Raw genomic sequence first — 57,671 nt, forward strand, 5'->3', positions numbered from 1 at the left:
TGTACATAGTGCACTAGGTTATGTATCACCTTTTGATTTTGAAGCAATGTACTATGATAAGATTAACCCGTTAGGTCAGGTGGCCTAACTTAAATAAAAAACTCTCCGACAAACCCGGTACGGTTCAAACTGAATAAACACACTGTCACTGTGCCCCTAAAACTGATATTGAATCAGGTCTTTAAAGAGCATCATTACTCCTTTCACTCTTTTCGTCACACGGCAGCGAATCATTTATCGCTTTTACTGAACTGTGAATATGCACCACTTGTGCAAGAGCTGACTGACTATAGTGAAAACGAATATGAAAAAATTCGAGCTGAACTTCTTCAAAATCAACATGGACAAAACCATTGGTTTGTTATTGCACATCTTTTAGGGCATATAGAACCCGTTGAAACTTTCAAAAGTTATATTCACTTTAGTTATCTCATTGCTGGTCAAAAACTACTGAAACATCATCCAGATATGCCAAATGAACTGGCTAAAAAAATCATGGGCTACAATGCAACGTTTAAAAATTTGAAAATAACAACGGATGAAAAAGACTTTAATTTTGAAAAAAATCAGGCAGTTCTAGCAACTATATTATTGAACGATCAAACAAACTGGCTCCAAAGTAATGCTACTGACATTCTTAACGAACTGTCAGTACAAACAAATCAACCCCATGACTTTTTTGCTTTTTTCGCCGGCACAGAGGATTCTAAAATTTCACTTCAACGCTTTTATGAAACACTCAACTTATTAGAGACTACTCACGATCCTAAAAGTGCAGCTCAACGTATATGCTTACCAGAAGAGCTCGTAAATTATTGGTATGAAAATGCCCTAAATTTAGCAGACATTAAATCAAAAAAAGGGAATCCTCGTTTATTTAGTATTGATAGCTCAACCCTTTTAAAGCCAGCGATGCTTGATACCGCTGAAGAGCTTCACGCTGTGACTTATTTTTTTGAACATCTACAGAAAATAACTCGCAAAAATCCAATACAAATTGAATTCATTTTGAATGTATTTTTGAGTCGAGTGACCGCATCACACACAGGTATCCATTATCGCTGGAAGGATATCAATCATCTCGAACATTTTTATTCCCAGGTTAAGGCTTTATTTCCTGCCAAATTTTGGCACTTATTTGGACAAGATTTGCAAACAAAGTTAGATGCTAAACAACAGCCTCAACTTTTCAAATTAGCAAAAGCATCAACAGATAAACATCCATCAACTCAAGAGGAATTTCCTCGTCTACAACTCTACTCAGTAAAAGATGGTCATGCTCTTGCTGCATTTAAATTTTGCTTACATCTAGCCTGTATCGGTAGACCACGATCTCTTGAACTTAAAGCTGAAAGTCTAAAAATAACTACATGCTGTTAAATAATTTAACCGTTGCTTCCTTATCTAAAGCCAAATTTAATATATCTTTAGTAAAAATTGGATGTCTGATCAACGATAATTAAATAGTATAAACTCTATGAATTAGCAGCGTCTGAAACAGGGATCGGTCATGCGTACAACATCAGAAAAAACTGCAAAACAGAAAATGATATTAGCTAAGGCAGTTTTAGCTGCTGCTGAACGACTTGGTCTTGCACACGATCAACTAGCCTTAATACTGAATATAGATTCAGTGAAAAATTTAACCTCTCTTGAATTAGATCCCACTTCAAAACAGGGAGAAATCGCCCTCACTTTAATCCGTATTACCACATCACTAGATGCTCTGACAGGTGGGGATACAGCCTGGATGCAGCATTTTATAAAATCACCCAATAAATTGTTGAGTGGTATTCCAATAGAACAGATTCAGAACCCTCAGGGATTGGCCTCTGTTTTACAATTGGTGGAAGGTCTTCGGGCTAAACTTTAAGATAAGCAAAGTATTACAGAAAAATTTGAAAGTGATAGTCCTCTCCAATAATTCAAATGCGAGGTATAAGAATCCCCTCTTCTTCTCAAGATGTATATGTCTGGCCTAATTCCGTCAATTAATTGCGAACTGCTGCTATATATTGGATTTTATTAACCTGATGCGAGGCAAATCCTCCTTATAAACTCAATAGCTATTCAAGAACCATTATAAAAAGTTTGCTATATAGCGAACATTCACCATAATTAGTTAAAAGTTTGCTATATGGCTAACAAATTTCGGGAGAAAAAAATGGCTACACGAGGTGAAATAGGTAAAGAAATACGTTTGGCAAGAAAAGGGTTAGGCTATACACAGAAAAGCCTTGCAGAAAAAACTCAAGTCAATAAAACAACAATTTCAGAGATGGAAAATGGCCATTTTACAGGTTCATTTGATATATTTGAACGTGTGCTTGATGGTGTTGGTTTACAATTCGAAGTGAATAAAAAAAAGCATAAATTGCCGCAGTGGGATGAAATTGAAGCAATATTTTCGGAAGATGATGAATGAAATTATTTACAGGCTCTATCATTTGGTATTTACGTCCAACAATGCAAAATCAACAACAACTTGAACACCCATTTCTCATACAAGTAGGGCTATTTTACAGATCGAAATGATAAATTCATAAATTGCTTTTCAAAAAAAAAGAAACTAATATGTTTCTTATATGACCTAAAAGCAATAAATGTATCTACAATGAATAAGTCTTTACTTCAGCAAATCAAAAAAAGACGAACCCAATTGGGCTTAAAGCAAGTTGATATGCAATCCCGTACAGGCATTTCAAGACAGCAATACCAAAAGTTGGAAAGTCAGGGTAACCCTCGATTAGAGACCTTAGAAATTATCGCGGCAGGATTAAATGCTCAACTGATGCTCATCCCTGATGATAAGGTTCATTTGATTAGACAATTATTGAATGATGAAATTAAAGTCACTATTGAAGATCAGGATGACTTAATGACTAACCCATGGAAGGGTCTTCTCGGAGGAGAGGAACCATGAATACTGTTGCCGTCCTGAAATTAACATTACATCACGCTGTCGTTGGATACTTGGCAGGATTTCAGAGCGGAAAAAATATTCTGGTTTTTACAGATTCTTTCCGCTTTGATCAGCAACGTCCGACCTTGAGCCTGCTAACTTCCCCCTTGTATCCTCAAGCGGATAAAATTTTAGAAAAGACCTATGTTACACATCAGCGCTTACACCCCTTGCTATCAAACTTGCTACCAGAAGGGGCATTACGTGAACTGATTGCACAAAGCCTCAAAGTACATATAGACAATGAATTTCAGTTATTGGCAGATTTAGGTCATGATTTACCTGGAGCACTCATTGCGACTCCATTAGATCCAGAAGAAATTCCAGATGAAATAAAATTCAAACTGCAGATCTCGAATCCAGATCAAATTTTAAAGCAAGAGATTCGAACAGATAATAAGTTTTCCTTGGCCGGCGTCCAAATGAAGTTTTCCATGAAAGCCAAAGATGGGCGTTTTACACTAGCACAGGCAACGGAAACGACTCTACTCGGGGACTGGATTATCAAAACTCCTTCTTCCAGACATGCTTTTGTTCCGCTAAATGAATATTCTATGATGACCCTTGCCAAAACGGTCGGAATAGATGTCCCTGAGATTCGCTTGGTGGATATGGCCCTTTTACAAGACCTTCCACCATTAAATTTACCCCAAGAGCAATATGCTTTCGCAATCAAAAGATTTGATAGACAGAGTACTGCTGATACTACAGACCTTATTCACATCGAAGATTTTGCTCAGATCTTCGGCGCATATCCACATCAGAAATACAGCACCACAAATTATGAGCAGATAGGAAAGATCATTTATCAATTTTCAGATAACAAAATTTTTGATATTCAGCAATTTGCTAGCCGTTTACTCATAAATATTTTACTCGCCAATGGAGATGCACACTTAAAGAACTGGAGTATGATTTATCACGATAAAAGAATCCCAAGATTATCTCCCGCATACGATATATTAATGACCAGTGTATATATTGAAAATGAGCGTCATTTCGCATTAAATCTTGCCAAAAATAAAGATTGGTATCTAGCTGAGATGAAGCATTTTAAGCAATGGGCAGAAAAAGTCGGCGTTCCATGGCGTGTTATTGAAAAACAACTTCACGCGATCATGGACAAAGCACGGTCAGTATGGCCAGTGCTATTACTAGACTTACCTATGATTTCCGCTCATAAAGAAAAATTAAGAGAACATTGGAAAAAATTGCATCCAGACTTTCAGATACTTACAGATGATTAGGGTAATCTGAAACCAAACTAAAATTTCTCAAACAAGTTCATCACGTCATTTTCCGTCAGTTTCGCTTCGCCCTCATGATCGGTACTTAGAATAGACTGTGCCAGTTCTGCTTTATTTTGCTGTAAGGCAAGAATTTTTTCTTCTATGCTTTTATTGGTAATCAGCTTATACACAAATACTGGCTTGTCCTGTCCAATCCGCCATGCACGATCTGAAGCTTGATCTTCAGCAGCAGGGTTCCACCATGGATCATAGTGAATGACCGTATCTGCGGCAGTTAGATTCAGACCGACCCCTCCTGCTTTCAGACTGATTAAAAATACTGGCACTTGTCCAGACTGAAATGCTGTAATGACTTCATCTCGCTTTTTGGTCTTTCCAGTCAGCTTCACATAGCCAATTTCTGCGTGATGGAGCTGTTGCTCAATCAGTTCCAACATTGAGGTAAACTGAGAGAAGATCAGAATTTTTCGCCCCTCCTCCACCATTGGAACGACCATATCCATCAACTGTTCAAGTTTGGCAGAGTGTGCCTGCCCGGTTTTCACTGAATCCAGCTTTAGTAAGCTAGGATGGCAGCACACCTGACGTAGCTTCAGTAAGGCATCTAAAATTTGAATTTGACTACGTTTAAAGCCTTTTTCTGCCACAATTTTCTGAATATTTTCCTGCATCGTGGCACGAACAGCCTCATATAACTTGGATTGCTGGTCATTCATATCAATATTGACTTCAATCGTAGTTTTTTCTGGCAATTCTTTGGCTACGTCAGTTTTCAAGCGACGTAAAATGAAGGGCTTAATCCGGTTGACCAGCTTTTGCCTTAACTGCTGATCACCGCGTTTTTCAATCGGATGACGGTACTTTTTATTAAAAATTTCTTGTGAATATAAAAATCCTGGCATCAGGAAATAAAATAGTGCCCACAGCTCACCCAAATGATTTTCCATCGGGGTACCGGTTAGACACAAACGATGTCGTGCTTTTAATTGCCGTACTACCTGTGCAGCTTTGGCACGCGGATTTTTTATATTCTGCGCCTCATCCAAAATGAGTTGATGATATTCATATTGCTTTAGTTGTTCTTCATCTCTCGCCAGAAGCGGATAGGTGGTTAACACAATGTCATAGTGCGGAATCTGCTCAAAATACTGATGGCGGTCGGGGCCCTGTAGCAGCAATACCTTGAGCTCAGGGGTAAATTTCTCCGCTTCTTTGAACCAGTTATGCATCAGCGATGTGGGTGCAACAATTAAGGCGGGACTGTCCTGCAAATATCCAGCCTGCTTTTCCATGAGTAAATGGGCTAAAGTTTGTGCTGTTTTCCCTAAGCCCATATCATCTGCCAGAATCCCGCCATGCTGGGTTTCCCTTAAAAACTGTAACCAGCCTAAGCCCTGCTGCTGGTATGGACGCAACTCCCCCTGAAAACCTTGTGGTGTCGGCAGTTGTTGCTGGTAGCCTTGTTTGAATTTCTGTACAAATTGCTGCAGGCGATCACTGACCTGCCATGTCATCCCAAGATTATGCTGCAATTCTAATAATTGACTCGCATCATAGCGATCAATACTGCGCTCTTCTTGCTGTAAAATGCTCTGCAGATGCAACAATACCGGCTTAATATCCCTAGCGGATAGAGCCAAATCAGGTTGATCAACTGCAGTTTTCACGGTGAAAATTTGACTGTCATGCAGATGAATAAAAGTCCGCGGATCAAGTAAATCAGGATTTACTCGCACCAAAGCTACGAGCGCATCAAGCAAATTATAAGAATTGCCTGCACTGTCTTGAACCGTCGCCCCGATATTGAACCAGTCCTGCTGACCTTCAGATTCAGTGATAGAAATATTTAAATTTTCAACATATTGCAGATTAAAGGGGCTGTTATTCAGATGCTCTATCTGCCAGCCCATCAACTCAATTTGATTGATGGGCATCAGCTGTTTGATCCAATCTCCATAGAAAGCAAAAACCATAGAATCAAGACGTTGTTTATTCAGTTTTAATTGATGGTCATAACTAAGATCTTTCACCCACTTCAGTGATTCGACCAATAGCTGTAAACGTTGGATTGACTGTTGTTCCTGAACTAAGTCCCGAAGCTGTCGTACCATTTTGTCATGCTGCTCACCAATAAAACTGTCGCCTGATGTACCTGCTTTTATTCTTCCGCCTGCATAGGAGAATTCAATTTCAGCACAAACAGACTCTTCCCATTTCCAATCAAATTTATCTAAAACACCGAAGCGTAAAATTGGCTGGGGACTACCCTCAAGGACATCAACATGCTGAATAGACTCGGGCTGAGGCAGATTTTTCACGTCTGAATATTGATGAGTCAGTTGCTCAAACTCTGGCAAGAGCGTAGCTGGAAGATCAGGCATCTGTAAAAAATGGTAGAGCAGATTTGCCGTATATTCACCATATAACTGGCCCACCGTGTTCTGTTGAATATCCACATAACATGGTGGCTGGCTCGCGAGAATCTGGATATGTGGATTTGATTTTAAATCGAGTCGAATATCGCCATTGACCAATTCAATGTTTAAATGCTCCGTCTGTTTGTTGACACCTTGTTCCCAGATCAATTCGATGTGATAGCCTTGTTCTGACCATTGAAGTGCAGCATAGCTCTTTTTTTGCCAGTACACATCGCCACTTTGAATAAAAGATTTAAAGTGCTCCAATGAAATTCCGGAGATATCAAGATTGCTTTGATAAAAACGCTCGTCGCTGTTTATTTTGGCGTAATAATAAATCTGGTTAAATAATTGTCGTTTTTGTTCCGGTAAAGTCAGATGCTTTCTGGTGATATTTTCATAGTGCGTATAATCACTTTCACCGGCAATCGAGCCATTTTTATTGCGTCTGGCCTTCTGCACCACAAGGGTCAATTTCTTTGAGCTGACAGACTGATTTAACAGGTAAATTAAACATGTGTTTGTTTTGGCAGGCTGCTCAGGTTCAGTCTGTTGTAAATACCGTTTAAAATCATTCAACCAGCGTTGCGCCTGATCATACCCCTGTTTGCGTTTTGCGATTCCCTGTGGGGATTGAGAGTCAGCATAACGCTGCTGAAATTCCTGGCGATATTCCTGAAAGAATAACCGCGCTAAAGCCGCAGCATGTTTACAGTTATATCCAACCGGACAAGTGCAGTCGTCATCAATTAAACGGTCTTTTTGGGGATTATAGGTAATCGCAGTATCATAATAATCTGTCCCTTCAATTTGGGCATACATCGTGACACCGTCTTTTTCCTCAAAGAACTCAATCGTTTCCCTATCAATGTGTTTAGCATAGCTAAGGCTGCGCTGAATAGTTGCAGTACTAAAGCGAGATAGAAAATTGATCAATGAGGACATAATTACCAGACACTAAAAATGTTTATACAATTATAACGGACAAAGCTGTCATTTCAGAACAGTAGCCGAACTGCTCAACCTGAGCACAGATTCGACTCACTCAATAGGAATATTGTGAATAAAGACAATCAAATTCGAGAAGTTAAACAGTTCATTGAGATCGAAAATATCCTGATAGAAAGTGATCATTTCTTCACAACAGTTAATTTTAAACCAAATGGGGTCAAAAGTTTTAGCATTGTTTCTATGTGTGATTCATAGAGATCATTTCAATTTAGCGATCTCTAGATCCGTCTTGTAATTGGCATGTTGAATCCGTTCATTTGAGGGGTTGTATTGCTTCTGGACTTCATCTGAGAAAGGAGTTTCTTCACATAATTCAAAGTACCTCTCCATCGGTGTTTTACCTTTCAACGCTGAATGTGGTCTCATCCAGTTATAGTAATGCTGCCATTCGGCTAGCTTGTCTTGGATATCCTCAGAATCGATATCTACAGTAGCGTAGAACTCAGATTTATCAGTTTTTTGCGAATGCTCTACCTTGCCATTCAGATGAGGTGAACCTGGTTTATTTGGCCTAAATTTGATTCCATGCTGCATCATTTTTTTCTGTACTTTTTCAGCAAAGAATTCCCGCCCACGATCGGTCTGTATTCGCTGTATGGGAAAAGGCATTTCTTCAATTACGCAGTCTAAAAAGTCGAGAGTATTCGCTGCTGTTCGGCGTTTATATATCCTTAAAACGCGATATCGTGTGCAGTCATCGATAGATGTGTACTGATATAGTCCTGGACCCAGTTTACAGGTATCCATTTGAATTCTATCGCCTGATAATGGGCGTTCATAACGAATGAAATCTGCTTTACGACGGAATTTTTTAATCGGTTTGACTTGATGGGTGGATAGTACTTTATGGATAGTCGCTAAGGACAACGAGACTCCGTGCAGCCTCATCAATTCTGTTTGCAAACGTCGAGCACCAAAATTTCTAGCTGAGCGCATTTCTAATATTAAGGCTTCTAGCTCAGCATTGATTTTAGTATTTGGCGATTTTAAGGGACGTCTACTCTGGCTACTTAATCCATCAATACCTTGCTCAGAATATCGTTTCCACCACTTGCGTAACGTTGGTCTAGAAATGCCACATCTCCGACAAACCCGGTACGGTTCACTCGGCAATGATTTATTTATTACCATAGATTGTATTAGATTCCATTAGATTGTAAATGTCTAATTAGATTTCTTTAATCTAATAGGATCTAATCAGGCCAATAAAGCACCTTCTTACCGATCAACTGGTTTATTTTATAACTCCATTATTTTGTGGTTTAATAGACATATATGGACATAAGACCCAATATTATGGATTTAAAATTCAGAAAACCTGAAGAAGTTGTTGGATTATTATGTGAGAGGCTTCGTAAAGAACGACTTTATCTGGAAATGACTCAGGCAGATGTTGCTGCACGTGCTGGTATTGGTGTGAATACAGTATCCAATCTGGAAGCAGGTCGAAATGTTTCATTTGAAAATTTAGTACACGTTGCCATGGTCCTAGGCCGATTACAAGAATTAGAGGAACTCTTCAAACCTCATTTAAACAGTGTAGATGATATTCTTCGCTATGAGAGCAATACGGCTCGCCAACGTATCAAAAGGAAATAAATCCATGCTCAAAAAACTTAATGTTTACTACAATGAATGGGGTGAATATTGGCTTTAGGGTACACTGGTCTCCTCAACAGCAATCACAGGTCGACCATTAATTGCCTTTGAATACAGTGCTGAAGCGATCCGTAAAGGTTTAGAGCTTTCCTCTTACCTACTTCCATTAAAAGGTGACCCATTAAGAAAAAACTTTCCTACACAGCAAATGGGATTACCAAGTCATATATATGATGCATCACCCGATGGCTGGGTGTGCTCCAGAATTTTGGTGGCTATTCAGTCCATCATTACTTACATTCCAACTCTCTAGTTTTCCAACTAGCCCAGGTTATAATAATGGCCACCCAAAATACGATTGATCTATTATGAACACCTCCAATGACCCTTTACACGGCAAAAAACTTGCTGACATTTTGGATGAATTATTGGATTACTACGGTGGCTTTGAAGGTTTAAGTCGTAAAATTGAAATTAGATGTTTTTGCATAGACCCAAGTGTTAAATCATCATTGCGATTCTTGCGTACCACACCATGGGCACGTGAAAAAGTAGAAAGCTTATATTTGTACGTCTTACGCCAAAAGGCAAAACAGAAACCGTAGCCCCAGGCAACACCCCTCTCATTATAAAATTATACCAGTCAGTAAAACACCTTTAGATTAAGCATGTGTATGTTGGTTATTATTGTTGATTATCACAATAAATTAGTGACCAAAAATCAAAGTACCCCACCCTACCTTAAATTACACCACACAAAATAAAAACTCTATACAACTGTTATATATAGAGTTTATTAAAATACCAATTATGTTATTTAGTGTATTTTATGTCGGTGACTCTTGCCAAGGTTGGGGTCATTACCATTTTAGGGGTAGGTCTGGCAGCACTTCCTGCGGGTATTCTGGCCAATGGCCTGGCCAATGAGCTGAGACAACGCAAACACAAGCTGGAATTAAGATTTCGTGAACTGCTTGATGACGCAGAAATTGACTTGATTGAAGATCAAGAAAAAATTGAAACTTTACGTAAAGAAGTCGGGCTGAGCACAGAGCAAATGCAGGATATCCTGTTAGAGCTTATTCATGAGCGCAAGAAAGAACAACTCGAGCAGGAAAAAAACAAGTATTTCTTCTGCCCGCATTGTGGGCATAAGTTACCTGATTAAAAGGTAGCCAGATCATCGCGAGCATCAGACCATAGGATATGATACTTGTTGCAGGCAGATGCTATTCACTCAATTTTTTCGTTTGAAGCAGGATCAAGTCATTTCAATCTAAAAACGCAGCGATTTCATCGGCCACTGCCCTGGATGTCCGGGAAACTCCGACCAGCGTCGCCGAAGCAGCACCGGTCCATTCCCCATAACCGACCAGCCATAAATTCGGCAGCTGAACCGAGCGGCCATCCTTCACTGCGATGGTCTGGTCCTGCTGGATAATCCCGAGGCTGCTAAGATGATTCAGCGCCGCCTTAAATCCGGTACACCAGATCACTGCATCCACTTGCGCGGTGCTGCCATCTTCCCACATCACGCCATGTTCGGTAAAAGCCGAAAATGGACGCTTGCTCTGTAAAACGCCTCGCTCACGTGCCTCTTTGACTGAATCAATCATGACAATATCGCCCAGACCACCAATGGGCTGCTCGATCTTTCTACCTTGCTGCTGGGCTTTCAAACGCTCGGTCGCCCTTAAGAACAGGACACGGCCATCGACATCATCTGCCAGAAATTGCGGCGGTGTCTGGGTGATCCAAAGCGTTTCAGCTACCTGGGAAACCTCGGCCAGGATTTGCGCACCGGAGTTGCCACTACCCACGATCATGACTTTCTTGTTTTTAAATAACTCAGCATTTTTATAATCTGCTGAATGAAGTTGTATACCCTGAAAATGCTCACGACCTGCATACTCGGGAATAAATGGTTGGCTCCATGTCCCTGTAGCGCTTACCACCGCTTTGGCTTTCCAGGATTGTTCCCCGGCATAGACCTCTAAATATGTCCCTTTGTTTTCCACGCGCTCCACATGCACCGGACGAACTACAGGAAAGTGATAGCGCTGCTCATAGGCGGTCAAATAATCGATCACCTCATTGCGGGTCGGATAGGTCTGTTCGGTCGCCGGCATCATCCAGCCCGACAGCGAACTCCAGCTATTGGGGGAGAAAAGACGCAAGGACTCCCAGGCATGCTGCCAGGCACCTCCAGGCTGAGGCTGATCATCCAGGATGATAAACGGAATATTCTTGCGCTTTAAGAAATAAGCCGTGGACAAACCGGCCTGTCCAGCACCGATGATGATCACATCTGTTTCGATCTGTTTTATGTCCAAAGCCTTTTCCCCTTGCATTTTTCTGTCGTTCTTGATGCAGCATCCCGCTTTTTCAGCGGGTTTCTGCTGATTTCTCTGATTGACCGGACAGCCTGATCAAGCAAATTCAGTCTTACAAACTGCGCTGATTTACCCGTTTGGAAAGCTCTTCAGCCGATTCCTTGCGTTCTGAATAACGATCTGTCAGGTATTTGCTTTGACCACGAGTCAGCAAGGTAAATTTATACAGTTCTTCCATCACATCCACAATCCGGTCATAGAATGCTGATGGCTTCATTCGTCCATCTTCTTCAAATTCCAGGAATGCTTTTGGAATTGAAGACTGATTTGGAATCGTGATCATCCGCATCCAACGCCCCAAAACACGCATCTGGTTCAGACTGTTAAAGGACTGTGATCCCCCACTGACTTGCATCAAGGCAAGGGTTTTTCCTTGAGTGGCACGAATTGCGCCCCCTGCCAGTGGAATCCAGTCAATCTGGGATTTAAAGATGGAACTCATAGAACCATGTCGTTCCGGTGAACACCACACCATGCCTTCTGACCATGCTAAAAGTTCATGCAACTCTTTTACTTTTGGATGCTCAGTATCCGCATCTTCAGGTAAAGGAAGCCCTTTAGGATGAAAGATTTTTACTTCTGCCCCAAAATATTCAAGGATTCGACCAGCTTCAAGAACTGCAAGGCGACTGTAAGAACGTTCCCGATTAGACCCATAGAGCAGTAAAATCCGAGGAGGATGAGCTAGTTCTTTGGCTTGGACTTTTTCAAAGGTGGGTTGTTCAATAAGATTTGGATCTACGTTAGGCAGGTTCATCATATCAAGCCTCTTTAAAATATTTCTTTCTTAGCCACAGTGAAACACTCACTAAAGCAATTAACACAGGTACTTCAACCAATGGCCCAATAATCGTGGTAAAAGCAACCGGCGAAGCAATACCAAAAGTTGCAATGGCGACTGCAAGTGATAATTCAAAATTATTTCCAGCCGCAGTAAATGAGATTGCAGCAGTTTTTGGATAATCATTGCCCATCCATTTACTCATAAAGAAGCTAATAAAGAACATGGCCACAAAGTAAATGATTAAAGGAATCGCGATGCGTAAAACTTCCAGTGGAAGACTCACAACATCACCCCCTTTTAAGCTAAACATGGCCAAAATCGTAAACAGCAAAGCCATTAAACTCAGCGGGCTGATTTTTGGAATGAACCTGGTTTGATACCATTCCACGCCTTTTTGTTTCACCAAAATTAAGCGCGTTAAGAAACCCAATAAGAACGGAATTCCAAGATAAATCAGAACAGCATGGGTAATGGTCCAGAAGCTAACATTGATCACTTGAGCTTCAATACCAAAATATGGCGGAAGGAAGGTCAGGAATAACCAGGCGTAGGTACTGAAGAATAAAATCTGGAAAATACTGTTAAACGCCACCAATGCTGCAACATATTGGTTATCACCACAGGCCAGACCATTCCACACCAGTACCATGGCGATACATCGAGCTAAACCAATCAGGATCACGCCTGTCATATACTCTGGATAGCTATGCAAAAAAATCACAGCCAACGCAAACATCAGTACCGGAGCAATCAACCAGTTTTGAATTAAAGATAGCGTCAGGGTTTTTTTATCCTTAAACACTTGTGGCAAGGTCGCATAATCCACTTTTGCCAGGGGTGGATACATCATCAGAATCAGACCAATCGCGATTGGAATATTGACTGAATTAATACTGAATTGATCCAGAGCAACCGATGCTTGAGGAAAAAAGTTTCCTATTGCGATGCCTAACGCCATGGCAATAAAAATCCACAGCGTCAGGTTGCGATCTAAAAAGGACATGCGTTTTTCAGACATGTGACTTACTCAACATTCGAAATTTGATTAATCGCTGCAATCAATTGTGAGCGAGAAAGTTCATCTACGTTAAGTTTAAACAAAGTATCCAGGCGACGATTGATATGTTCAACAGTGTTCATAAAGGCTTGCATTTTTTCTTCTTTATCCACCTCTAAATGTGACGGATCAGACAGGCCCCAGTGCGCCTTGATCGCTCCGCCAAGATAAAGAGGACACGCTTCCTGTGCAGCCGCATCACAGACGGTAATCACCACGTCTGGCTGATACTGTTCACAGGCATCAATCGTCTTGCTGGATAAGCCTTTAGTCGACAAGCCCAGATTGTGCAGGGTTTCAAGCGTCAAGGGATGCACCTGACCGGAAGGTTTGCTGCCAGCACTGTAAGCGACCCAGCCTTCTGGCGCACGGCTATTGAACAACACTTCAGATAGAATGCTGCGGCAACTGTTCCCCGTGCATAAAAACAAAAATTTCATGAAAACTTACTCGCAATGGCTCTGAATCGATAGAGCGGAAGAATCAAATAAAACCGGAACGTCACTACGTTTCAGTACGTCCAGAATTTCAAAGCACCAGGCCGGTAATTGCGGATTGAGGCTGTAGTACACCCACTGGCTTTGCCGACGATCGTTGAGCAGACCGCAAGACCGCAACAAGGCCAAATGCCGTGAAATTTTTGGTTGGCTTAACTGCAGTTTATCGGTCAGATCACAGACGCATTGCTCTTTATTTTCCGCAATCAGCAGGACAATACTGAGACGTGTTTCATCAGATAAACATTTAAAAAACTGAACGTGGTCCATAGCTGCTCCCCTTCTATTATGCAAATATATACATATCCATATATATAGTAAATAGTACAAGTGAAAAATTATATCTGGATCAGGATATCACAGCCAGAAAGCGCTGGATTTAACAGTTTCCCTCTTCTTCCAATATAGAAAAACCAGCGACTTGAACCACTGGTTTTCTTCGCTACAACTTTAATTTTGAAGTTATTTATTTTTCTCGATCAGTTCCGCGATAGCCTGAGCTTCCAGAATTTTACCACTCGATACGATTTTACTGTCAATCATCAGACCCGGTGTGCTTAACAGTCCGGTTTCGGCAATCTGCATCATATCCGTGACATACTCAATGTCCGCTTTGACACCGGTGCTTTTCACTGCTTCTTCAGTTGCAGCCAACAGGGCCTTACATTTACGGCAGCCTGTACCCAAAACTTTAATTTTCATCTTTTATTCTCCATACATTTTATAAAAACCAGTCACCCAAAGTATTCAGGCTATAGCCAATAATCAAGATTCCCACAAAAACGATCCCTATAAACAGGCTCAATAAGCGGGTTTTCACCACCTGTTTTAACAGGATCAGGGATGGCAGGGAAAGTGCTGTTACCGCCATCATAAAGGCCAATACCGTCCCCAACCCCACACCTTTCACCACCAAAGCTTCTGCAATCGGCAAAGTGCCAAAAATATCTGCATACATCGGTATGCCTATGATTGTAGCAATCAGTACGGAATACCAGTGATCCTGACCAAGCAAGGCGGTAATCCACTGTTCAGGAATCCAGTTATGAATTGCCGCGCCAATCCCTACGCCAATCAACACATACATCCAGACCTTGCTAAAGATTTCCACCACCTGTTCCCAGGCAAATTCCCGGCACTCTTTCGCAGACATTTTAAAATCTTCATCACCCTGAGCTGTACTATTTTGCGTAACAAATTTAGCGACATACTTTTCCATTTTGAAAAAGCTGATGAGTGATCCACCAATAACTGCCAAAATCAGACCAAGAACCACATAGATCATGGCAATTTTCCAGTTAAAAATACTGGCCAATAAAATAATCGAAGCCAGATCGACTAAGGGAGATGAAATCAGAAAGGAAAAGGTCACCCCCACAGGCAGTCCGGCACGGGTAAAACCGATAAACAGCGGAATGGAAGAACAGGAACAAAATGGGGTAATGGTGCCGAGCAAGGCCCCCATGATATTGGCTTTGATCCCGGTCATGCGTCCCAGAATCTGCCGGGTGCGTTCAGGCGGAAAATAACTCTGGATATACGACAGGCTATAGATCAGGACTGAGAGCAGAATAAAGATCTTAAAAACATCATAAATAAAGAAGTGAATACTGCCACCGAGCCGGGTCACCACCGATAAACCGAAGACATTTTCGACCAGCCAGCGCACGCCTTCCGAGAGCCAGGTCATTTTAAGCAGCACATCATTCAGCCAGGCAAAAATCGCGATTATGCTTTCCATTTAAAGCTCCTGGTTTTAGGGGGATGAGATCAGGTCGATGCACTCATCGGCAGATTTTTGAACCATTGACCTGCGCAACAGTTTCCAGTCGGTAGCCTGTGTAAGATTTGAAAAATGGTACTCTCTGTCAAAACCTGATACGGGGAAACTGCCTGCTGATGATCCAATTCCTTTATCCTTCAAGAACCTATTTCATTCAGTATGTAAATGATATGGATCATCGTCCATGTGTTTTTCAGATAAAAAAGCTCCAATCAAGTTGAAGCTTTTTCGTAGGGGGGACACTTTATTTTACCCGATTGCCCTGTTGATCCACGATGATTTCACCGTCTTCTTTGGCAAAGGCTTTTAATTGTGGCGAAGGCAGAATATCCAGTACCACTTCCGATGGGCGGCATAATCGGGTTCCAAGCTCGGTAACCACCAACGGGCGGTTGATCAGGATCGGATGTTGCAGCATGGCATCAAGCAGTTTCTCATCGCTCCAGCCGGCATCATCTAGATTCAGCTCGGTATAGGGATCGACATTTTTACGGAGCGCATCTCTTACCGATAAACCTGCATCAGAAATCAGTTGAATCAGCTCATCACGAGAAGGAGGCGTAACTAGATATTCGATCACTTCAGGCTCAATTCCCGCATTGCGAATTAAAGCCAGCGTATTGCGTGAGGTACCACAGGCTGGATTATGATAAATTTGGACTTTTGGCATTTGATCCATGAGCTTTACTCTTATCAATGAATCATAGCTTTGTATATGAATATACGCATATTCGCAATATAAAATATATGTGTTTTTCAGATGTAACCTGATATGAGAAGTCCAAAATCATTTGAAGCAGTTTCAAAATGAATAGTCTCTTCTAGCTCTAGATTATTGGATCACTTCACGGGCTGCTGTTAAAACCCCACATAAAACTTTTCAATCAGCTTTCGGGTCTTGACCAGCAGATTACTCAACACATTTTCCCGTTCAAACAGCTTCACTTTAAAGTTCAGCAAGTCTTTCAATTCTTCCTTACGTGGTAAACGTTTGGTGAACTCGTAATGTTCCAGAACTTGCTTCATTGCTTCTGGTTTCAGGTTTTCTTCTGTACAGAGGTACTGATAGGCCTGTTCTTTTTCAGCATCCCAGAACTGAGCAAAGGCCGTTTGTACGCTCTGGCCATTGATCATCTTGGGCAGGTTTTCTTCAATAAACTTCTGGATCAGCGCCTGCTTGTCATACAGGGTGATTTCATTGCCAATCAGGTCATAGACCTGAGCTTCATACTTCTTACGTTTGTCTTCATCATCACTATTCACAGCCAGTTGTAGCAGGTTGATGATATAACCAACATTGATCCGGTCACTGTGCAGTAAGTCCAGCTGAAAATCGACATCGTCCAGTACCGATACTTTTTCTTTTTTAGTGGTCTTGCGTACATCACGACATAGATCGGCATACTTGGACGCAAAGTTGGCAAAATGCTGTTTATCCAGTGCAGTCTGGTCCTGATCATATTCAATAAAGGTTTGCAGCTGGGCGTTGTAACGCATCACTTCTCGAAAGGCTTTAATGAACGCCAGCTGCTGATCTTCAGTGATGAGTTCGTCGACACTTTGATAATCAGGGGTAATATTTAGTAGCTTCTGTACTGCCACTTCATAGTCCTGCTGAATTTCTTCATAACTTGGCACCAGTACCACTTTTTGCGCTTCTTTATTGGAAAATAATGCCAGTGCTTCATCAGTGGCGCGTTTCAGGTTACGGAAACAGATGATGTTGCCGAAAGGTTTTTTGTCGTTAAAGACGCGGTTGGTTCGCGAGAAGGCCTGAATCAGGCCATGGTATTTCAGGTTCTTGTCGACATACAGGGTATTTAAGGGCTTGGAATCAAAACCGGTCAGAAACATATTCACCACAAGCAGGATATCAATCTGTTTCTTTTTGACCCGATCGGCAATGTCGCGGTAATAGGCATAGAACTGGTCGCCAGAATTGTAGTTGGTCTTAAACTGCTGGTTGTACTTGGCGATATAACGGTCCAGCTTGTCGCGACTGGACGGATTGATCTGGCTGGGAATATCGGCTGCTTCTTCATGGATCAGCCCGTTTTGCTCATCTACTGGGACTGCTTCATTGGCGGCATAGGAGAAAATCGTCGCAATCGTCAGCGGTTTGAACAGTCGGCCCTGCTCTTCATCCTGTTGCTGTTTCTCGGCCTGAACCTTTTCAAACACTTCATAGTACTGGGTCAGGGTATCGACCGAACTGACACAGAACATCGCGGTAAATTCACCATTGCGAGTTTTGGTCGGATGCGTATCGACAATATAGCGCGCAATCATTTCCAGGCGCTGTGGATTGTCGTAGAGCTCCCGGGTATCAATGCCTTCGACATCATCGTCATAGTCGAGGTTGTGCTGCATGCCCTTGGCCGTGTATTTACCCCGGTAATCAATCTGGAACTGCAACACGTTACGATCCCGGATCGCATCGACAATCACATACTGGTGCAGACACTGATTAAACAGATAATCCGTGGTGAGTTTGAGGCCGGCTTTAGACTGACTGTTTTCCTCAAAAATCGGCGTTCCGGTAAAACCAAACATCTGCGCATTGCTGAAGAACTTCTTGATATTCTGATGGGTCTCACCAAACTGGCTGCGGTGACATTCATCAAAGATAAACACCACTTTCTGGTCTTTGAGATAATCAATGTATTCCAGATAGCGATCCGTGCTGATGGCCCGGTTTAGCTTCTGGATGGTGGTGACAATCAGTTTGTCATGGCGTTGATCCAGCTGCTTGACCAAAGTATGCGTGCTATCGGTGCTGTCGACACTTTCGGCTTTAAAGGCATTAAATTCGCGTGAGGTTTGCGTGTCCAGGTCGTTCCTGTCCACCACAAACAGGACTTTTTCCACGTCCGGCATTTGCATGATGATCTGGCTGGCTTTAAACGAGGTCAGGGTTTTGCCTGAACCGGTGGTATGCCAGATATAGCCGTTCTGATCGGAGTTTTGCACATGCTGCACGATTTTCTGCACTGCATAAATCTGATAGGGACGTAGCACCATCAGGCTTTTCGTGGTTTCTAGCAGCACCATGTATTGGGTCAGCATTTGGGTCAGATGCTGCTGATTGAGAAAAGCTTCGGCAAAGTCGACAATTTCATTGATGTGTTTGTTATTGACATCCGCCCATGGAAAGGCAAACTCGATGCCTGTGGTGCCGTTAGAATAATAACGGGTATTGGCACCATTACTGATCACAAACAGCTGGATAAAGCCAAATAGCCCTTGCCCAGCCCAATACGCTTCACGAATATAGCGTTGCGTTTGATTAAAGGCTTCGGCGATTTCCATGCCGCGTTTTTTCAGCTCGATCTGTACCAAAGGCAAACCATTGACCAGTAAGGTCACATCAAAACGGCTGGTACGGCCATTATAGTCGCGGTGGTCGATGGTGATTTGATTGGTGACCTGATAAATATTTTTGCTTGGTTCATCAGACAGGAAAAAAAGGTGTTTGCTGCTGCCGTCATCAAATTTGACTGGAAACAGATCACGCAGATTCTTGGCCCGTTCAAATACCGTGCCTGTATTTAGAAAACTAATGACCTGCTTCCACTCTGTATCAGATAGTGGCGCAAGTCCATTGGCACGTTCAATCTGGGTTTTCAGGTTAGACAGTAGTTGGCTTTCGTCCTTGAGCGTCACCGCAGCATATCCCAATTGCTTGAGCTGGCTAATCAGTTCATTTTCAAGTTGATATTCGCTTTGTACTGTCATTTCCTTCCCCTCTAAAATCTTAAATTATTCACTTCAATGTCTGTTTAATTAAACTCAAGATATATTCTAAATTTTCTGTATCTGACACGATCACCTCACAATCGCCATTGCCCCAATGTCCAATATTGGTCACATCTTTCGCGAGCTGTTTCGGGTCATCCAGTTGATTAAAAGGCATATTCAGCCAGATGCGAATTTGCTTTGTCCCAATACTCATATAGACATAGTTACGCTTACCCTTACGGAAGGCGATATACATTTTCTTGGGATGAATATCTAAATCGGTGGTTAAGCCCAGAATTGAGTCCCTGAATTGCTCATATAGCTCTTTGATGTCATCGGACTTCTCCGCCAAGTGATAGGCTTCATCATATTGCTGGATTTCTTTGGCAATCTTTTGAATATCTTCAGACTCAACCTTTTGCACTTGCTTGATTGAAGGCGCTGATTTGGCTTTCTGCAATGGATTGACTGAAACAATTCCGCCTTGATAACGTTTGATTTCCCACAGCTCAATGCCTAAATCTTTAAAGTTGGTAGACTGCTTTTGAAAGTCGGTAAAGCTCGGTGAAACAAAGATGATTCGGCTCTGTGACCAATCTACATCCTGACGTTTAAGCTGTTTGCTCTGGCTCTCATTGTACTCAACGATAAAATCTGCCTTATAGTCGAGCATTAGATTCAGATAAGAAACGCCTTGATCAATCACGCTATAATTGCGTTCACGCTTGTATTCGATAATTACGAAGGCCTGACTTTCGGGATCGAAAGCCAGTGTATCAATACGGTTGTTTTTAATGGTGAATTCAGACTTGATGAATTCCAAACCTGTAAAACTGTAAAGATTGCTTTCAAACAGGCTTTGAATCTCTCTTTCCAGACGAAAAGGATCTTCTATAAGTTCTACTAATGACTGTGCTTGGGTTTGATAAAGCTGCATTAAAAATCTCGAATTATTTATTCTTCAAATGTTTGTCTAAGCGGATTACTCAAAGAAACGCTATATAAAAGTTTTAATCTCTGAATTGTCATTGGAATACCATTTTCGGTTTTATGGAGCATGGCGTGACAGTTAGGACAGACTGGTCTTAGATCCTCTTTAGGATCTACTTCATACTCTTCGCCAATCGTGTGCAAAGGCTTAAGATGATGTACGTGGATGAAATCTTTAGCAAATGAGCCATACATATGTTCAAAGCTTAAGCCACAGACATAACAACGTGTTCCATGAATTTCTATACATTTAGCCCTTGCTTCAGGGTTACGCTCATATTTATTCACTAAAACCGTTTGCTTAGCTCCTTCAGGAAAGGTTTCATTTTCTAAACCTGCTTCATCTGGATAATCGTATTCAATACGATCTGTCTGAAATTGATCAGCAATAAAATCCAATATTAATTTAATCGGGTGATTGAGCGCTTTGTTGCGGTCTGTTCTTCTTGCTTGGAGTGTATCCGTTTTAGGCAATAACCCACTTTGAATAAAATAATCACGAGTCAATGACGTTTTATCCAATTTACAGACTTTCTGAAAAACTGAAAAATTCCCTGTATATGAGTCAATTTCCTCTTTCATTTTCCAATATTTGCGCTGTTCAATTGGATAGTTATTACCTGATTGATCAAGCACTTTAAATTGATACATCACCTTTGAAACAGGTTGAGTGACATAGATATAAACATGATCCCCTAATTGAAAACCTGCATTTTGATTTTCTGCGTGATTACTCCAATAAATGACGGGTAATTCTTCATACGCACTTTCTAAATCAAATTCTTCGTATTTAACGCTTATTAACCAATTTGCCATTCTATTTTTCAACCTTACCCCTTACGAAACGATGTTTCTCATCTCCTAAAAGGAGATGGGAAAATCCTTTAAACAAACATCTGCTGCAACAAGCCTTTTTTCCAAGTTTTAGCCTGTTCAATTTGCTGTGCCATGACTTCAATTTTTTGGTCAATGGCAGATAAGAAATTGGCGATTTTGGTTTGTTCTTCTAAAGAAGGTAAACCAATCTGCATAGCTAAAAACACACTCTGATTAATTCGCTTTGCTTTTCTGCTTCCATCGGCTTCCTCACCATTTTTTTGATAGAAGTCCTTCTGTAAAAATCTATTTATCAAAAAATAAGGATGAACTATTTTATTATCAATATCAAAAGCTGGGGCATCAATGGTCGATTCGAATCCATCTAAATACTCAGGAATGAGCCCAAAAGCGCAATTAAGAAAGTCTAACTTTCCGTAGATTAATTGCCCTGCTGAACGCTTATAATATTGTGTATTTTCACTGCCTTGAAAAGCTTCATTTTTAGGGATAACACCTTTACCCCACAATTTAACCGTTAACTTCTTAGCTTTATTACCTTTACTTCCTTTTATCAAACTTTCACAAAGGAAGGTATGCAAAGATGTTTCCTCCCACTCCCCAAACTCACTTCCATCATCAGCTTTAAAACGAATCTGCTGGCTAAACAACTTCTGCATCATGCCTTGTTTGTATTGGCTCAGTAGCTGATGTTTTTGCGTGAGTTGGCTAATCTTTTCATCCACGTTCGATAGAAAAGAGGCGATTTTGATTTGTTCTTCTGTGCTTGGTAAATAGATACTATATGGTTCAATATGCTTATTGTTGATTTGGGGAATAGTTGAAGTGTCAGCGATCTTATAAAGTTCGATTTTATTGATTAAATAATATAAAAATTCGGCATCTAAACTATGTTGTGGGATCAGTGCCATAAGGTTGCTATCTAATAAAGCATCTACTCGCAGTATACGAACTTTATTATTTAGGATAGCTGCTCCTCTTTTGGGAAAAACGACACTTTTACTAGGAACCGCATCGGAATTTCTTTCAGTATAAAATCTTGAATATTCTTGATATTTATCACAATTGTTTAGTTCTTCGACTTTTAAAAATGGCATTTCCCCACTTTTATCCAGTTCATATTTACTTGGTGAGTAACCACTTTTGATCTGAACGAGATTACCTAAAAGATCGAGTTCCCAGACGGACGAAAACATCCCCCTACCCTATTGTTTTTACTAAATTAATTAGTTCTTAGAAAATTTAGGATACACATCGGGATACACGGTTTAAGTGTTGCTTTTTTAACCACTTAAATGATTTTCCTCCACTTAACTCCCCCACTACTCTCACTGAACTACTGAACTACTGAACTACTGAACTACTGAACTTTAATAAGACAGAGTTTTTTAGTGAAGGATGAGCCGACATCAATGTAGTGACAATTGTCGATTTGTGTATGCTCTTTGACAATTGTATGACCAATATAAATTTCGTCAATATTTTCGACAATATCATATTTATCTGAGTAATTACGTATTCTCCCCCGACCCCATAATGCATTTTCATAAGATGATTTGATACCAGAAATTTTATAATCACCTTGGGAAATGTCATCCTTAAAAATATTCCAATCGTGAATATCAATGTCGGCATGAATGATACCTATCTTTTTATTTTTCAGCTCAACTTCAATCACCAATGGTAACTTTGCTAAACGATCAATAATTCTCTGTCGTGTCTTTTGAAATTGTCTATAAAACCATGCTCCGCCATTCCTTGCATGCATGTCTTTCATTTTAGGATCATGTTGCCCTCGAATACACATTTCTTCATGATTACCGCGCACAGTTAAAAACCATGTTTGATCGAGTAATGAAATACATTCTAAATTTTCATTACCTCTATCGATGAGATCTCCTGTGCATATGAGCAAGTCATTGTCAAAATCAAAATTCTTTAGATGAAGCTCTTGCATTAGAAGACTATAAGACCCGTGAAGATCTCCAACGATAAAACATGATCTAAATTTTTTATTACTAATCTTAAGAACACTCATTTTTTGTATCTATATTAAAATACTTAGCTAATTCAGTAACTTCTATATGATAATTACATAAATTTTCTATTCGTGAAAATCCCAGCTTAATTACTAAAGGTTCAGAATTTTCGTTTACTGTATCAACATTAATAACTTCATAATTATATTTTACTGCTAATTTGTATAATATTTTAATGAGTTCTGTACCTTTGTTTTGACGTCTATATTTTTTTCTAAAACAAACATTAGCAATACGTATACGCTTTCTTATAATATTAACACTGTCCCCAAAAGTACCAAATCTAATATAAATTCTATTATAATCTTCGCTATCATATATTTTTCCACAGTACTCTATACCTGGACACCTTGCATTATTACCGCTATGAAATGCAAACTCCAACACCCCCTCTTCTTCATTAATATTTAAATGGTCTATTAAAAAATTATTAATTTCACTCATGAAGTCTAGTTTTTCTTCTTCAGAAACACTATTTAATTTTTTTATAGTATCTAACATAAGAATCTACTTACTTGATAAAAATTTAAATTTAAAATAAATAAAATAAAATATCAAATTTTTGTTTTTTATAAGAAAAAAGTCTTTTGTCACAAAAATAAAACTATAAATTAGTATTTTTTAATTATTTTTTTAATTTAATAAAAATTTATTTTTAAAAAATCCTTTTTTTTGAAATATTTTTTTACAAATGTAGCTTTTTTTTTGATAAAAATTAACCTCTTTTAATCCAAGATTTATAAAATAAATTTTATTAGACCTCTTGCGTTAGTCAAAATTTAAACAGCCACAAGCTATATTTTATAAGGTTTTAGCTAATTCAAAAATTAGGTAAAAGCATACTTTCGCAAGAAGTCTATTGAAAAAATAAACACCCCATAAATAATAATTCAATATTTTATTATTTTAATAGTCTTTTATTTTAAAATATAGTAGATTTAAATCCACTATATTTTGCATATATTTCTATATTTACTTAATTCTAATATTTATTACTCTCTATTTTACAATAATGCATTATCAAAAAATCCAGCATTTGATCTTGATGCATCTTAATAACTTGCTTACTTAGATTTTTATCCCCAGATTTCTTGAATGTATCAAATAAATATTTAAGCTTTAAAGAATCATATATAGGTTTTTTATCAAATTCTGCCATTTTTACAGTCACTGGCTTATTACTATATTCTGAATTTTGACTCGGACTTAATAGTGCTAAGTTCCCAAAAGCATGCAAATATTGGTCTTCTAATACTGAACCATATCTTTCGTTCTGTGGATGTATATGTTCAACAGAATTTTTTGAAGTAATGCGATACGCCTTAAATTCCTTTTGATCACGGCATTGCATAATGTTATTGATCTTTATGGCTTTCCATAAGGTGTATTCAAGTTTTTGAAACCAATAATGTTTAAATGAAGTACCCTGAGGAATATTCAATTGTTCCTTGATAGTCTCGAAAGGCTCCTGTTTCACGTCTACACCTTGAGCCAACAAATAGCTCGCTTCTTTCTGAGTTTGAGTCGTTAAAGAAAGTGTATTGTCTATTCTTTCAAGAATGGTCAAGGCATCTTCATCATTGATCTTGCCATCACGCTTATCAAATAGATCTAACAGTGCCATTAAATACGGAGTCAGCCAATAATGTGCATTTCGGTCTGTTGTGAAAATACAGACACTTTGCAATTGCTGTAAAGCCGAATATTCTTTCTTCGACCTTGAATATGAGTCGTTTTTATCTGGACCAGATATATAAGTTAAAGCGAGTTCCTCGATTCGCTTCTTACCATCTTCTGCTCGATTCTCCTCATCTTCAATCCATCTCACAGCAAACCTATCGAACAAATATCGGATTTGCCATAAGGTCTGAATAAAGCCTTTAACCTGCTGCTCTTCATCTACTGCTTTTAAAAATTCATCAAAGATTTTTTGGAGGTTCGCCCCTGTAATTCTTTGCTGAATATCCACACCTAAATTTGACTTAATTGTATAAATTCTTAAGGCATGAATCAGTAACAAATCAAAACTTAAAAAAGAACGAAAACTATATTTTTGCTCTTCATCTTCTAAATTTTTACCTTGAGTTTTAGCTTTTTTTGCAAACCGTATATTTTCATTATTTATGTCTGATTGAAACGCATTAAAAATGTTAGAAATCGACATATCAGGCTGTTCAGTATCAGATGAATTCTGCAAGCAGTGAAAGTCCATCTTTGTTGGCTGATACTTTGCAAGGTCTGTATAGCTCAGTTTTCGCCAGCTTTCCGTAGTTATTTTTTCCTTGAGCAATCTTTCAAAATATTGACTCATATTCTGGCAGACATCCCATAACTCACTATAAAGCACTTTATCAGTGTTTATTTTTTTAAAGATTTTTGATTTCACCAAATCAACAGGCTCTAATTGAACCCCTGCTGTATTCATACTCGTAAATATCTTATTCAGATCGATATCCCTGGGGACAATGTTATTCACCCATGTCACATGATGATAAACATAGTCCATAAAACCTTTGCGATTTTCTTGGCTTTTCAAGCCTTCTAAGTACTGACGAATAAAAACAAGACCTTCTTCAATCTTTTCTAGATATTCATCTTCTACGGCGCTTAGCACTTGTGTTGATTGAGTCTTGCCTAAACCTGCATGTTCTTGCAAAAATGCTTGTACTTTTTCTCGAATTTCAAAATGTAATCTAGGGTGTTTATCAATACACGCTACATTCATCATAGGATGGCTTACTTGTTCTCTCAAGCCCTTACAAGCTAAAGAAAATAAAATTAAGGTCGTTGTCCGTTGTTGCCCATCAATTAACTCAAGAACATCTAAATTTTCATTTCCCAATAGAATGTTTCTTCTGGAAGTAAGTGTACTTCCAACATAATAATGAGGTTCTTGCTGTAAATAAGCCGACTTAATATCGTTCAATAAGCTTTTTATGTCATCAGTTGACCATACATAGGGGCGTTGGTAACTCGGGATAATGAATTGATATTTTTGCTCCACGACACGCTGAAGCGTCAATAATTCTGTATGTACGCTTTGATTCATATGTCACCCCAAACTGTGAATACGCTGTGTTAACTTTTCAACGAAGCTTGTCTTTACTTCATCATTTTTAATATTTAGTTCGAAATACTTAATCGTTTTTTGAATAAATGCCTTTTTAACGGATTTTTTTTGTTCATCTTCAACATAGTCTTCAAGTTGAAGTTCAAAAGCATCCAACATTTTGAATAAAGCTTCAGGTCTATAGGCCATTACAATATGATCTAATAGATTCTTCTCTTTCATGAATTTAGGTACAGTTTCCGCATTCACTCGAGTTTTATTAGTGAATCGTTTTGAATACGCTACACGGAAAAACTTCTTCGCAAAGATATCTAATTTGTATTCACCGAATTGGCTGACATAAAGCATGATGCCAATGACATATAACTCTTCTAAAAAGTGACAACCCTTGAGCTGTTTTAACCACTTTGTAAACTGGCAATACTCTTCTAAATACTCCACATTCAAGTTCTTGTAATACTTCAAATACAACTGCTGAAAATACTCAAAGTATGAAATTGTATTAATACCCGCATTTAATGGCTGTCTGAAGTGGTAGCTATTTGGAATACTGATCTGAGAGTATCGAGTTACAGGGCTATAGCTTGTGGTCATTTGGCTAAAAGCGATATCTTCTATATCGTTCAGGGTGTTCACTGAAAACTCATCAATAATGGCATTCTTAATACTCACATTGTCTTTGTAGTAAGGGACTTTTTTGAATTTTAGATAATTCCAATAGCGTCCTAACAACAATGTCCAAACCGTATCTGAAAGCTCACCCAAGCTCTCCCATTTTTTTGCATAAAATGTTTGATGTATCTTTTGCTGTTCTGAATTAATCGCCCTAAGGTGATACGCCTTAATGATATCTACACCAGATAATCGAACACCACCTGTGTTCTGCGTTTCAAAGAACTTATACGCATCATCTTCCGATGTTGTTACCACAAGTGAAACAACGATCTTTTCTAAATCTATAGTTTTTTCCCAATCTGATTTGGTCGAATGCAGATATGCCAAATTACGCTGAATATGCTCAACGCTCACACTTGAGTGATAATTTAGACTCACCTCTATCACTTGGGAGCTTAAATACCCCAATAAAGTCAAACTGGTTAGACGCTGTTGACCATCAATAATATTCAGAACATCATCTTGGGCATGTAAGATAATACTCCCCAAGTAGTAAGGACTATCTTTCGACTTTTGCTGATGCTCTTGAATATCTGCGATTAACTTATCAAGTTGTTCTACATCCCAAACATATGGACGTTGATACTCAGGAATCGTTAATTTTCCTTGGATATCTGTTTGGTTTCGAACCTTAATATTTTCACCACGAAGCAACTGTGCAACATTGCACACTGCCACTTTAATCAATGCTTGTGGTTCTGACACAACCTACCCCAATTCTAAATTCTTAAATCTTTACTTTCTTACTTAATGATTTGATATGCATCTTTCATATAAGGCTTAAATACCTGCTCAAACTTTTGCACATGCTCAAAATGCCATTGAATATACTCTGACCATTTTTCCTTGTTGTATCCATCAACAGCCTTACCAATCACAATCTTAGAGAGCTTCTGATTTTCTGATCTCAACCAATTCAAACGTAGACCACAACATTGCTCAATTTGTGCTTTCCGTGCGTAGAAGAAATCAAACAGTTTTTTATTGTGTTCAGTATTGTTCGTCGCGAATTCAAGCTCTACACGGAGTTCTTTTTGAGCAAAAATTAAGTTGTAGTTACATTGCGCAATCGTTGCCCCTGCACTACGCCAGCCTGCTCCTGCAGGATTTACATTGCGAAAAAGGTCAAACTCTCTCTTTTGAAAATCTTCTAACAACTGTGTCCAATAGGTTGTTCTCATTTGAGCAAGTGAACTCTCTTTTTCTTTAAGAGTTTTCACTTCAGCTTCTTTTCGGCTTAAACGCACCATATATTCTGAAGCCTCAGGTACTGGAATAATTTGCTGAATATCTACAAGCAATTGTTCACCTAGCTTATATGGAGAAACCTTAACGCATTTAACCTCAATACTTCGATCAAGTAACCATAATGCGGTATTGGTCACTTCTTTCCTAAACTCTCCTGCAACTAAAATAATTCGCTGAGTTGCTTTAGGATTCAGCATGGTCATCCAGTCCATATCTGAATTTCCACCTAAGAAACGTTCAATCAATGAACTTGCTGTATTTTCTATATGATCAGGTTCATAAGCATCTTCATCAAGATGAGGATATATTGGTCGGTACTTACTCAGGTAATTCACATAGACACTAATAATGTCTTCTGAGGTAAACGGCGCCACATAAGATGCATACTTCAGCGCTTGCCACACGGCGTCACGTCCGCTGTCATCTCTTTTGTTTTCAATCAGTACGAGCTGTCCTTTAGTGTCTAATGCCAAAAGGTCGAGGCGTTCACCCGTACCATCAAAACCATCGAATTCTTTTTGGATAATCAGTAGTTCTTCGCCCAACGCTTCTGGATGGCTAACGAACCATTCTTGTAAATCATCTCGCTCTTTAAATTTTTGTTCGCTTAGTTTTGTACCATCTAATGGTTTCAGGTTTTTGTTTGCTGTATCTACTATATATAAGCTCATATTCAACGAACGCATTTATTTAATAAATCATTGTTAATTATTATTTTATCTTATTTTATAGATTCGTGATGTCATCAAATCTGATATTTTTCTCTTAAAAACTAAGCTATGTAAAAGCTAGTCCTCAATGAATTGTATTAATAACTCTTTTGTTAGATAAAATGGCTAATTAACGAGGTGTTTATGAGCAGTAGCAAACAATACCCGGAAAAATTCAAAATTGAAGAAGTAGAGACTTCAGGCACAGTTCTGGCTATGCCTGAATTTTTTTTAAATTTTAAAAGTCCTATACAACAAAAAAACCATGCGTTGCATCTTTTTTTAATTGATCGACTAAACCGAATTCCCAATCCAAATACGCCTGCATCGCATCTTTAGAATTATCTGTTCCTTCATAAGGTCGCTTGTAACGGTCAATTTCTTCAGACAACAAATCCAAGTCAGTTGCGATCGGTAATCCTGCTTTAACCCAAGCTCCATTTCCACCTTGTAGTACATAAACTTTCTGACCATCTTTCAGATGTGCTTGAATCTCAGGAACAGCATATTGTGCAAGTAAACTAGAACCGCAAGTCACCACAATCGCATCTTTATCAGCAAATTTAGCTTGATGCAGTACTTTAGGCACATCCGCTTTTAAAATCCACTGTGCATCTGGAATATGACCTTTTTTAAAGTTAGCGGCAGTTGTGAAATCCCAAATCGCAATATTCTGAGAGGCTTTTAATTCCTGTAACTGTTCAGAACTTAAATATTGATCAATTGAAATCGCTGGCACAGCGGGCTTCCAGCCACCTGTTTCAGTCAATAAAGCATTTGCATCAGTATTCAGTACATATACATCCCAATTCATTTGCGCAAGCCAAGAACCAGTCATATTTGCACGTACTTGCTGATCATCTACTAGGACAATACGTGCGCCGCGTACCGCTGCATAATGATCTGTTTCCTGTACCAATTGACCACCTACGACCCAGCGACTACCCACAAGATGCCCTGTCGTATATTCCTGTTCACTGCGCACATCAAATACATACGTCGTTTTTTCCTGTTCTAACTGCAATTCTTGTAGTTGTTCAAAACTGATTTGCTTCACACCAGCCTTTTCCGCTATCTCAGCAGCATTTTGTTTTGCTTCTGCATTGATTTCAGTATCCGTATCGGCATAAGAGCGCTGTTGACCATGATCCAGTTTCTGCTCAGCCAATGTCCAGCCAATAGTACCATTACGCAAAGCAAAGATTTTATGCGGTAGTTTTGCGTTGATTAAAGACTGTGCGCCAATAATACTGCGAGTACGGCCAGCGCAGTTTACAATGATCGTCGTGTCTTGATCTTTTACCAAAGATGGCGCGCGAAATACCAATTCTGCACCTGGAACACTAATACCTGTTGGAATACTCATAGTATGATATTCATCAAAACGGCGTGCATCTAAAATGACAATATTTTCCTGTCTGTCAATCTTTGCCTGAAGCTCTTCCGCGCTTAAAGATGGCGTGCATTTAAAATGCTCTACCCATTCACCAAAAGCTTTGCTTGCAGAGTTCACATCGATAAACAACTCACCGCCGTCGCGCTGCCAAGCTTCAATACCACCTTCCAGTACAGCGACATTGGTATAGCCATATTCAGCTAATTTTGCATAAGCGCGCTCTATACGTCCATCGCCATCATCGTAAATCACCACTTGCGTATCTAGACGCGGAATACGGTTATAGATTTCAATTTCCAAACGTGAAAGCGAAATATTACTGGCAAATAAAGGATGGTTTTGTGCAAAAATATGCTCTTCCCTTAAATCGACAATGGCAATTTCTTCGCCAGCTAATAATTTTTCACGGATTTCTTGATATTGAATCGTTTTCATTCTTGAACATCACTCTTTTAAATATTTGAATAGCCAGAAATAAAGCGTTTCGCTGTGCCGTCCAGCTGATAGGTAAAGCGTTCGACTTTTCCGATATTAGCGCCATAAATATGGATACTGATCGATACCTGATCATCAAAGGCATTTTCCACAGCATGAATATCACCTGATGCTGGGCTAAACCAGTCAATGTCGCCGACCGCTAAATGGTCTTTTGGTAAAATTTCATGCAGGCCTACATCATCGCGCTTAAATCCAGTAGATACTTCTGCACCTTCCAACACACCAATTACGCCCCAGACTTCATGATTATGGATTGGGGTTTTCTGTCCTGGACCCCAGACAAAACTAACGATGGAAAAGCGCTCTTCAGGATCGAGATACAATAAATATTGCTGATAAAATTGTGGATGAGGCTGTTTAAATTCAGCATCTAGCCATGCCGAATTCTGCAGACTTTGTTTAAACTGAGGCAGAAATGACTGAATTAAATCTTGCTCATCCAACTGCTGCGCCAAGCCTTGCTCAATGGCATGAATTACAGGTTGCAAGGCTTGAATCTGTGCTGACATTTTATTTCCCTGATTGTTTGGTTTTAAATTCACGATCAAATAAACTACTGACATCAATTTTTTGATTCAGTAACTGATGCTTCAGATAAAAATCAGCAGTTGCTTGTGACGTTGTGATGACATCATCTTCAATCGCAGTCCATTTGGCATTTTTTCGTTTGAATGCCAGTGTTGCAGGCTCTTCTGGAATGCCAGTTATTTTGGCTAAATCTTTACCAAAAGATTGATAGTTTTTGTTGACCCATTCTTGTGACTCTTCTAAACGGTAAATAAAATCCTGAATAGCGATGCGTTTCTGCTGATCCTGCAACGCTTTTTGAGTGCCAGCTAGGAAGGTAAAACCAGAATATAAACCACGACCATTTTCGATAATTCGAAAACCATCGATAACTTCTGCATAGGCTGTGTATGGATCCCAAACAGCCCAAACATCCACCGAACCATTTGATACAGCCAACTTTCCATCCGCAGGGGGCAAAAATTTAAACGCCACATCCTCCGCTTTTAACCCTGCACGCTCAAGTGCTCGCAGTGTCACGAGTTGACCAATTGAACCTTTGTTTGCTGTGACTGATTTACCTTTTAAATCTTGAATCGATCGAATTGGGCTATCTTTAGGTACCAGCAAAGCAACCGCATATGGATCATAACGATTGACCGCAATCGCTTTAGCATGCCCACCGTTGGCATTGGCAAAAATAAACGGTGCATCACCTAAGTAACCGATATCAATCCCATTGACATTAAGTGCTTCTGCGACTGGTGCTGCCGCTGGAAATTCGTACCATGAAATTTTGTAATCTATTCCATCAAGCAATTTTGATGCTTCTAATTGAGCACGCATACTGCCCTTTTGGTCACCAATTTTTAGTTCAACTTGGTCATGTGACACTGGCTTTTGCGCATCTCCTGCAGCTGCCTGTTTTGGTTGTTTCGAGCAGCCCGTGAATACCACGGCCGCTGCTGTTAAAACACCAATCATTATTTTTTTCATCGTGCTGATTCCTGAGTTCAACAAACTGCTTTAAGCAATCTTATTTAATTTATCTAAAGCCTCTGTTTTTTCACGGATACTTGGCAATAATTCTCGGCCATATTCCACTGCGTCATTCAGGGGATCGAAACCACGAATTAATACACTGCTAATCCCAAGCTTGTAATAGTCTGCGATAGATTCAGCCACTTGATCCGGCGTACCGACCAATGCTGTCGAGTTGTGGTTGCCATGTACCAAGCTAGAAATCCCTGTCCACAAATTTCGGTCATGTACTTCTCTTCTAGATAGATCAACCAAACGTTGTGCTCCCACACTTTGTGCAGTTTGTTTGTCTTGACGTATTCCTCGATCTTCAATTTGCTGACGCGTCAATTCATAAATGTGTTGTGCTTTTTCCCAAGCCAATTTTTCAGTTTCAGCAATAATCGGACGGAATGAAATATTGTATTTAAGCGGATTTTGACGCGAAAATAGCCCCGTATTACTTTGTATTTTTTCAATTAAATCAGCCGCTTCAGCTAAAGGCTCACCCCATAGTGCAAATACATCTGCATGCTCCGCTGCAACATTCAAAGCCTCTTGCGAAGAACCGCCAAAATAGACAGGAAGGTGAGTTTGTGCAGGTTTGATTTCAGAAAAACCATCTTTAACTTGGTAATACTGACCCTGATATTGGAAAGGTTGATTGCTATACCATGACAATTTAACGATGTCTAAAAATTCTTTGGTACGCGCATAGCGCTCTGCTTTGCCTAAGAAATCACCATCGCGCTGCTGTTCTGGATCACTGCCGCCAGTAATCACGTGAATGGCTAAACGACCTTTCAACAATTGATCCAGAGTTGCGTATTTACGGGCCGCTAAAGTCGGTGCAATAAAGCCTGGACGGTGAGCCAAAAGGAATTTTAATTTTGTGGTATTTGCACCAGCATGTGCTGCAACAATAAAGCCATCTGGCTGATCTGACCACTGCCCAATCAATACACGGTCAAAACCCGCGTCTTCATGCGCCTTGGCAAAAGCCGCCACATAATCTGCGTCAAATACTGGGCCTTCAGCAGGAATAATTTCAGAAGATTTGCGGTGACCAATCATGCCTAAGATTTGAATTGTCATTTCAATTTCCATTATTTATTAGAACTTGAAACAACTGTAATCAATTAAACAATATGCGTAAAATAAATATTTATAATAAACTAATATTAAATTTATGCATAAGATGTGATTTTGAAATTATGCTAAATTTAACTGCTGGTTAAAGCGTTCCATCACTACATCAAAAACTTCAGTCTGTGTTTGGCTGAGGTCTTCACGGCGCGCATTATAGACGATTACGTCCAAATTCAATTCTTCGACATCTATGATCGACATCTGTGCAAAATGTGGATTTTTTGAGATCAATTCCTGCGCAAAAAAGCCTGCACCAATACCTTGACGCACTAGATCCAACTGAATACTGGCACCAGTAACTTCTATTTTTAAATTTAAACACTGACGCTGCAGTTCTAGCTGATCAGTCAAGAACTGACGGAAACCACAGCCCTCATTGTTTAAAATCCAGCCCAATTCCTGCAAGTCTTCCCACGTTGATATACCCGATTTACTTAAGGTCTTAGACACTACAGGTCGGATATGCAATGCACCCATAATTTTTAGTGAATAATTTTTTGGAAATGCACTGTGTTCCTTTGCAGTTGAAATAACACCATCCAGTTCACCTTGCGCCAATTTAGACAACAAGTCCTTCCCCCAACCAGTGCTGATTTCAATTTTGACAGAAGGAAAATCTTTTTGAAGTTCTTGCAACATGCCGAAAATACCAGATTCTGACAAACTATTAGGTATACCGATTCTCAACAGTGTTTCAGCCTGGCTTTGCAGTGCAATGATTTGTTTCAGGCTATTGAATTCATGCTCAATCACACAGCATTGTTCATAAATTTCACGCCCTTTTGTAGTGAGCTTTAAAGGTCTTGTGTTACGGTCAAAAAGTTGGACAGCACAAGATTGTTCTAAGTTTTGAATACGGCGCGTAACAGCGGGTTGGGTAATACCTAATTGCTGTGCTGTTAGACTGGTAGATTGCAATTTAACAAATGCAGTAAAAGCGTGAATGTCTTCAATCTTCATTGAAAATTAAACCTCGGCATGATGGCACTGCAGCCTGCTGCACTATTAAAATCTTACAAGAAACCCAATTTGAAATCCAAACGGTACAAAATGAAAAGTTCTGAAATTTAATTAAAAATTCCAGAACTTATTCTATGCGAAGTCTAGACTCATTATTGAAAAATGTCAGAGTTCTTTGCATTAATTGTTTTTGGAATTAGATTTTCGCTGTAAAAAGTATCTGCAATCTTTTGTTGTTCAGCCATATCACTTACAATCACAGGCTGTACGTTATAGCTTCGATTTGCATTCGCTTTCAGTACCACATCTTGCGGTAAGTCACCCCATAAAGGACTTAGAATTCTTGCAGCATCGTCAGGGTGCTCTTTAACCCATTGTGCTTTTTTCTGTAATTCAACAATGATCAGCTTTAAAACTTCTGGATGCTTTCCTGCAAACCTGTGTGTAGTGAGATAGTAACGCGTATAGCTTGCAAGTCCTTCACCCGTTCCCAAAATCTTCGCATGCTGAATAACTGTACCACTTGATACATAGGGCTCCCAAGTCACCCAAGCGTCTACACCGCCATGTTCAAAAGCTGCACGGCCGTCTGCCGGGCTAAGCCAAGCTGGCTGAATATCCTTAAAGCTTAAACCAGCTTTGTTTAAAGCCACGATCAGTAAATAGTGACTGCCAGCCGCTTTAGTCACTGCAATTTTTTTTCCTTTTAAATCCACCAGTGTTTTGATTTTAGAGTTTTGTGGGACTAAAATTGCTTGCGCATGCGGTGACGCCGTTTCTTTTGCATAATAAGTTAGCTCCGCTTTAGCTGCTTGAGCAAAAACTGGAACGGTATCCGCAACATCGGCGCTGACATCAATACTACCAACATTCAATGCTTCCAAAAGAGGCTGACCACTTGTGAATTCATGCCAGTTAACTTTGACATTGTACTTTGCAAGTTCCTGCTCAAGTTCGCCCGATTCCTTTAATAAAGTCATTAAAGTTGATGAACGCTGATAACCAATGCGTATGCTCGAATGTACTGCATCAACAGGCTTTACTTCTATTGCTGGCTGTTCAGCCTTGTTGCAGGCTGTTAAGGTAAAAACACTGAATATCAGTGAGAAGAAAAATAAAATTCTAGTCATTTGCGCCCACATCCATGAATGAAATCGAAGGATTCAATTTCAGCGCATTCTAGAAATAAGCTCTGTACAAAACGAAATAAGTTAATTTCATATTAAAAGACGAAAATAAGAATAATCATTTCAGTGTATACATTCACAAAAATAAAAAAATCTTTTATTTCCTCTTTTCCAAAACATTATTAGTTGAACTAAAAACCATAAAGCATTGAAATATATTCTATTAAATTAATAATTTTTAGCTTAACAGAAAATTTCTTTCCTCTTTGAATGGTTTTCAGACTCATAGCAATATATTTTTCCACTCGCTATACCGCGGTTAATTAACCACTGATTTAGTATTCATTTTTTTAATATAAATTAATTAATAATATTTATTTTAAACATACTTAATTTTGCACTATGTTGACTGTTATAGAGCAACCGTATCCATGATGATAGGTCAACATAGAGAATAAACGATGATACAACTACAGAATCTGAATAAAGTATTTGTACAAAAGGACAGTCAGTTTACCGCCGTATCTGATGTCAGCCTGAATATTCATCAAGGCGATGTTTTTGGCATCATTGGTTTCAGTGGTGCAGGAAAGTCAACCCTACTGCGCATGATTAACTTGCTGGAACGCCCGAATAGCGGTGACATTAAAATCCAAGGTGATTCTCTGCTTCAATTGTCTAAAAAACAGTTACTTGAACAGCGTAAATCCATTGGCATGATCTTTCAGCATTTTAATCTGCTAACTAACCGCACAGCACTTGAAAACATTGAACTGCCTTTAGAATTCTCCGGTGTATCGAAAGCAGAACGCCGTAAACGCGCGCTAGAATGCCTTGAAATTGTCGATCTATTGGATAAAAAAAATGCTTTCCCAAGCCAGCTCAGCGGTGGTCAAAAACAGCGTATCGCGATTGCCCGTGCCATTGTGACCCAGCCAAAAATCCTGCTCTGCGATGAGCCGACATCTTCGGTAGATCCGCAAACCAAAGAATCTATTCTACATTATCTGGCAAAGATCAATAAACAGTTCGGCATCACAATTGTAATTGTGACGCATGAAATGCAGCTGGTGCACAAAATCTGCAATCGTGTAGCAGTGATGGAACATGGTCAAGTGATTGAAGAGTTTGATCTCACCCAGCCGATCGGCCAACCGGTCAAATCTATTATTTCTAAATTACTGCTCAATGACATCAGTACCAGCTTAAAAGAGGCTTCCTAATATGTACGAAAAAGTAATTGGCGTTTGGCCTGAAATTCAAACCGCGCTGGGCGAAACCTTTTATATGTTGTCCGTGACTATTGTACTGGGAATTATTTTTGGCGGCATCGTTGGCACGGCGCTGTATCTAACCCGTGAAGGCTCAATTTCCAGCAATAAGTTGCTGAATGGAGTTTTAAATGCGGTGGTGAACTTTATCCGTTCTTTTCCATTTTTGATTTTAGCCATTTCCATTGTGCCTTTGACCCGTTTAATTGTCGGAACATCTATCGGTACTACAGCAGCCATTGTTCCAATGACTATCAGTTGTATTCCCTACTTTGCTCGCTTTGTCGAAGCTGCATTATTAGAGGTCAACCGTGGTGTGATTGAGGCAGCAGAAGCCATGGGTGCAACCAAATTTCAAATCGTGCATAAAGTGCTGTTTTCAGAAGCACGCGCAGCGATCGTCAACTCCATCACCATTGTGACGGTGAGTTATTTTTCTTATTCCACGATTGTTGGCATTGTGGGCGGTGGTGGTATTGGCGATTTTGCTATCCGGTACGGTTTCCATCGTTTTGAAACGGACATTCTAATTATCACTGTGCTTATCATTATTTTTATTGTTCAGATCATTCAATTTACTGGCAACTATTTTGTGAAGCATTTAGACAAACGTATTTAAGGGATTAACTTAAAAAATGAAATTTAAATATGCATTGACGGCAACATTAACCACATCCATTGGTCTGGGATTAGTTGGCTGTTCAAAACAGGAAAACACTGCTGCGGGCACTGATGCTATCAAAGTAGTAACTTTGCTGACGCGTGACAATCCACCGCTGCCGCAAATTGCTGAATTTGTCCGAGCCAAAGTAAAAAAACAGAATATTGAACTACGCATTAAATATGCCACTGACGGTCTGATTCCAAATAAATCAGTATCTGAAAATGAAACTGACCTGAACTATTTCCAGCACAGAACCTATATGCAGTCTGCAAAAGAACTGAATAACTGGGATCTGAATGCCATCGGCACCACATTTAACAGCATTTTCGGCGTTTATTCGCCGAAATATAAAAGCTTAAATGATCTGCCGGATGGAGCCAAAGTTGTGATTCCTTCTGACCCATCCAATGGCGGTCGGGCGCTGAACCTCCTGGCCGCAGTACATTTAATTGAGCTGAAGCCGAATACCGGTGCGAAAACTAGTGTCAAAGACATTAAAGCTAATCCGAAACATTTGCAGATTGTTGAAGTTGAACATGCGCTGGTGCCGGTGAGCTACAAAGATTCAGATTTAGCGATTATGGACGGTGCATATACAGCGCACGCCAGCCTTGTGCCAAAGCAGGATGCACTGTATTTGGAAGAAAATAATCACAATTATGATGCGGTGCTAGTGGCAAATTCTAAGTCACAGCAAAAAGCTGAAGTGCAAATAATTAAAAATGCATTCACCGCAGATGATACTCGGGATTTTGTACTGAAAAACTATTCAGGCACAGTCACTTGGGAAAAACAGTAAGCGTATAGGAAGACTAGTTTTATGAATATTAAAGTTAAGGAAGTGTCAAATACAGCACTTTCCTACCATGAGCATCCAGAATTTCTTGCGCTGATTGATTCAATCAAAACGGATTTAGCGGTTCGTGATGCTAACGGCGAACAGCCACCGGCTCAGATTGTTCAATATTTAAAATCAAAGAAAATTGGCGCACTCCGCCTGCCGAAACAGTATGGTGGTCAGGCGCTTAGCATTGAAGAGTTGTTTGCCGTGATTATCGAACTAGGCCGTGCAGACTCAGATGTGGCGCATATTTTCCATTCGCATTTTCAGTTTACCGAAGATGTACTGAGACATCCTGAGCCCGCCTACCGTGAGAAATGGTTTGAGCGTATTGCCAGTGGCAAAATTGTCAGCAATGCACTGGCAGAACCATCTTCGTATAATGTCGGCAGCGGCAAGCTAATTACCCATATTCTGTATGAAAACGACCAGCTGTTTTTAGACGGCAAAAAATATTTCACCACCGGCACATTGCATGCCGACTATGTGATGGTTTTTGCGCAAAGCCATTTAGATACCTTATGCCATGTTGTAGTACCGACTGACCGTGAAGGCGTAGAAGTTTTTGATGACTGGCTCGGCATCGGCCAGCGCAACACCGCCAGCGGCACCACACTGTTTAAGCGTGTCGCTATTTTCGAAGATGAAATCCGCTGGCCTAAACCAAACGGCTTGGTGAATAAGCCATTTGCGCAGCTGTATATTCAGGCCATTATTGCAGGTCAGACCAAAGCTGTGGAAGACCGTACTGCTGTGCTACTGGCCAATCGCGGCCGCACGTTCAGCTACGGCAATGCCGAACAGGCGCGTGATGAACCACTTTTCCTTGAAAAAGTAGGGGAAATTTCTTCTATTGCTTTTATTGTGGAAAATGCCGTTTTGCGAGCAGCGCGCTCACTAGACCGTGTCGTCCAGCATCTGAACCGTCCGAACTATGATGCCGTACTGCAGCAGGCCGCTACAGATACCGCAAAAGTAAAAGTCGCAATTGATCCGCTAGCGCTCAAAGCTGCCAATCTGATGTTTGAAGTCATCGGTGCTTCCGCTATGGGACGCGATACGCTAAATGACCGTCACTGGCGCAATATCCGTACGCTATCAACGCACAACTCAGTCAGCCTTAAAGCCAAGGTGTTGGGCGATATTTTGGTCAACAAAAAAACAGTGCCGAACGTCGGCTATTTCTAACACAACAATGTAATTTAAACGTCCTGCAAATTTGGGGCGCTATTTAAAATAACCGCGAAAACTGCGCTTTTGAGAGAATATCTATGAAATTTAAATATGTGTTGACTGCTGCGCTTACAGCATCGATCGGCTTTGGGTTGGCTGGCTGCTCCAAACAGGAAAAAACTGTGTCTGCTGATAATCGTGATATCAAAGTAGTAACACTGCTAACCCGTGACAATCCTCCTTATCCGCAAGTGGCTGAGTATGTACGTGAAAAGGTCAAAAAACAGAATATTGAGCTGAAAATAAAATATGCCAATGACGGCCTGATTCCAAACAAATCCGTGGCAGAAAATGAAGTGGATTTAAACTATTTCCAGCATAAATATTATATGCGGTCAGCGAAAGAGCTGAACAACTGGGATTTGGTGGCACTTACCTCGACCTTTAACGGTATGTTTGGCGCCTATTCGCCTAAATATAAAAATATCAATGATCTGCCGGATAAAGCGAAAATTGTGATTCCTTCAGATCCTTCGAATGGGGGACGTGCGCTGAACCTCTTAGCACGCGCGCATCTGATCGAGCTAAAACCTAATACTGGTGCAAAAACCAGCTTAAAAGATATTACTGCCAATCCTAAGGATTTCCAGTTTACTGAAGTAGAGCATGCACTAGTGCCAGTCAGCTTTAAAGATGCTGACCTTGCAATTATGGCGGGCGCATATACGGTACATGCAAACCTGCTGCCAAAACGCGATTCGATTTACTTAGAACAAGATAATCAGGAGTATGACAGCGTCTTAGTATCAAATAGCAAGGCTGCTGAAAAGCCTGAGGTACAAGCAGTAAAAGATGCATTTATTGCGGAAGATACCCGCGAGTTTGTACTGAAAAATTACACAGATACAGTGACTTGGCCAAAACGCTGAGACCTGAGAGTAACTGAATAAATAAGGATGTATATGAATACTTATACCAATCATTTGAAAGATTAAGTTCTGCACTTTTTGCAAAGTGATCCTAGACAGTAGTTCCCTCTATATTTTCTTAAAAATTTCTGCTAATAGGCTTCAGGGCTTAACCAGCTATTGGCAGAATGCCTTCTAATTCGATTGTAATAAATCTCAATATATTCAAATCTGATTGTCGGGTAGTCAGACGCAGTTACCTACGTCCAACCCCCTAAGAACCGTGCATGCGAGTTTCCCAGCACACGGCTCAAGCCTCTGCTAAGGCGCCATTCGGCACCCGGTTATACATCGTTGACATTGGCAAACTAAACACTCCTCGGACAATACAGATGGTAAATCTCAAGATTAGCAACTGCATCCGTTCCACCATGACTTAGCTTCACAATATGACGGCTGTGCCATGGTGTATCTTTGGTGACTGGTTTAAGACAGGCGCAGCAGCGACCACCTTGTTTTAGCCACACCCGATACAGCTTGGCTCGCCCCTTTGCGGAGACCAGCATTCTTTTACCCCATCGGGATTCGAAGTACTCATCCCATGCGGGGTCATGAGGGTTAGCAGCAGCCTTGATCTTGATATGTCGCACAATTGGCGTGTCCGAGGCAGACACTAATGTGTATTGTCGCTTCCGACCATCGGCGGACTGTTCATCACATGAGAACACCCATCGACGCGCTCCTTGTACTTTGAAATACCGATCTTTGACCCATCGGAGTGTTTTGCGAGGGTGGCGACGTACAGCCCATCGCCAGAGCATTTCCCACACTGCGTTGTCTACCTGGTTGAAAACCTTCTTGGCAACGACATGACTATGATAGTTGGCCCAACCCCTTAGAATCGGGTTGAGCAAACCGATCAAAGTGGCCTGTCGTGTCGCTTTGTTTGCATTGATTAATGCTCGCAGCTTGTCAAGATGAGCACTGATGTTTGCCTTTGACGGCTTGATCAGTAGCTTGCCGTTGTACTTACGTACGTTCCAGCCAAGAAAATCGAACCCGTTCCCTATGTGCGTGATTTTGGTCTTTTCCTGAGAGAGCACGAGACCGCGCTGCGCCAGAAATTCAACCACGGCAGGACGAACTTCATTTTCGAGCCACTCTTTAGAATACCCCGTGATGATGAAATCATCCGCATACCGTACCAGTTGCAGCTTTTTGCCTGTCCATTTGGCGTTAGAGAACCTCTTCGCCAGCATCGTTTCCAGTCCGTCCAAGGTCATGTTGGCCAGCACCGGGGAGATAATACCTCCTTGCGGTGTTCCGGAAAGACTGGGAAACAGCTTGCTTTGGTAGACGTAACCGGCTTTGAGCCATTTCCGTAGAATCACCTTGTCCATTGGGAGGTTGGCGATCATCCAGTCATGGCTGATATTGTCGAAACAGCCTTGAATGTCACCCTCTAGCACCCACTCCGCACTTACTTTTCTTGACAGCACACCAAAGCACTGTGCTGCAGCATCCGCGGTTGAGCGTTGCGGTCTGAACCCATAAGAGTTCCGATCAGCGATGGTCTCCGCGATGGGTTCCAAAGCCAGCAGATGGAGCGCCTGCATGGCCCGGCATTTCATCGTGGGTATCCCGAGAGGTCTCATCTTGCCATTTTTCTTCGGAATAAGGACTCTCCGAAGCGGAAGGGGCGTGTAACCTCGCCTCTTCAACGACATCATCGCACCGGTCTTGGCCTTGGGTGTATTCCAAGTCACCTTGTCGACCCCAGCCGTGTTTTTGCCTTTGTTTTCAGACACTCGTTTGACGGCCAATGCTTTGCCACTAAACGAGTGAGTCAGCAGCCATTGCAAAGCTTTCGCCTTGTTATGCCTGCCGTCTTGTACCGCCTTCACAATACGCGCTTGCAGCCCTCTGACATGACGCTGTACAGCAATCCAATCGATGCTGTCCCACGATGTGCTGGAAGGTGCACACGCTGATACTGCTGCATTCATTTGCTCTCCCTCCATTAAAAGGGTTCTACACACTCTCTTGTGATGAGAGACCATAAGGACGTCAGCCCGCTTTCGCGTGGGGTAATGTTTCAACCTCTATCCAACCCATTACAGACTGGCATTCGCTTTTTCCTCGTTCCTTCGCCCGCATCACCATGGGCAGTTTTTTCAAACTGCTTTCCCAATGGGAGTAATACGGGATTTCCACGTTCCGCTTACTGAAGTACATCGGCTTAGGTGCCTGCTATCGACCGGGAGGCGTATGGGTCACGAATGCGTAATCGAAAGACGCAATTCCCACCTCCATTACCGTTTTGGTTCGAGCGTATCAGCCATTTCCGCTCGTTCAACTTAACGATCGTTACGCAGATTCACATGTGTTCACCATACCGATTATCTAGCCCTTGTCCGGCTATGGCTGCCAGAAGGGTACGCCTCTCACGATTGATACCCCGCACCTTGCGGTGCCTCGTTACATTGTCGAAGGCGCTCTTTATTCAGCCTTCTAGATTCACCCGGTGACACGGGTGGTTCCCGCAGGGGGAACAACTTCATTAAGCGACTTCGTGTCGCACTTCCACCCAGTTATTACCAATCGGCAGATTGCCATCTTCCAGATACGGCTTCCCGCTCTTTAAGCTGTAATTGATCGCCTTAGCTGTTGGAGAGTTTGGTGGACTTTTACCTGATGTTCTTTCAACCAATCATACCGCTACTGCATGATTGGTTGACTGTCCTATTTCCTTCATTGTCGTCGATTTTCGGCGCTACAATTGCTATTTCTCTTAATTTTGCTTCTATCGCATACAGTTGCTGAATCAGCTGCAGAGCTCCTGTTCTGCGATAAAGCTTTTTCCTGTCACATGCAGTTTATGGAATTTACGTCGCACTTACGTGCGCCATGTAGCTAACTTCAATGATCTGACCTGAGCGGGCATTGGTTCCTCACAGACCGATTTACCACGTACATGCCGTTCCTTATAAAACTGTGCAGGTCTGAAATTCAATTTCTTGCTGATATCTTCACCGATACGATGCAGTTTACAGTCACAATTGAATTTACCTAAATCATTAGTGTGCCAAAAGTTAAATTTAATTGAGACTTTAGTGATACATAAGTGAAACTTTTATGTGCTAAAACTTTGTCATCATTGATACAAAAGTGTGCCAAAGTAATCTTTAAAAGTTTATATCAACCTCCCCAACTTTAAATAAATAAAATCTAAAATAATAAATCTAATACAAAATAACCTCCCACCAAACCATATTTAATTAAAAATTATTTTTATAATATTAAAGATTAATATATATCTGATAAAATTTTAGGCTTAAATATATTTTCAAAATAAAAATCATGCTTTCTCTTAGGATTTATGACGTAACACCGCTTATTTTTCATACACATTATGACGTAACAGTGATCAAGTTTTAACCTCATTATGACGTAACACTGATCATATTTTGTACTCATTATGACGTAACAAAAATTATTCATGAAAATATTTCGGTGAGTAACAGTAGTCTTGTATATAATTTAACCACAATGATTTTCTAAGATTTTTTCTATTCCTAAAACGATGAAAGCTAAATTTAATCACTATTAAGTATGTTGAACCAAACTATTAACTGCAGAATATTATTCAATTATTCTCAATTTAAAAATATAAACATTTCTTCTTTATTTATAAAAAATTTTTCAAATATAATAGTTTTAAATTAACCATTAATATCTATATACATAATAAAATTAGCAACATTTAAAATAAAAAATATTCTTTAATTGTAATTTCATTATGCGACATGGTGTCGCTAATATAGCTTTAAACTTACATGAAATCCAATTGTATGGCCTGCACATAAAATATGAATAGCCACCAAAATTCTAGACACACATAAAGATGAAATGGACTGCCACCAGGCTCCTAGACAAATTTCGTCTATTCTTGGTTAAATTGATTACCGAACGTGGATATTACGTCACTGATCTAGCAGAATGCTTAGGTGTATCACATCACAGCACAGTATTTATAAATGGCTAAAGGCCGGTACAGCCTTTACGCAACAACCCTGATGAACATGAGCTGCTTGAGGCAAAGAAAGCAATCCTTCGTCTTAAAAGTCAGCTTATTAAACAGACTGAAGAGGAATGAGACATCCTAAAGTGAAAGCATTGGTGAACCGTACCGGGTTTGTCGGAGACTTCATCACTTTCTATAAAATTTTAATCTTTTGCCAAGATACTTGATCTAAAGAAGCAAACCATCGCTTATACTTTTGATCGTAAACTGTTTAACCAATTCAATAAATTCATCCATGAGTTTGGTAACAATCCTTATTAAAATACAAAACGCCCAATGGAGTTCATCAGGCGTTTGTTTGAAATAAGGTTTAACCTATTTTAATAGCCAGACATAAATTAATTTAAGACTTCTGCTCAATTTTTAATTGATCGCTACTACCAATCTGCGCCCTTGCATTATAAGGAAGCTGTGCATTTACATGCATCACCTGTTCAATGTGCTCAATACGTTTAGAAATGACAGTATCAATATGGGCCTGCATTTGCTTTTTACTCTCAACCACAGAGGCAACGACAATATGACAACGTTCATTCAGTTTCTTCAACTGTTCTGTCTTGAAATCAAAATGCTTTGCCATTTCTCGATCAATACCACTCATATAAAGTTTTCGGCTGTCTGATTCCTCTGGGAATTTGTTTGCTATATCCAACATCTGTGGAACTTTTGAAAACATAAAGTCGTCATTTTCGATGTCTTTTCCCAGATCAGCATACATTGCTTCAACTTTCTGAACTTGTTCCTGACTACCATTCTCCAAGAGAACCAAACGCTCTTCAGCGAGCAAATTGACCTCTTTAAGCATTTGCATCATTGAGCCTTGCATCGCCTGAAAGCCTTTGCATCGAGCTTCAATCATCACTGCTTCAAGACGAGCATTGACTTCCATCAATTCAAGCTGAGCATTTTTTACTAAATCGACCCGTTCATTTTCCAGTTTAGCAACTTCCACCTTATCTGGATCGTAATTGGTCACGGTCGAGCTTGTAGATGTTGAATATGAACCGCCATAATCACGATCATGCCCTCCTCCTGTGCTACCCGAAGACCCGCTAAAAACACTTTTGGCAAAACTAACGGCACCACCGACTAAATCACCTAGAAAACTCACACCTATCCCCTTTTATTTCTGTAATGCTTTACGCATTTTAAAAATCAATGTATTTACGTCTTTTTCTCGTTGTGCCAATGCTTCACTATAGCTTTGAGCATCCTGCAAACATGCAGCTAAGTTCTGCTGTTGAACTTTACGTAATTCGTCACTCATGATCAGAAGAACGTCATCACGTTCTATAAGTTGTTCTTTGGCTAGAAAATCTGTGATTTGATTGACCACGCCTTGCTGCCAAGCTTCACTAAAACGTATTAACCAAATCTTTTGCGCCGTTGTTTTGGTATTAAAGATGACCTTTTCCAACTGCTGCATAAACTGATGAACAAGCTTGGTGAGTTCTTGCTCTTTTTCAAGCTTCTCTTGACGATGACCATTCGGCTGGAATGCGTAAGTTGTATGAATACCTAAACGCTTTTGCAAATAAAACTGATCCAATTCATTCTGATACTGTTCAATACAAGGCAGAACATCAAGTACAGTTTGTTCATCTATAAGTTTGTTTAAGCCAGCATCCAACAAAGGCTGAATCTGTTTTAAAAGGGATAAACGCTCACTGCGCCATTCTGCAAACCATTTTGCAATTTCTTCCGATTCAATACTGTTATCTAGACCTAACTGCATTAAGTCCTGCTGATATTTATCTACCAGAATGAAGTAATCCTCTGCTGATTTACGCAGAACGCTTACTATTGATTTCACAAAATCCAATGATTGATCCAACCATTCCATTTCTTTTAATGTCTTGGTACAGAGTATTGCAGTATGTTCTGCAAGCAGTTCAAAACTTGGACGCAATTGTTGCTCAATTTGTGCCAAACCCACCAATGTATTGGTTTGCTCTAAATTGAGAGAAATCTGCTGAGATTCTGAAAATAAATTAATTAAGTTTGAACGCAACGGCGTTAAGCCTATATCAAGACGTTTTTTTAGCTGTTGCAATTGCGATTCAAGTAACTGCTTTTCTTCAGCAGTCACATTCATACTTACAGTTATCTTTTTATCTAGCTCCTGCTTTAATTCAAGGGCAGTCTTCACTAGATCTAGATTGTCATTTTCCCATTCATCAATTTTACCTAAAAGACTATTCAGCCATTTTTGTGCAGAAAGACTGTACTGCCACACAGATTTATTGATTTCATCAATATTATAATTTTGTATTTCAACAAGAAAGTCATAAGACACTTTACCCACATTTGATACCGCCGCATTTGACAGATCATCATAAGTTAGACCAAGACCCAAAAGTTTTTTCTCTAATTGTCTTTTTTCATAGTAAATTTCAAAAATGCTATTGTACTCATCACATTGTTTCTTAGCTATATTCAATCTGTTCTGATAATCAACATTGGATTCATTGTGAAACTGATCCAAGAAGGGCTCAAAAATCGGCATCCATCCTTTATCTATAAAGAAATTCAAAATTATTTTGCTTTTTTCCCTTCCGATCATACTCGGATGATCTGGTAATAATTTTGGATTATTCAATACCCTCAGTACAGGGAATACACTATGGTTTAAGTAATTCTGATAATTTCCTGTGACATACCAAGAAAAAGAATCATTTGCGCTGAAGCCTGTTATATAGTTAATCTTTTTTAATTGGCCTAATTTATCTATATGCTTTGAAATAAATATGCCAGTCGCCTTAGATCCTCTAAATTTTTTTGGATAGTCTAATTTTAAATTATGTGAGCCTTGTTTAAAAAAATATGAACCTTTAGTTCTATCAGTTTTCTCATCATAATAAAAAATCTCAGATAGAATTTCCCATCGCCCTTTTTCAATATCGTTAGGCCCATAAGATTTTTTTACCTCGTTCCATTCACGATAGGCAACATGTTTAACGTGGTTAAAATTTGGAAATAAAAAACCAGTTCTACGATCAAATACAACAAATGGCTTATTTTTAAAAGTAAACCAATTCTGCTCTTCTATAGCCTCATATAAAGTATCCTCTACATCACCATAAGCAAGTAGTTTCTGATTTACTTCGATTAACTGCACTTTTAATACATTTATTTCTTTTTGATCGTCATATTTGATTTTGGAAACCGTATTCACATTACCCCCTAACATTTAAACTATTTCTTAAAAATTCTTCTGTTCTTTATTGATCAACACATCATAAATAATATGCGCAAACTGCCTCATCTTTGCAGGATCGCTCATGAGCTGTGTCATTTGCTCAGTATGTGCATCATTGCTATCCAATACGGCGTCATCAAGCGCCGTATCAAACTCACCGAGCATCGCCTGTTCACGGGTATTGTTTTGGATCTGCTTCATCATCCGTACGTTTTCAGACATCTTATCTGCCACGGTATGAACATAATTAATCATGTCTTTATCCGTCAGCTTATCCGTGATAAAGATCTCATTCACACGGCTTAAAATCACCGACAGGAAGTCTTCTTTCTTGTCTTTCGCCTTTGCTGTACCCAAATCATTCCCAGGCTCCAATTTATGCTCAGTACTGTCTGCTTTAAGCTGAATATCCTGCTGACGAAGCTTAGACAAGCGGTAATGGCTCATTGCCACATTACTCAGATCAATCTCATCTTCATCCGCAGCTTGTTCACGTAGCATTGGGCGTAAGTTACGCGCAAAAAGACTCAGCTTCTCAAGTTCTTGATCGTCATATTCCACGATCTGAGACATAAATTCATAGAACCGGGTGAAACTGCCTAAATCCTTTTTAAAGATTTCCAGCGCATCACGGGCTTTCTTCGCTTCTGCAAATTCGTTTTCAGCATTAGCTATCAGTACGGCGTCAGCTGTCTGTTTACAGCGTTCTAAACGGTTCTTGGTGACATCATAATCATTGATGGCTTGTTGATAACGATGCTGCCAGCGTTGTAAAGCTGGCTTACAGATGTTCGCGAGGGCTGCACTGGATTTATTTTTGCTGTAGAAGGCCTCAACGAACTGTTCTACTTCAGTCCAGAGGAAAATACCTGAGGCTTTCAGCTTTTCAAACAGATCATAAACCTGATCGGGATTGGATACATCCGCCAGTTCTGCTGTTTGATAGTACGGTTGGAAAGCATCGAGAATGTCTTGTGGATCGTTAAAGAAATCGAGCACAAAGGTGCCTGTTTCAGATTTCGCAGGATAGGTCCGGTTTAAACGCGATAAGGTCTGTACGCATTCCACGCCACCCAATTTCTTATCGACATACATGGCACACAGTTTTGGCTGGTCAAAGCCGGTCTGGAATTTATTCGCCACAATCATCACCTGAAAGTCATCGCTATCAAATGCCTTACGCATCTCACGACCTTTCATATTCGGGTTCATATTGCTTTCAGTAAATTTCTGACCTAACAGATGACTACTGTCTGCATCATTGGCATTAAATTCTACATCGCCTGAGAATGCCACCATGGCTTGAATGTTGGCATAGTTCTGTTCAGTAATGTATTTATCAAAGGCTTGTTTATAGCGTACCGCTTCTTTACGAGAACTGGTCACCACCATGGCTTTGGCTTGTCCACCGAGTAAACCCATAATATTTTTCTTAAAATGCTCAATGATGATATGCACTTTTTGCGAAATATTATGATCGTGTAAGCGTACCCACTGATTCAGCTTGGTCTTGGCCTTCTTGGCATCGACCTGAGCATCTTTTTCTTCGATCTTCTGCTTCAGCTTATAGATCACTTTATAGTTGGTGTAATTCTTCAGCACATCCAGAATAAATCCTTCTTCAATCGCTTGGCGCATTGAATAGACATGATATGCCACAGGAATATTGGTTTTAGACGGCGGCATGCTTGGATCGGGCAAGCGTCCAAACAGTTGTAAGGTTTTATCCTTTGGGGTTGCGGTAAAGGCATAGAAGCTTAGGTTTGCACTGCCCTTACGTGATGCCATCACCGCATCGAGTACATCTTCAGAAGAAAGCTGTTCATCTTCATCACGCTCTTCAATCATCAAAGTTTCTTTGAGCTGACGTGCCGTGGAACCGCTTTGCGATGAATGGGCTTCATCGGCAATGACGGCGTATTTACGTTCTTTTAAACTGGTGCTGTTTTCAATGGCACGCAGTACAAACGGGAAGGTCTGAATGGTGACGATGATAATCGGCTGGGCCATTTCCAAGGCTTTGGCCAGTTTCTCTGATTTTGAGCCATCACCTTCTTTATTGTTAATCCGCCCCACCACGCCATCGGCATGTTCAAACTGATAGATCGTATCTTGTAGCTGTGCATCCAGGATGGTTCGGTCTGTCACCACAATCACCGAATCAAACATCTTTTTATTGTTGGCATCATACAGACTGGACAACTGATGCGCCGTCCATGCAATCGAGTTGGATTTACCTGAACCTGCACTGTGCTGAATCAGGTATTTTTGTCCTGTGCCTTCAGCCAATGAATCTTTAACCAAGTTATTCACCACTTTCCATTGGTGATAACGGGGGAAGATCAGACTTTCTTTTTTGTATTTACGCCCTTCCCAGTCTTCCTTTTCTTCAATCTGTAAATGAATGAAGTTACCCAAAATATTCAGCAAGCTATCCGGGGTTAAGACTTCATTCCATAAATAGCCTGTGGCGTATTCATTCACATCTTCAGGCACATCATTGCCTGCACCTTGTTCCTTGGTGCCTTTGTTAAATGGCAGGAAGTAGGTGCTGTCACCATTCAAATGCGTCGCCATATAGACTTCATACTGACTCACGGCAAAATGCACCAATGCCCCGCGTTTAAACATCAGCAAGGGCTCAGGCTTATTGGTTTCAGGGTCTTTGGGCAGTCGGGTTTTTCGGTACTGTGTCATGGCATTTTGCACGGCCTGTTTAAACTCGGACTTGAGTTCCAGAGTCGCCACAGGAAAGCCATTGATAAACAGCACCAGGTCAATTCGCCATTTTTTGGCTTGTTTACCTGTTGCCTCTAATTCGGCTTTGGATGTGTATGGGCTATACACCAGTTCAGGCACGACACGGCAGATATTTTGCTGATAGCGTTGATTCAGTTCGGGGTTTAGACCATGTTCAGGTTTAAACTGACAGAATGAAAAGCGTGTGCCACGGGTTTTGATGCCATGACGGAGTATGCCTAATGTGCCATAACTACGGGATTCAACATCGGTGGCATTGATATCGGCTTTTTTAAGCTGAGCCACCACGGTATCTAAAAAATGGCGTTCGGTATCATTGGGGAAGATGTTTTTAAATTTCTGCCACTCGACCTGTTGGGTCTTTTGGACAAAGTCGAGTACATCTTGCTCATACAGGGCTTTTTCACAATTGTAGCCTTGCGCAGAACCCACAATCCAGCCATGCGATTGCATTTGCGTAATAATATCTTTCTGGAAGATAGTTTCTAAAGTTGCATCCGATCTCATGTTTCCCCTACCCCTAAATACTCAAATTTCTTTATTACGGTTCTATTTGCCAAACTGGATAGCTTTGCCAATCTTCAGGGAAGCCCATCGCTGTTTTTGATATGTTGTGATGTGTCAAAAGTAGATCAACCAGACGTTTACGCCATGTATGCTGCGGAGCGATTTTGTCCATGAAATAGAGTAGAAATACCAGACTGTTATAAATTTTTCGATCTGCTGCGTTGGTATTTTCAAAATTGCATTGCACCCGAAGCCCCATTGGCTTACTGCGTGGCTTAGCAATGGTTTTGGTAAATTTTCGGTTCCATAGTCTTGAATGATGGGCACAGGTATTTCTTAGGTAAACAAAGTGCTGTAACAGCCCTTCAAACTGTTTTTCATCGCAATCAAAATGACTGGAAATGGCTTTACGTGTCTGAATCGGTGCCAAGAGCTGATACCATTTAGACAGTTGCCCAAAACTCATGACTTCGCAGGTGGCCCAGATTGGTGGTAATTCGGGCTCATCATAAGTGCGTTTATAGTGTTCGATAAAGACTTCGTCTGCTCGGCCTACTTCACCTTCAAGTGATTCTAATAATTTGTGCCATCTAAAGGCGGGTTTAAAATATTGCCCTTGTAGATAGGCATGACAACCATGCCGATGTGCCAATTCATAGGCGAAACGGGTGCGAACGGCAACTTCCAGGCGTTCTATGGCATCCAGGATGAGTAACCTTAATTCACGATCAAATACATACAGCGCTAACACCTGTTCAAAACTGGTCTCTGGTTTAAAGCAATGTGGTGAATGGGTGTATTCAAACGGAAGCCAGTAGGCACCTAAGCGATAATAATTGATTTGCTCTAGGTAAAATTGCGCATCTTGCTCATTGGCAAATTGCATGCCACGCGCTTTTAATAGCTCAATTTGTTCAGCAAAGGTTTTGGCAGGCTTGTTAAAAGATTTCATAGATGGCTTGCCCTGATTGTTATATTTTTTAGGGCTCCAGAAACAAGTAACCCGACAGTTTGAGGATGCAATTGCTTGCCTAGCCTTGTCGGGTGTTGTTGAGCATATAGTGAATCATTGCAATTATTTATGCAATGATTTTTTGTATCTGCTTGATTCCACATTTGTTTGAGGCAACTGAGAATATTCATAGGCTTAACTCCGTTTTAGCCTCATTGGGATGTTGCCAGTTGCGTACGTCGATCTTTCCTGTAACCGCAGATGAAATAAGGGCTGTACGGCGTTCTTGCATCAGTTGAATGGCTGATTCGGCTTTATTGATTAAATTATCCATTTTGATCAATTCAGCTTGTAGAAATTCAATTATGTTCTCTTGTTCAGATAACAAAGGTAGAATAATTTTGACATTTCTTAGACTATCAACACCTACATTACCTTGAGTATTCGAGTTAATTTGTTGCTGAATGGCTTGTAGGAAAGCTTGAGACTTCAGATAGTAAGATAAGTACTTCCCAGTTGTTCTATTCGAATTAGATTTGATAGTTACACATGAATATGAAACTAAAAATTCTTTATCTATATCTACGTAAGATAATGTTCCAATCGTTGCATATCGAGCAAAAATAATATCGTCTTTAGTTGTTTTAATTTTTCTCGATAATTTCTGATAATCAGAATATGCAACTTGCTTACAACTTTCAAAATCAATATCGCTGACGAAGTCTTTTAAGTCGCCCGTCATAATATAGGGAATACCCACATCTACCGAGCTAGGCATATAGTGATCAATATCACTGACTGTATTTATAGCATAATCAAATTTAAGAATTTCCCAATGCTCAGGCACTCGCCCTAACCATTCCACACCTGAATCTTTCATCGCTACATCAGAATTTAAACCTTTGGTGACGGCATGGCTAATCACGGCTTGACGCTTTTCTTTCAGCAGTTCAATCAGCTTTTCTTGTTTAGCAATTAAAGTGTCAATTTGTGCAGTTTCATAGTCGAGGAAGTTGGCAATATTAATCTGATCTTCAAAAAATGGAGCTGAAATTTTTAATGATGCTACTTTTTCCTGATTGATATTCGGTTGCCCACCACCTGATGACAATTGAATAATTTCATTCTTAAATGCCTGCAACCAATAAAAAACATATTTATTATTCAATACTTTTGAAGTCGTCATTACACAACACGCTTGGTTTGTTGTGGCTTCAATACCAAAAATTCCCAATCGTCCAATAGTTGCGCCATACATTGCTATTGCTACTGAACCAATAGGGTATTTTTTTAAAGTCGGAAACTGTTCTATTGTTCGTTGAGATACCTTTTTCTTAGTATCTAAAATTAGATTTTCTCTCAACTCACCTGTTGTTACCCAAGGAATATTTCCTTCAAAGTTTTCTTCATTAGAGGTTGAAGGAGTTGTACCTGATCCAATCTCGGTATAAGCATGGCTCAATTTCCACATTTCCCAATCATTAGGAATCTCACCTAACCATTCAACCCCTGAATCTTTATATTCAGCATATTTCTGATACTTTGCCATTAAGAATGCACCTCTTGTAGAAGTGCCATAATTTCACGGCTCACTACATCCAAATCTGAATCAATCTCAGCTAAATCACGTGGCGGCTCATACACATAAAAATGACGGTTAAACGGAATCTCATAACCGACAATACCAATTTCACCATCTTGCGCATCACGCTTATCGGCATTAATCCATGCATCAGGCACATGCGGTTGGACTTCACGCTTAAAGTAAGACTCGATTAAATCCGTGGTGCTTTGGCTTGGGTCAAGCGCAATATTTTCCGCATCACGCAAATCACCATCCTGCACAAACTCAACCACTTTGCCTTTATAAGCAAACTGACCGTAAAGCGGATTTTCTGCACCTTTAATGACTTTATTGATCACTGGCTCAGCATCGACATTTTTCCATGTGATCGCATCTAAGAACTGCTTCTTCTCTTTTGTTTCCAATTTAACATTGGCATCTTTTAACGCTTGCTTGAGTACATTATCAAAGATATTAAAGTCATCACATTGCGCCGTACCCATCTTCGCTTGCAGGCTTTCGGCTTTACGCATCAAACTGCGCTGCTCTAACCACAGTTTTGGCTCAAGCACGGTCTTGATATCTTTTTCTTTCAGCTCGCTAAATTCCGCTTTAATCAGCGCACGGATTTCCACCTCAAACTCGTCAAGCTGACCATAAGTGTCTTCTGTCCAGTTCGTAGCGTATTGCGCATAGACCTTTTGCATCACCGCATTAAACGGCTTCGGTGCAAAACGTAACGATGCCACGGCGTCATCACTCACCTGAGCAGATAAACGCAATGGACGTTCAATAGTCACACGGCGGTAACCAAACTCGTAACTGTTAAAGATTTTACTGGAAAAGGTTTTAGCAGCTTCATTTTTAGGATTAGCCGATTGACGACCACGATTAGATTTAACCTCTGCGGGTTTATCCAGTTCACGCGCATCTGTCACTTCAAAGTCACCATAACTGCGGGTAATCATCGCGATATCATCTTCGCTCATTTCATTACGTTTAGAGCCAAGCGACTTACGCATTTTGCTGTACAGGTTACTACCATCAATCAGCTGTACTTTGCCCTTACGTTGAGTCTCTTTTTTATTGCTGAGTACCCAAACATAAGTCGCAATACCGGTGTTATAGAACATATCGGTGGGTAGCGCGATAATCACTTCCAACAAATCTGCTTCTAAAATATAACGGCGGATTTCACTTTCACCACTGCCCGCACTGCCTGTAAACAATGGTGAACCATTCAAGATAATACCAATACGACTGCCTTGCGCCGTGCTGTCGTCTTTATTGCGCATCTTGCTGATCAGATGCATCAGAAACAGCAAAGAACCATCCGATACACGTGGCAAGCCTGCACCAAAACGCCCTTCAAAGCCTTTTTGCTCATGCTCGTCTTTGATGTCCGATTCGATCTTTTTCCAGTCCACCCCAAATGGCGGATTCGATAGCATGTAGTCAAACTTCTCATAGGCCAACTGGTCATTGGATAGCGTATTACCCAATTTGATATTACGCACGTCCTGACCTTTAATCAGCATGTCTGCTTTACAGATCGCATAAGACTCAGGGTTTAACTCCTGACCAAAAACGCGCATCACCGCATCTGGATTATGCTCATAGACATATTCAGAACCTGAGGATAAAAATCCACCCGTACCCGCCGTCGGATCGTAAATAGTCCGAATAATACCGTCACCATTCAGCACATCATCATCCTTGCTGAATACCAAGCCTGTGGTTAAGCGAACGATGTCACGCGGGGTAAAGTGCTCCCCTGCGGTTTCATTTGAACCTTCGGCAAAACGGCGGATCAGCTCTTCAAACACTAAGCCCATTTCATGGTTAGATATATTTTTTGGGCTGAGATCAATTTTAGGGTCTGAAAAATATTGAACGACTTTGTAAAGCAAGTTGGCATCATCCAGGAGACCAATAAATTCATCGAACTTAAAGTGTTCAAAGATTTCACGTGCATCTTTGGAGAAGTTTTGAATATAAGTATTGAGGTTTGAACGGATATCTTTTTGACCCAGGCTGCCTAAATCCAGCTCGGAGGTATTAAAAAATGACAGGCCATTGGTTGCCTTCAGCAGCATCTTTTCTTTGGCTTCTTCTGGCAGTGGCATGAGTTTCACTTTTTCATTGGCTGCCAATACATCTGCCTTACTCGCTTCAAGTACACACTCTAAACGGCGCAACAGCGTAAACGGTAAAATCACACGACCATATTGCGATTGTTTGAAGTCACCACGCAGGAGATCGGCAACCGACCAGATAAAAGCTGCTACTTGTGAAAAATTATTATTTGTCATTAAAAAATACCGCTAGCACTCAGGCTATAAAAACTTGAAATTTATAGTTTCATTGTGCCTGATTTACAAAGGATTTTACTAGCCTAAAAATGGGACAAAAGACGGTAATTTAGTATAACAATCGGCTTTCTCGGTATTGTTGAAAATAAAGAAATCTACAGTTTCACGCTGAATGACGAGCAATGGATGAGACTGAAAGATAAATATAAAAACCTCAGCATGTTTATGCCATGTTGCCAGACACCCGCGATTCACAAGAAAAAAACTGGGAACACAATTTCTTGCACATCAATAAAGCCCAAATAGCCATCGAAACTCAGTGGGTTGATCAGACCATTGAGGAAACAAAGCGCTGTCAGGAAAAATATATTGCTTCAGGCACTCGAGCAGTCTGCTTTATCCGAACACCCCAGAAAAGCAAATGGGATTTTATGAGCTAACAAAAATAATTTCATAAAATCCTACGGTGAGTAACAGCAGGCTTAATTGTTTTTTTAAACAACTCTTAGAAATTCAAGCATAACGGATAGCTCATCAAAATATTTTTGTCTTTCGTATTTTTTATGAACTATCAAAAAGTTTCTATGGTGCAATTTTAAACAATAAATATTAAAGTTTTATTTTAATCAATAGAGAATTTAAAATGAAAAATGATCTTTTTATTAATCCTAAAATTAAACAAATTGGTTATTCACTGATTCTAGATTTGAATATTCAAGATGGCTATGGTTTAAGTAAATTTCTAGCTGTTAATCACTGTCATAAGAATCATGATGCGCTCTTAATCTGGCTAGATCGACTGTTAGAAGAAAGTGACAGGAAACTAACAAAACAAGAGATTAGAAAAAAGTTCTTTGAAAAAATACCAGAGTCAATGGCAAATTACTAAAACAGGATTCTATCCTGTTTTTTATATTCATCTGTAATAAATTTCTAGCTAAATTATAAATACTTTATACTCGCCGTATGCAATATGAAAATTTAACTCGATTTAATGATGAACAATTTAAACGACTCGTTGGAGTTTCTGGCCCATTATTATTACAACAGGTTGAACTTGCAAAGAAAAAAATCTCAAAGACCCTCCTCTTCATGCTTAAAGATAAATTCTCATTAACTTTTAAACATTTAAACCATCATCGAACTTAAATTCAGTTATCTTAAAAATACAACCAAGCTGAAAACAATGCGAATTGCAGGTCAACTTAAATGTTTTAGAATACTAACAGAGCATTATAAAAATAGACGAAAACGGTTTTATTTAAGAATGATTTTAACTTCGATAATGGTAAATTTGGCACTCTTAAATTAACTCTTTCAAGAAAAGTCTATTATACTTATTGCTTAATTCTGATCTTCTCTTTTTTTTAATTTTTAATAATATCTTAATAATCAAATATTTTTCCGCTTAAGTTTTGACTAATCCAATAGGTTTATTATAATACCTATTATAAATCACACTAAAGATAAAATTTAATCTTTTAGTTCTTTATAAAATACATTATTTTTAAATAAGATCCGAGGAAAATATGTTTCAAGTACCTGTAGAATTTGAAAATAAACAAGCATTACTTTCATTAAAACTAAAAGAAATGCGAGAACATAATGTGTTTTCTTGCATTAAAAATGTGAACGATTTGCAGAAATTTATGGAATGGCATGTTTTCGCTGTATGGGATTTTATGTCATTGGCAAAGCGATTACAGCAAGACTTAACGT

At 39.9% G+C, this 57,671-nt stretch carries 45 protein-coding genes and 7 pseudogenes (1 of these 52 running past the window's edge); 17 read left to right on the forward strand and 35 right to left on the reverse strand.

All coding sequences use genetic code 11. The annotated features are described in order from the left end of the window. Positions 1-126: 126 nt before the first annotated feature. The 5 genes and pseudogenes from FTT75_RS06530 to FTT75_RS06550 form a co-directional block, all read left to right on the forward strand. Positions 127-1,380 (forward strand): annotated as a pseudogene (locus FTT75_RS06530) (site-specific integrase); the annotation flags it as partial. 130 nt (positions 1,381-1,510) lie between these two features. After that, positions 1,511-1,873, forward strand: coding sequence for an MbcA/ParS/Xre antitoxin family protein (locus tag FTT75_RS06535; protein ID WP_159138971.1), 363 nt, complete (start codon positions 1,511-1,513; stop codon positions 1,871-1,873). Positions 1,874-2,164: 291 nt separating this feature from the next. Further along, the gene (locus FTT75_RS06540) at positions 2,165-2,425 is read left to right on the forward strand and encodes a helix-turn-helix domain-containing protein (RefSeq protein WP_159138970.1); all 261 of its coding nucleotides are present in this window, start codon (positions 2,165-2,167) and stop codon (positions 2,423-2,425) included. 189 nt (positions 2,426-2,614) lie between these two features. Then, positions 2,615-2,923 (forward strand): helix-turn-helix transcriptional regulator, encoded by a 309-nt coding sequence (locus FTT75_RS06545; protein WP_004282130.1) that lies wholly within the window; start codon positions 2,615-2,617, stop codon positions 2,921-2,923. Then, positions 2,920-4,209 (forward strand): type II toxin-antitoxin system HipA family toxin, encoded by a 1,290-nt coding sequence (locus tag FTT75_RS06550; protein WP_180186125.1) that lies wholly within the window; start codon positions 2,920-2,922, stop codon positions 4,207-4,209. Before FTT75_RS06545 ends, FTT75_RS06550 begins: the two co-directional genes overlap by 4 nt. A 17-nt stretch (positions 4,210-4,226) precedes the next feature. Here the strand turns inward: FTT75_RS06550 and FTT75_RS06555 are convergent, their stop codons facing one another. After that, positions 4,227-7,574 (reverse strand): DEAD/DEAH box helicase, encoded by a 3,348-nt coding sequence (locus tag FTT75_RS06555; RefSeq protein ID WP_180186126.1) that lies wholly within the window; start codon positions 7,572-7,574, stop codon positions 4,227-4,229. A 264-nt stretch (positions 7,575-7,838) separates the two neighbouring features. Further along, positions 7,839-8,732 (reverse strand): annotated as a pseudogene (locus tag FTT75_RS06560) (IS481 family transposase); the annotation flags it as partial. A 204-nt stretch (positions 8,733-8,936) separates the two neighbouring features. On the opposite strand from FTT75_RS06560, the gene FTT75_RS06565 reads away from it, so the two are divergent. The 4 genes and pseudogenes from FTT75_RS06565 to FTT75_RS06580 all read left to right on the forward strand — a co-directional run. Next, complete coding sequence (locus FTT75_RS06565; RefSeq protein ID WP_159138966.1) at positions 8,937-9,239, forward strand: helix-turn-helix domain-containing protein; 303 nt, start codon at positions 8,937-8,939, stop codon at positions 9,237-9,239. 64 nt (positions 9,240-9,303) lie between these two features. After that, positions 9,304-9,492, forward strand: a pseudogene (locus FTT75_RS06570) (type II toxin-antitoxin system HipA family toxin); the annotation flags it as partial. 115 nt (positions 9,493-9,607) lie between these two features. Further along, positions 9,608-9,844, forward strand: coding sequence for a VF530 family DNA-binding protein (locus tag FTT75_RS06575; RefSeq protein ID WP_002058193.1), 237 nt, complete (start codon positions 9,608-9,610; stop codon positions 9,842-9,844). A gap of 251 nt (positions 9,845-10,095) precedes the next feature. Continuing rightward, positions 10,096-10,407 (forward strand): annotated as a pseudogene (locus tag FTT75_RS06580) (ion transporter); the annotation flags it as partial. A 103-nt stretch (positions 10,408-10,510) separates the two neighbouring features. On the opposite strand, the gene FTT75_RS06585 reads toward FTT75_RS06580, so the two are convergent. The 24 genes and pseudogenes from FTT75_RS06585 to FTT75_RS06695 form a co-directional block, all read right to left on the reverse strand. Further along, entirely contained in the window at positions 10,511-11,590 is a 1,080-nt protein-coding gene (locus FTT75_RS06585; protein WP_005093691.1) for an ArsO family NAD(P)H-dependent flavin-containing monooxygenase, read from the reverse strand. 94 nt (positions 11,591-11,684) lie between these two features. Further along, positions 11,685-12,389: an arsenical resistance protein ArsH gene (gene arsH / locus FTT75_RS06590; protein ID WP_035337425.1), complete on the reverse strand. Its 705-nt coding sequence runs from the start codon at positions 12,387-12,389 to the stop codon at positions 11,685-11,687. A 4-nt stretch (positions 12,390-12,393) separates the two neighbouring features. Then, positions 12,394-13,434 carry an ACR3 family arsenite efflux transporter gene (arsB, locus tag FTT75_RS06595; RefSeq protein WP_005093695.1) on the reverse strand — a complete coding sequence of 347 codons (1,041 nt, stop codon included), beginning with the start codon at positions 13,432-13,434 and terminating at the stop codon, positions 12,394-12,396. 5 nt (positions 13,435-13,439) lie between these two features. Further along, positions 13,440-13,913, reverse strand: a complete 474-nt coding sequence (locus FTT75_RS06600; RefSeq protein ID WP_074382687.1) for an arsenate reductase ArsC — start codon at positions 13,911-13,913, stop codon at positions 13,440-13,442. 6 nt (positions 13,914-13,919) lie between these two features. Next, positions 13,920-14,240: a metalloregulator ArsR/SmtB family transcription factor gene (locus tag FTT75_RS06605; RefSeq protein ID WP_005093699.1), complete on the reverse strand. Its 321-nt coding sequence runs from the start codon at positions 14,238-14,240 to the stop codon at positions 13,920-13,922. 192 nt (positions 14,241-14,432) lie between these two features. Next, positions 14,433-14,672, reverse strand: a complete 240-nt coding sequence (locus tag FTT75_RS06610; protein WP_005093701.1) for a thioredoxin family protein — start codon at positions 14,670-14,672, stop codon at positions 14,433-14,435. A 19-nt stretch (positions 14,673-14,691) separates the two neighbouring features. Then, complete coding sequence (locus tag FTT75_RS06615) at positions 14,692-15,711, reverse strand: permease (RefSeq protein WP_180072818.1); 1,020 nt, start codon at positions 15,709-15,711, stop codon at positions 14,692-14,694. Between the two features lie 286 nt (positions 15,712-15,997). Beyond that, positions 15,998-16,432 carry an arsenate reductase (glutaredoxin) gene (gene arsC / locus FTT75_RS06620; protein ID WP_005093706.1) on the reverse strand — a complete coding sequence of 145 codons (435 nt, stop codon included), beginning with the start codon at positions 16,430-16,432 and terminating at the stop codon, positions 15,998-16,000. Positions 16,433-16,611: 179 nt separating this feature from the next. Next, positions 16,612-19,488, reverse strand: a complete 2,877-nt coding sequence (locus FTT75_RS06625; RefSeq protein ID WP_180072820.1) for a type I restriction endonuclease subunit R — start codon at positions 19,486-19,488, stop codon at positions 16,612-16,614. Positions 19,489-19,516: 28 nt separating this feature from the next. Beyond that, positions 19,517-20,428 (reverse strand): DUF5655 domain-containing protein, encoded by a 912-nt coding sequence (locus FTT75_RS06630; RefSeq protein ID WP_159138849.1) that lies wholly within the window; start codon positions 20,426-20,428, stop codon positions 19,517-19,519. Positions 20,429-20,445: 17 nt separating this feature from the next. Continuing rightward, positions 20,446-21,297, reverse strand: a complete 852-nt coding sequence (locus tag FTT75_RS06635) for an HNH endonuclease (RefSeq protein ID WP_180072822.1) — start codon at positions 21,295-21,297, stop codon at positions 20,446-20,448. 68 nt (positions 21,298-21,365) lie between these two features. After that, a pseudogene (locus tag FTT75_RS16030) lies at positions 21,366-21,989 on the reverse strand (restriction endonuclease subunit S); the annotation flags it as partial. 78 nt (positions 21,990-22,067) lie between these two features. Then, a pseudogene (locus tag FTT75_RS16035) lies at positions 22,068-22,514 on the reverse strand (restriction endonuclease subunit S); the annotation flags it as partial. A gap of 164 nt (positions 22,515-22,678) precedes the next feature. Beyond that, positions 22,679-23,356 carry a metallophosphoesterase gene (locus FTT75_RS06645; protein ID WP_180186128.1) on the reverse strand — a complete coding sequence of 226 codons (678 nt, stop codon included), beginning with the start codon at positions 23,354-23,356 and terminating at the stop codon, positions 22,679-22,681. Continuing rightward, positions 23,343-23,858: a hypothetical protein gene (locus FTT75_RS06650; protein ID WP_180186129.1), complete on the reverse strand. Its 516-nt coding sequence runs from the start codon at positions 23,856-23,858 to the stop codon at positions 23,343-23,345. The genes FTT75_RS06645 and FTT75_RS06650 overlap by 14 nt, the downstream gene beginning before the upstream one ends. 481 nt (positions 23,859-24,339) lie before the next feature. Next, positions 24,340-26,406: a DUF262 domain-containing protein gene (locus tag FTT75_RS06655; protein WP_180186130.1), complete on the reverse strand. Its 2,067-nt coding sequence runs from the start codon at positions 26,404-26,406 to the stop codon at positions 24,340-24,342. 3 nt (positions 26,407-26,409) lie between these two features. Continuing rightward, complete coding sequence (locus FTT75_RS06660) at positions 26,410-27,807, reverse strand: DUF262 domain-containing protein (protein WP_180186131.1); 1,398 nt, start codon at positions 27,805-27,807, stop codon at positions 26,410-26,412. Between the two features lie 38 nt (positions 27,808-27,845). Further along, positions 27,846-29,036 (reverse strand): DUF4268 domain-containing protein, encoded by a 1,191-nt coding sequence (locus FTT75_RS06665; protein ID WP_257230343.1) that lies wholly within the window; start codon positions 29,034-29,036, stop codon positions 27,846-27,848. Positions 29,037-29,307: 271 nt separating this feature from the next. Beyond that, positions 29,308-30,891 (reverse strand): rhodanese-like domain-containing protein, encoded by a 1,584-nt coding sequence (locus FTT75_RS06670; RefSeq protein ID WP_180186132.1) that lies wholly within the window; start codon positions 30,889-30,891, stop codon positions 29,308-29,310. 17 nt (positions 30,892-30,908) lie between these two features. Beyond that, complete coding sequence (locus FTT75_RS06675) at positions 30,909-31,463, reverse strand: cysteine dioxygenase (RefSeq protein ID WP_180186133.1); 555 nt, start codon at positions 31,461-31,463, stop codon at positions 30,909-30,911. Between the two features lies 1 nt (position 31,464). Further along, positions 31,465-32,457 (reverse strand): ABC transporter substrate-binding protein, encoded by a 993-nt coding sequence (locus FTT75_RS06680; RefSeq protein ID WP_218954445.1) that lies wholly within the window; start codon positions 32,455-32,457, stop codon positions 31,465-31,467. Positions 32,458-32,487: 30 nt separating this feature from the next. Further along, positions 32,488-33,576, reverse strand: coding sequence for an LLM class flavin-dependent oxidoreductase (locus FTT75_RS06685; RefSeq protein ID WP_180186134.1), 1,089 nt, complete (start codon positions 33,574-33,576; stop codon positions 32,488-32,490). A 117-nt stretch (positions 33,577-33,693) separates the two neighbouring features. Beyond that, entirely contained in the window at positions 33,694-34,590 is an 897-nt protein-coding gene (locus FTT75_RS06690; RefSeq protein ID WP_180186135.1) for a LysR family transcriptional regulator, read from the reverse strand. A gap of 152 nt (positions 34,591-34,742) precedes the next feature. Then, complete coding sequence (locus FTT75_RS06695; protein WP_180186136.1) at positions 34,743-35,720, reverse strand: aliphatic sulfonate ABC transporter substrate-binding protein; 978 nt, start codon at positions 35,718-35,720, stop codon at positions 34,743-34,745. A 458-nt stretch (positions 35,721-36,178) separates the two neighbouring features. Between FTT75_RS06695 and FTT75_RS06700 the strand changes: the two genes are divergently transcribed. The 5 genes from FTT75_RS06700 (at position 36,179) to FTT75_RS06720 (ending at position 40,595) form a co-directional block, all read left to right on the forward strand. Next, positions 36,179-36,940, forward strand: coding sequence for a methionine ABC transporter ATP-binding protein (locus tag FTT75_RS06700; RefSeq protein ID WP_180186137.1), 762 nt, complete (start codon positions 36,179-36,181; stop codon positions 36,938-36,940). 1 nt (position 36,941) lies between these two features. Further along, a complete protein-coding gene (locus FTT75_RS06705; protein ID WP_180186138.1) occupies positions 36,942-37,607 on the forward strand; it encodes a methionine ABC transporter permease in 666 nt (221 codons plus the stop codon). A gap of 16 nt (positions 37,608-37,623) precedes the next feature. Next, positions 37,624-38,451: a MetQ/NlpA family ABC transporter substrate-binding protein gene (locus FTT75_RS06710; protein WP_180186139.1), complete on the forward strand. Its 828-nt coding sequence runs from the start codon at positions 37,624-37,626 to the stop codon at positions 38,449-38,451. Between the two features lie 21 nt (positions 38,452-38,472). Next, entirely contained in the window at positions 38,473-39,681 is a 1,209-nt protein-coding gene (locus FTT75_RS06715; protein ID WP_180186140.1) for an acyl-CoA dehydrogenase family protein, read from the forward strand. Between the two features lie 83 nt (positions 39,682-39,764). Then, positions 39,765-40,595, forward strand: coding sequence for a MetQ/NlpA family ABC transporter substrate-binding protein (locus FTT75_RS06720; protein WP_180186141.1), 831 nt, complete (start codon positions 39,765-39,767; stop codon positions 40,593-40,595). Positions 40,596-40,942: 347 nt separating this feature from the next. Here FTT75_RS06720 and ltrA read toward each other — a convergent pair whose 3' ends face one another. The 9 genes and pseudogenes from ltrA to FTT75_RS06765 form a co-directional block, all read right to left on the reverse strand. Next, a complete protein-coding gene (gene ltrA / locus FTT75_RS06725; protein ID WP_180186142.1) occupies positions 40,943-42,580 on the reverse strand; it encodes a group II intron reverse transcriptase/maturase in 1,638 nt (545 codons plus the stop codon). Between the two features lie 575 nt (positions 42,581-43,155). Beyond that, positions 43,156-43,513: pseudogene (locus FTT75_RS06730) on the reverse strand (transposase); the annotation flags it as partial. Then, positions 43,471-43,692 (reverse strand): IS66 family transposase zinc-finger binding domain-containing protein, encoded by a 222-nt coding sequence (locus FTT75_RS16040; protein WP_180186167.1) that lies wholly within the window; start codon positions 43,690-43,692, stop codon positions 43,471-43,473. The gene FTT75_RS16040 and the pseudogene FTT75_RS06730, both read right to left, overlap by 43 nt. A 1,309-nt stretch (positions 43,693-45,001) precedes the next feature. Beyond that, positions 45,002-45,769 carry a hypothetical protein gene (locus tag FTT75_RS06740; protein WP_180186143.1) on the reverse strand — a complete coding sequence of 256 codons (768 nt, stop codon included), beginning with the start codon at positions 45,767-45,769 and terminating at the stop codon, positions 45,002-45,004. A gap of 12 nt (positions 45,770-45,781) precedes the next feature. Further along, on the reverse strand, positions 45,782-47,833 hold the full coding sequence (locus FTT75_RS06745) for a hypothetical protein (RefSeq protein WP_180186144.1): 2,052 nt from the start codon (positions 47,831-47,833) through the stop codon (positions 45,782-45,784). Between the two features lie 27 nt (positions 47,834-47,860). Next, positions 47,861-51,124 carry a type I restriction endonuclease subunit R gene (locus FTT75_RS06750; RefSeq protein WP_180186145.1) on the reverse strand — a complete coding sequence of 1,088 codons (3,264 nt, stop codon included), beginning with the start codon at positions 51,122-51,124 and terminating at the stop codon, positions 47,861-47,863. Between the two features lie 34 nt (positions 51,125-51,158). Next, the gene (locus tag FTT75_RS06755; RefSeq protein ID WP_180186146.1) at positions 51,159-52,076 is read right to left on the reverse strand and encodes an Abi family protein; all 918 of its coding nucleotides are present in this window, start codon (positions 52,074-52,076) and stop codon (positions 51,159-51,161) included. A 187-nt stretch (positions 52,077-52,263) separates the two neighbouring features. Next, entirely contained in the window at positions 52,264-53,625 is a 1,362-nt protein-coding gene (locus tag FTT75_RS06760) for a restriction endonuclease subunit S (protein ID WP_180186147.1), read from the reverse strand. Then, positions 53,625-55,952, reverse strand: coding sequence for a class I SAM-dependent DNA methyltransferase (locus tag FTT75_RS06765; protein ID WP_180186148.1), 2,328 nt, complete (start codon positions 55,950-55,952; stop codon positions 53,625-53,627). Before FTT75_RS06765 ends, FTT75_RS06760 begins: the two co-directional genes overlap by 1 nt. A 230-nt stretch (positions 55,953-56,182) precedes the next feature. On the opposite strand from FTT75_RS06765, the gene FTT75_RS06770 reads away from it, so the two are divergent. The 3 genes from FTT75_RS06770 to FTT75_RS06780 all read left to right on the forward strand — a co-directional run. Beyond that, positions 56,183-56,392 (forward strand): hypothetical protein, encoded by a 210-nt coding sequence (locus FTT75_RS06770; RefSeq protein WP_180186149.1) that lies wholly within the window; start codon positions 56,183-56,185, stop codon positions 56,390-56,392. A gap of 203 nt (positions 56,393-56,595) precedes the next feature. Then, entirely contained in the window at positions 56,596-56,841 is a 246-nt protein-coding gene (locus FTT75_RS06775) for a hypothetical protein (RefSeq protein ID WP_180186150.1), read from the forward strand. A 640-nt stretch (positions 56,842-57,481) separates the two neighbouring features. Next, positions 57,482-57,671, forward strand: partial view of a DUF3050 domain-containing protein gene (locus FTT75_RS06780; protein WP_168526624.1) — the start only. It continues 629 nt past the right edge of the window; the window shows 190 of its 819 coding nt (coding positions 1-190); the start codon lies at positions 57,482-57,484; its stop codon lies beyond the right edge, outside the window.

The sequence above is a fragment of the Acinetobacter sp. YH01008 genome (assembly GCF_013420435.1).
GTDB lineage: Bacteria > Pseudomonadota > Gammaproteobacteria > Pseudomonadales > Moraxellaceae > Acinetobacter > Acinetobacter pseudolwoffii.

What these genes read in the sequence shown, in the direction of transcription:
- FTT75_RS06535 (WP_159138971.1), top strand. Translation starts at nt 1,511, where the DNA reads ATGCGTACAACATCAGAAAAAACTGCAAAACAGAAAATGATATTAGCT.
- FTT75_RS06540 (WP_159138970.1), top strand. Translation starts at nt 2,165, where the DNA reads ATGGCTACACGAGGTGAAATAGGTAAAGAAATACGTTTGGCAAGAAAA.
- FTT75_RS06545 (WP_004282130.1), top strand. Translation starts at nt 2,615, where the DNA reads ATGAATAAGTCTTTACTTCAGCAAATCAAAAAAAGACGAACCCAATTG.
- FTT75_RS06550 (WP_180186125.1), top strand. Translation starts at nt 2,920, where the DNA reads ATGAATACTGTTGCCGTCCTGAAATTAACATTACATCACGCTGTCGTT.
- FTT75_RS06555 (WP_180186126.1), bottom strand. Translation starts at nt 7,574, where the DNA reads ATGTCCTCATTGATCAATTTTCTATCTCGCTTTAGTACTGCAACTATT.
- FTT75_RS06565 (WP_159138966.1), top strand. Translation starts at nt 8,937, where the DNA reads ATGGATTTAAAATTCAGAAAACCTGAAGAAGTTGTTGGATTATTATGT.
- FTT75_RS06575 (WP_002058193.1), top strand. Translation starts at nt 9,608, where the DNA reads ATGAACACCTCCAATGACCCTTTACACGGCAAAAAACTTGCTGACATT.
- FTT75_RS06585 (WP_005093691.1), bottom strand. Translation starts at nt 11,590, where the DNA reads ATGCAAGGGGAAAAGGCTTTGGACATAAAACAGATCGAAACAGATGTG.
- arsH (WP_035337425.1), bottom strand. Translation starts at nt 12,389, where the DNA reads ATGAACCTGCCTAACGTAGATCCAAATCTTATTGAACAACCCACCTTT.
- arsB (WP_005093695.1), bottom strand. Translation starts at nt 13,434, where the DNA reads ATGTCTGAAAAACGCATGTCCTTTTTAGATCGCAACCTGACGCTGTGG.
- FTT75_RS06600 (WP_074382687.1), bottom strand. Translation starts at nt 13,913, where the DNA reads ATGAAATTTTTGTTTTTATGCACGGGGAACAGTTGCCGCAGCATTCTA.
- FTT75_RS06605 (WP_005093699.1), bottom strand. Translation starts at nt 14,240, where the DNA reads ATGGACCACGTTCAGTTTTTTAAATGTTTATCTGATGAAACACGTCTC.
- FTT75_RS06610 (WP_005093701.1), bottom strand. Translation starts at nt 14,672, where the DNA reads ATGAAAATTAAAGTTTTGGGTACAGGCTGCCGTAAATGTAAGGCCCTG.
- FTT75_RS06615 (WP_180072818.1), bottom strand. Translation starts at nt 15,711, where the DNA reads ATGGAAAGCATAATCGCGATTTTTGCCTGGCTGAATGATGTGCTGCTT.
- arsC (WP_005093706.1), bottom strand. Translation starts at nt 16,432, where the DNA reads ATGGATCAAATGCCAAAAGTCCAAATTTATCATAATCCAGCCTGTGGT.
- FTT75_RS06625 (WP_180072820.1), bottom strand. Translation starts at nt 19,488, where the DNA reads ATGACAGTACAAAGCGAATATCAACTTGAAAATGAACTGATTAGCCAG.
- FTT75_RS06630 (WP_159138849.1), bottom strand. Translation starts at nt 20,428, where the DNA reads ATGCAGCTTTATCAAACCCAAGCACAGTCATTAGTAGAACTTATAGAA.
- FTT75_RS06635 (WP_180072822.1), bottom strand. Translation starts at nt 21,297, where the DNA reads ATGGCAAATTGGTTAATAAGCGTTAAATACGAAGAATTTGATTTAGAA.
- FTT75_RS06645 (WP_180186128.1), bottom strand. Translation starts at nt 23,356, where the DNA reads ATGAGTGTTCTTAAGATTAGTAATAAAAAATTTAGATCATGTTTTATC.
- FTT75_RS06650 (WP_180186129.1), bottom strand. Translation starts at nt 23,858, where the DNA reads ATGTTAGATACTATAAAAAAATTAAATAGTGTTTCTGAAGAAGAAAAA.
- FTT75_RS06655 (WP_180186130.1), bottom strand. Translation starts at nt 26,406, where the DNA reads ATGAATCAAAGCGTACATACAGAATTATTGACGCTTCAGCGTGTCGTG.
- FTT75_RS06665 (WP_257230343.1), bottom strand. Translation starts at nt 29,036, where the DNA reads ATGCGTTCGTTGAATATGAGCTTATATATAGTAGATACAGCAAACAAA.
- FTT75_RS06670 (WP_180186132.1), bottom strand. Translation starts at nt 30,891, where the DNA reads ATGAAAACGATTCAATATCAAGAAATCCGTGAAAAATTATTAGCTGGC.
- FTT75_RS06675 (WP_180186133.1), bottom strand. Translation starts at nt 31,463, where the DNA reads ATGTCAGCACAGATTCAAGCCTTGCAACCTGTAATTCATGCCATTGAG.
- FTT75_RS06680 (WP_218954445.1), bottom strand. Translation starts at nt 32,457, where the DNA reads ATGAAAAAAATAATGATTGGTGTTTTAACAGCAGCGGCCGTGGTATTC.
- FTT75_RS06685 (WP_180186134.1), bottom strand. Translation starts at nt 33,576, where the DNA reads ATGACAATTCAAATCTTAGGCATGATTGGTCACCGCAAATCTTCTGAA.
- FTT75_RS06690 (WP_180186135.1), bottom strand. Translation starts at nt 34,590, where the DNA reads ATGAAGATTGAAGACATTCACGCTTTTACTGCATTTGTTAAATTGCAA.
- FTT75_RS06695 (WP_180186136.1), bottom strand. Translation starts at nt 35,720, where the DNA reads ATGACTAGAATTTTATTTTTCTTCTCACTGATATTCAGTGTTTTTACC.
- FTT75_RS06700 (WP_180186137.1), top strand. Translation starts at nt 36,179, where the DNA reads ATGATACAACTACAGAATCTGAATAAAGTATTTGTACAAAAGGACAGT.
- FTT75_RS06705 (WP_180186138.1), top strand. Translation starts at nt 36,942, where the DNA reads ATGTACGAAAAAGTAATTGGCGTTTGGCCTGAAATTCAAACCGCGCTG.
- FTT75_RS06710 (WP_180186139.1), top strand. Translation starts at nt 37,624, where the DNA reads ATGAAATTTAAATATGCATTGACGGCAACATTAACCACATCCATTGGT.
- FTT75_RS06715 (WP_180186140.1), top strand. Translation starts at nt 38,473, where the DNA reads ATGAATATTAAAGTTAAGGAAGTGTCAAATACAGCACTTTCCTACCAT.
- FTT75_RS06720 (WP_180186141.1), top strand. Translation starts at nt 39,765, where the DNA reads ATGAAATTTAAATATGTGTTGACTGCTGCGCTTACAGCATCGATCGGC.
- ltrA (WP_180186142.1), bottom strand. Translation starts at nt 42,580, where the DNA reads ATGAATGCAGCAGTATCAGCGTGTGCACCTTCCAGCACATCGTGGGAC.
- FTT75_RS06750 (WP_180186145.1), bottom strand. Translation starts at nt 51,124, where the DNA reads ATGAGATCGGATGCAACTTTAGAAACTATCTTCCAGAAAGATATTATT.
- FTT75_RS06755 (WP_180186146.1), bottom strand. Translation starts at nt 52,076, where the DNA reads ATGAAATCTTTTAACAAGCCTGCCAAAACCTTTGCTGAACAAATTGAG.
- FTT75_RS06760 (WP_180186147.1), bottom strand. Translation starts at nt 53,625, where the DNA reads ATGGCAAAGTATCAGAAATATGCTGAATATAAAGATTCAGGGGTTGAA.
- FTT75_RS06765 (WP_180186148.1), bottom strand. Translation starts at nt 55,952, where the DNA reads ATGACAAATAATAATTTTTCACAAGTAGCAGCTTTTATCTGGTCGGTT.
- FTT75_RS06770 (WP_180186149.1), top strand. Translation starts at nt 56,183, where the DNA reads ATGTTGCCAGACACCCGCGATTCACAAGAAAAAAACTGGGAACACAAT.
- FTT75_RS06775 (WP_180186150.1), top strand. Translation starts at nt 56,596, where the DNA reads ATGAAAAATGATCTTTTTATTAATCCTAAAATTAAACAAATTGGTTAT.